The sequence below is a fragment of the Brucella sp. RRSP16 genome, assembly GCF_052246815.1.
Taxonomy (GTDB): Bacteria; Pseudomonadota; Alphaproteobacteria; order Rhizobiales; family Rhizobiaceae; genus Brucella; species Brucella intermedia.
Map to the genome: position 1 here is coordinate 1 of NZ_JBQQAM010000015.1, position 57,671 is coordinate 57,671.

Consider the following 57,671-nt stretch of genomic DNA (forward strand, 5'->3'; position numbering starts at 1 on the left):
AACTGGGCATGGTGTTCCAGAGCTTCAATCTGTGGTCGCACAAGACCATTCTGGAAAACATCATCGAAGCGCCGATCTATGTGCAGGGGCGTCCGCGCGCGGAATGCGTGGCGGAAGCAGAAGCGCTGCTGGCAAAGGTCGGCATTGCCGACAAGCGTGACTTCTATCCGGCGCACCTTTCGGGCGGACAGCAGCAGCGCGCCGCGATTGCGCGCGGGCTGGCGATGAAGCCGAAGGTCATGCTGTTCGACGAGCCGACCTCAGCCCTTGATCCGGAACTGGTCGGTGAAGTGCTGCGCGTCATGCGTGGCCTCGCAGAAGAGGGCCGCACCATGCTGGTCGTGACCCATGAAATGGGCTTTGCCCGTGACGTCTCCAACCGCGTCGTGTTTTTCCATCAGGGCCTGGTGGAAGAAGACGGAAAGCCCGAAGACGTCTTCGCCAACTCAAAGTCGGAACGCTTCCGTAAATTCATCAGCCACGAGAACGCTGCCTGATTATCGAAATTCTGTATTCCGGCGCCAGCCGGACAGAAACACCCGCAATAGGATAACTGTAATGAAGACCATCGGACTTTTCAAAGCCGTGTTCATTTCCGCTCTCGCTCTGACGAGCATTTCGGCCCATGCCGAGGAAAAGAAGTGGACGAAGATCACCATCGCCACGGAAGGCGCATTCCGTCCTTACAACTTTACCAAGCCCGATGGCTCGCTGGACGGCTATGAAGTCGAACTCTACAAGGATCTCTGCGCCCGCATGAAGGTCGAGTGCACACTGGTCGCGCAGCCTTTTGACAGCATCATCCCGGCACTGAATGCCGGCAAATTCGATGCGATCATGGCCGGCCTCACGGCAACGCCGAAGCGCGAAGAAACCATCAGCTTCTCGATTTCCTACGGCCTGACGCCGCAGACCTTCGCAACGCTGAAGGACAGCCCTTACGCCAAGCTGCCGCACACCGGCGAGACCCTTTATCTCGCCAAGGACGAAGCGGCCGCACAGAAGGCAATTGACGAAGTATCTGCCGAAATCAAGGGCCGCACCGTCGGCGTCCAGTCCGCTTCGCTCGGTCTGTCGCTCCTCGACAAGTACTTCAAGGACAATATCGACATCCGTGAATACAAGACCACGGAACAGCATGACCTGGACCTGAAGTCGGGTCGTGTCGATCTCGTCGTGGCTTCGCTCGCTTACCTCACCGACGCTGCCAAGAAGCCGGGTAATGAAGACATCGTCATGACCGGACCGTTCTTCAAGGGCGGCATTCTGGGCCGTGGCGTCGCCGTCGGCCTGCGCAAGGACGATACCGAACTGAAGAAGATGTTTGATGATGCCATTGAAGCCGCGAAGGCTGACGGCACGATCAAGCGTCTGTCGGAAAAGTGGTTCGGCTTCGACGTTACGCCATAACTTCTGAGTTACGCCTTATGTAAAGCGCCGCCTTCGGGCGGCGTTTTCATTTGCGCGCAAACCTTCACATCAAACCGGCGAGCGCCTATAAGTCCGCCAGACGTTTATTGAGAGCCAGAAACTTGCTGTGAGAATGTGATGGTAAAGATCGGTTTCGTGACTGTTTCCGACCGCGCAAGTCGCGGGGAATACGAAGATCAGAGCGGCCCGGCCATGGAAGCATGGCTGAAAAGCGCAGTCGTCACACCTTATGAAACAGTCCGCCGGGTGATTCCGGACGGTATGGAATCGGTCCGCGACACGCTTATCGATCTTTGCGACAACGAAGCCTGTGATCTCATCCTAACGACGGGAGGCACCGGACCGAGCCCGCGTGATGAAACGCCGGAGGCCATGCAGGCCGTCCTCCACAAGGAACTGCCGGGTTTTGGCGAACTGATGCGCCGCGTCAGCCTTGAACAGACCCCGACCGCCATCCTGTCCCGCCAGACGGCAGGCAGTCGCGGCAAGAGCTTCATTCTCAATCTTCCCGGCAAGCCTGCTTCGATTGCGATGACCTTGCAGGCGATTTTTCCGGCGGTGCCTTATTGTCTCGACCTCATCGGGGCGGGGCGTATCGAGACCGATCCGGGCGTCGTTAAGGCGCATCGACCGGGCTGAACCATCGCGGGCAACATTTGCGCGGCTATTAGAATGCGTCATAGTCCTGCTGTCGCGATGAAAATGCGCAACCCAGCTTTGCGCTTTTGCATGATTTCCTGACTTGCTTTTCCCTGAGCCCGGACTGAATAATAGGGAAAAAGAAGGGGAAGTAAGTGAAGCCATTCGACGAGATGCTCAACCATGGCGGGAATGTCCGCCAGCCTTACGAATTTCTCAAGCAATGGCTCGACCAACAGGATCCGCACAAACTTCTGCAGAAGAGCGACGACGCCGAAAGCGTGTTCCGCAAGACGGGCATCACCTTCGCCGTCTATGGCGACCAGGAGGCGGGCGAACGCCTTATTCCGTTCGACATCATTCCGCGCATCATTTCAGGGCAGGAATGGCGGCGTCTGTCGCAGGGCATCGAACAGCGCGTGATGGCGCTGAACGCTTTTCTCGATGACATCTACCATCGTCAGGAGATCGTCAGGGCAGGGCGCATTCCCAAAGAGCTGATTTCCAAAAATGAAGCCTTCCTGCCGGAAATGATCGGCTTCCGCCCGCCGGGCAACGTCTACACCCATATTATCGGCGTCGATATCGTGCGCACAGCCGAAAACCAGTTCTATGTGCTGGAAGACAATGCCCGCACGCCATCCGGCGTTTCGTATATGCTGGAAAATCGCGAAACCATGATGCAGCTCTTTCCGGAGCTGTTCCAGAACGTCAAGGTTCGCCCGGTCGAGAATTATCCGCAATTGCTGCGCCAGTCGCTGGCAAGCGTTGCGCCTCCCGGCACGCAAGATGTTCCGACCGTCGCGGTGCTGACGCCAGGCATCTACAACTCCGCCTATTTTGAACATGCATTCCTTGCCGACCAGATGGGCGTCGAACTGGTCGAGGGAAGCGATCTGCGCGTTGTGGACGGACGTGTGGCGATGCGGACCACGCAAGGGTATCGCGCCATCGACGTGCTCTACCGGCGCGTGGATGATGCGTTTCTGGATCCGCTGACATTCAGGCCGGATTCGACGCTTGGCGTTGCCGGTATCATGGATGTCTACCGGGCCGGGAATATCACGATTGCCAACGCACCGGGGACCGGCATCGCCGACGACAAGGCGATCTATTCCTACATGCCGGAAATCGTGGAGTTCTATACGGGCCGCAAGGCCATTCTCGAAAACGTTCCGACATGGCGCTGCTCCGAACCGGACAGCCTTGCTTATGTGCTCGACAACCTTGCCGAGCTTGTGGTCAAGGAGGTCCATGGCTCTGGCGGCTATGGAATGCTGGTCGGACCCGCTTCGACAAAGGCCGAACGCGATGTTTTCGCCGAGAAATTGAAAGCAAGGCCGCGCAACTATATCGCTCAACCCACACTGGCGCTTTCAACCACGCCCATCTTCACCAAGAGCGGACTTGCACCGCGCCACGTCGATCTGCGCCCCTTCGTTCTGGTTTCGGATCGCATCCGCATAACGCCGGGCGGACTTACGCGTGTGGCGTTGAAGGAGGGATCGCTCGTCGTGAATTCCAGTCAGGGTGGCGGCACCAAGGATACGTGGGTACTCGACGACTGAAACAATTGGATTGACGTGCTGCAACTGACGGCAAGATCAGGGCGCGAAGAGGGGAATGATTTATGCTTCTTGGCCGTACGGCAAACGGACTTTACTGGATGTTCCGCTATATAGAGCGGGCCGAAAACATGGCGCGCCTTGTCGATGCGGGTCTTCGCATGGCACTGACGAAAACTTCAGATGCACCCGAAGAATGGTCATCGGTGGCGGTTTCGGCAGGCGCAAGTCAGGGTTTTTCGGCAAAATACGATGTCTATAACGCCGCCAATGTCGCCGATTTCCTGCTGCGCGATGCGGATAATCCGTCGAGCGTGATGACATGCTTTGAGACCGCGCGCTCCAATGCCCGCATGGTGCGCACGGCACTGACACGGGAAGCGTGGGAGAGCGTCAACGAAGCATGGATGTCGCTGAAAAAGTCGCTCTGCAAGCCGTTGAAGGAAAGCGACCTTCCGCAACTCCTCGACCAGATAAAGCGCGAAACGGCACTTATTCGCGGCTCTTTCCACGGCACGATGCTGCGCAACGAAATCTTCGATTTTGCAAGCCTCGGCACGTTCATCGAACGCGCGGACAACACGGCCCGTATCCTTGATGTGAAATACTATGTTCTGCTGCCTGCGATTTCCTATGTCGGCACCACGCTCGACAATTACCAATGGGAGTCCATTCTCCGCTCGGTGTCCGCGCATCGTTCCTACCGTTGGGTCTATGATGGCGACTATCGTCCGGCACAGGTCGCTGACTATCTTATCTTGAACGGTCGCATGCCGCGTTCGCTTCATTACTGCTATCGCAGCATCGCAGAGCATCTCGACTACCTGTCGAAAGATTATGACAATCGCGCCGCCTGTCACGAGACAGCGGACAAAATCTATGCAAGCCTGCAAAATCAGGACATATCTGCGATCTTCGATATGGGCTTGCATGAATTCCTGACCGAGTTCATCACCCGCAACAACCGGCTCGGCAACGAGATCGCTGAAACCTATAATTTCTATTGAGGTCTTCGCTTGCTGCTCAATATCCGGCACGTTTCGCATTATCGCTACGACCACCCGGTTCCCTATGCGGTGCAGAGGGTGCGGCTGCGTCCGCCAACGGTGCCGGGTCAGGTCGTGAAACACTGGGAACTGAAAATTGAAGGAGGCGAGCCGGAGGTTTCCTATGTCGACGGTTTTGGCAACAAGACCGATCTGGTCCAGCACGCCCGCAATGTCAGCGAGATCGTCATAACGGCAAGCGGCAGCATCGATGTGGAAGACAGGGTCGGTGTGCTCGGGCCCGTATATGGCTTTGCACCGCTCTGGCTTTTCGAGCGTGAGACACCGCTGACGATGCCGGGCGAGCGGATCAAGGCGCTGGCTGGCGACCTCCCGACAGGGCAGGAACGACTTGCCCTGATGCACGATCTGATGAACGCCATACACAAGGCGGTTGCCTATATGCCGGGAACGACGAGCGTTTCCACGGATGCCGAACATGCACTGAACGCCGGCAAGGGCGTTTGTCAGGATCACACCCATATCTTTCTTTCGACGGCCCGGCTTATCGGCGTTCCCGCCCGATATGTATCGGGATATCTGATGATGGAAGGCGTCGAGGAACAGACCGCAAGCCATGCCTGGGCCGAAGCTCATATCGACGGCCTTGGATGGGTGGGGTTCGATGCCGCCAACAATATCTGTCCGAATGACCGTTATGTGCGGATTGCAACCGGGCTGGACTATCGCGACGCTGCGCCGATCTCGGGCGTCCGGCTCGGCGGTGCTGCGGAAAGTCTTGCGGTTCACATCAATGTAGGGCAGTGATCCTTCTGAATAGCCAGTTGCCTGCCGGATATTGCTTATGACCTATTGCGTTGGAATGAAAATCGATCGCGGCCTTGTGTTCATGTCCGATACGCGGACGAATGCCGGGCTCGACAATATCTCCGTTTTCTCGAAGATGCGAAGCTGGTCCAAGCCCGGTGAACGTGTGATCGTTCTGCTTTCAGCAGGCAATCTCGCGACTACCCAGGCGGTGGCAAGTCTTCTGGAAGAACGCATGAAGGCTCCTGCAGACCGGCACCCGTCGGTCTTTGATGCGCCCTCAATGTTCCAGGTCGCACGTCTTGTCGGCGATACGGTCAAGGAAGTCATCCAGAACTCCGCCACCGGCGGCCAGAACGCCGATGCATTTGGCGCCTCGTTCATTCTCGGCGGGCAGATCAAGGGCGGCCAGCCGCGCCTTTTCTATATCTACCCGGAAGGCAATTTCATCGAGAGTTCCGCAGACACGCCTTTCTTCCAGATTGGGGAAAACAAGTACGGTAAACCCATCCTCGTCCGCGCCTATCAGGAGCAGATGAGTTTCGAGGAGGCGGTGAAGCTGCTGCTCGTCTCGTTCGACTCCACCCTGAAAGCCAATCTTTCGGTGGGACTTCCGCTCGACATGCAGATTTACGAAGCCGACAGTTTCGCGCATGGCGCGCGCAAACGGTTCGAGGCTACCGATCCTTATTATCAGACAGTATCGGAAAGCTGGTCGGAAGCGCTGAAATCGGCGCTGGAGCAATTGCCGCCCTTCAGCTTCGAGGACGGGAAATAAGAAGGCCGGGCAAAGCGCCCGGCCTTTTCGCATCGCGTCAGTCCTTCGTTACGGTCTGGACATAGTTGGCGTCGGCAACCATGTTGAAATCGTGCACATTCGGAGCCGTCACAGCTGTTTCGATCTGCTGATAGATGATCGCGAACGGGCTGGTTTCCTGAAACTTCTTCTGGAGGTCGTGATACATCTCCTCACGCTTGGCCGTATCGCGCTCTTCAGCGGCAGCCATGGTTTCCGCCGTCAACTCCGGAATATCCCAATGGGCCTGCCATGCGCTCGTGCGCATTGAGACGTCTTCGCCATTGTTGGGATTGTTGGTGAAGGTGACCGCATTGGTGTGCGGGTCCCAATAGTCCGGCCCCCAGATGCCAAGCGCCATCTGATGCTTGCGTGCGCGAACCTTGGTGGTCGTCAGCCGGCCGTCTCCCTGCAGGATTTCCACTTGAACGCCCGCCTTGCCCATGGTCTGCTGGATGCTTTCCGCGATGCCGACAAATGGCTGCGTGTTGCGCACGTCGAGCGTCACCTTGAAGCCGTCCTTGAGACCTGCATTTGCAAGCAGCTCCTTGGCTTTATCGACATCATAGGAGAACGGCTTGTCACCGACAGCGCCGAACATGCCGAGAGGCAGGAAGGACTGATGTGTGCGGCCGATACCGTTGATGAGTTTCGCTTCGATCGTATCGTAATCGATCAGGTATTTGAGCGCCTGCCGGACTTCGGGCTTTGCAAGTTCCGGCACATTCTGGTTGGCCACCAGATAATAGACGCGGCCCTTTGGTGCATTGAGGACGTGATACTTCTGGTTCTTGCTCAGTTCTTCAATGTCGCCGGGTTCCAGATTGCGCGCAATGTCGATATCGCCCGCCTCAAGGAGCAGGCGCTGTGAAACACCCTCCTTCACATGGCGATAGATGACGCGCTTCATCGCCGGTTTTGCATCGGAATAGTTTTCGTTGCGTTCGAGAAGCAGCACTTCATTGGCACGCCATTGCTTGAGCGCCAAGGGACCGGAACCGGCATAGTTGTTCTTCAGCCATTCGTAACCGAAGTCGGTTTCGTAGGGGTAATCCTTGGTCTTTTCCGCCTTCTGTTCATGCTCCTTCACCAGCTTGCTGTCGACAATCGACGCCACGCTGGAAGTGAGACAGTTCAGGACGAAACTTGGCGCAAATGCCTTGCCCGTAGTGAAAACAAGCGTTTCGTCATCGGTCGCGACGATGTTCTGATCGGCGTTTTCCCGGGTGAGGCCAAACTGGCTCAGAATGAACGCCGGGCTCTTGTCCAGCTTGATGGCGCGCTGCAGCGAATAGGCGGCGTCCTGCGCGGTCAGCGGATTGCCGGAGGCGAATTTCAGCCCCTTGCGGATTTTGAACGTAATCGACTTGCCATCGTCGGAGAAGGTCCAGCTTTCGGCAATCTGCGGGACGATCTTGGTCGGGTCCTTGGTATCGGTCGTGATGAGCCGCTCATAGGTGCTGGTCAGGATTTCGGATGTGGTGATCTCGAAGATCTCAGCCGGGTCGAGTGAAATGACATCATCGATGCTCATCGCTATGACGAGCGTGTCGGCCGGTGTTGCGGCTTCCACCGCTTTTGGCGACGCTGACAGAAGCAGAGTGATCGCGAGCGCAGCCGGCATGGATGCGCGCAGCAGCTTTCGTGCAACGCCGCGCTTGTTGTGGGCTGCCTTGATATGAGCAAATGGCGGTATTACGGTTGTCATGCAAATTCCCCTTCGGACCGCGCAATCTGCACATGTCGTGCAATTGCGGCCCGTTCTGATGAAGCTTCACAAGCTTGTCGCTTGGGCGCGACTCTCTTGAAGCATCTCCATTACATCCAGCTTTTGGAGAGGGGACAACGGCCTGGTGAAATATTTTACCGCCAAAACGAAAAAGCCGGAGGAAACTCCTCCGGCCCGGTCTTTTTCGATACAATGAACGATTAGAAGAAAACCTTGAAACGGTCGCCGTCGTCCATGAAAGCCTTTTCGCCGAAAGGCTGTTCGTTTGAGCCGAACGGCATCTGGGCGCGGAGTTTCCACGAGGCTGGAATGTCCCAAGTCTGGGCAACTTCCTGATCGATCAGCGGGTTGTAGTGCTGGAGGCTGGCGCCGATATTTGCATTGGCGAGCGCGGTCCAAACCGAATGCTGTGCCATGCCGCCGGACTGTTCGGACCAGACCGGGAAGTTGTCGGCATAAAGCGGGAAGTTTTCCTGAAGCCCCTTAACAACGCTCTGGTCTTCATAGAACAGAACCGTACCGGCACCGGCAGCGAAGCTGTCGACCTTGGCTTCCGTCTGCGCGAAAGCGTCGGCCGGAACGATCTGGCGAAGCGTTTCCTTCACGACGCTCCACAGCTTCTCGCTCTCGGCGCCAAACAGGATCACGGCACGCGAGCTCTGCGAGTTGAAGGACGAAGGGGTGTGCTTGACCGCTTCGCGGATCAGCTCGGCCACATCTTCGTTCGACAGCGGAAGGGACTTGCCCAGAGCATACTGCGTACGGCGCTTCTTGATGGAATTCAGCAGGGAATTATTCATGACTGGGTCCTGTGTTTCAGCGGTCTGGCAGGCTGTCCGGCTTGGGATTTCGAGGCAACCTGTTGGGATAGTGTTGGGCTAGATATTGTTATTCGGGCGGTTGAGGCCAGCCCGTGTTTCTGAAACACACTGTCAACGATACGTGGCTGGTTTCTCCTGACTGTTTACTTTCCCGCCATGTGCCTGGAGCGAACACGGGTTCATTGTCCATCAGCCGTACGGCAATTGGCCCGGTTTTGCGGGGTTTACAAGAGCGGTTCTTTATTGGAATCTAACTAAATTAGTGAGATTTATAGGGCGGGTTTTGACGGCGCTCTATTCGGGTCGTTGTCGGGAATTGGGATGAGGTCACGATAGTTTGAAGTCATTTATCATCATCGGCGCCGGGGCAAGCGGCATCATTCTGGCTGCACAGTTGCTCGGGCGTTCACCGGAATCGTCTGTGCGAATTTTCGAACGGTCGGGCAGGTTGGGAGCGGGGATCGCTTACGCGACGGAAAATCCCAGCCATCTGCTTAATGTGCGCGCCAGCAATATGAGCGCGTTTCCCGACCAGCCGGATCACTTCCTCAACTGGTTGCAGGAGAGTGGCGACCGGTGGGAACCGCACGGTTTTGCGCCGCGCAAAGTCTATCGCGCCTATCTGGAGCATCTGATTGAGCCTTATCTCTCTGCCGGCAGCTCACGATTGACGGTCGAAAGGACAGGCGTCGTCGATGTGGCGCTCAAAGCTGGCAGGCCGACGGTTGTCACCGAAACCGGCGAAACCTTCGCCGCGGATGCGGTCATTCTTGCAACGGGCAATGAGGCCGCTATTGCGAAATCGGGCGGCCAGATTGCGGAATACTGGGCAAGCAACGGGTATTTCGATGTGCCGACGGATGCACCTGTGGCGATATTTGGTACAGGCCTCTCGATGATCGACAGCGTGTTGTCGCTGCTCGACAATGGTCATCGTGCGGAAATATATGCCATTTCGCGCCGTGGGCTTCTTCCGGCACGCCATGCCCCTGCGCAGGTTTTTCCCGTCGCAGCCGACGACCTTCCGGTCTCGCTCGGGCTTTCCAAGCTCATGCGACGCGTGCGCACCATGATGGCGGAAGCGGAAAAATCGGGTTCCGGCTGGCGCGGCGTAATGGACGGTCTGCGGCCGCATACACAGCATGTCTGGGCGGGGTTGCCGACCTCACAGCGTCGCAGTTTCCTCCGGCATCTGCGCCCATGGTGGGATGTCCATCGTCACCGCATGGCTCCCGCCGTGGCGGATCGCATCGAATCTGCCATGAAGCACGGGCAACTCAAAATCACGGCCGGTCATCTCGTTTCAGTACGCGACGAAGGGGGAGGGATGGAAATTCGCTATCGCCCGCGCCGCAGTGAGAAGATCGAAAAGCAGCATGTCGCGACCGTCATTGATTGCCGTGGCGGAAATCCGCGTTTCTCGACAACCCGCAATGCGGCTTTGATCGGCCTCATGGAGCATGGGCTGGCACGGCCGGATGCGCTCGATCTCGGATTGGATGTTACCCGCGACCTTCAGCTTCTCAATGCGCGAGGCGAACCATCAGGTCCGTTCTTCGCGATCGGGCCAGTCACGAAAGGCGCATTCTGGGAGGTCACAGCCGTACCGGATATCCGCGTTCAGGCCGAGCGGCTGTCAGCGATCTTGCTTGAAGGATAAGAACCTCTCCAAAAGCCATTCCTGCGGCAATCGTCCCAATAAGATCATGTCATTCGGCTGAAAGATATTCGGGACAATATGTCCAATCGTCGGAAATCGCGGTCCGCAGCAACCGACAAATTATAGATTTTCCGGCAAGATGAACCATAAAATGATTCAAATTCGCGCGATAAGCCATTGAAAGCTATTGCCATAATGTTCCGTGGCCCGTCATAATAACGCCATCGGAACATATGATTCCTCTCTACAACTTGCCGGAGCGATTCTGTTGCTGTTTTCTTGAGCGGTGCCTGCTTCGGATCAACCTTGATTTCGGCTAGGAGGCCTGTGGCGCATGACGATGGACGGCAGAATGCTTTTCCTGCTTGTCCTTCTACCATTTCTCGGCAGCGCCATAACCGGACTATTCAGGGGGGCGGATCGCAGCGGTTCGGCCTGGTTTACGGCAGCGATTGCGCTTGTCGCCTTTATCGTCACCGCCAGCCTTTATCCCATCGTGTCGGACGGCAAGGTGCTTCGCGGCACCGTGGAATGGCTCCCTGCCTATGGTCTCAACGTCACCTTCCGGATGGACGGCTTTGCCTGGCTTTTCGCGATGCTCATCACGGGCATCGGCCTTCTGGTCGTCATTTACGCGCGTTACTACATGTCGCCGGAAGACCCCGTGCCGAGGTTCTTCTCGTTCCTTTTGTCCTTCATGGGATCGATGCTCGGCGTGGTTCTGTCGGGCAATCTGATATTGCTTGCGGTATTCTGGGAACTGACCAGCATCTTCTCGTTTCTGCTGATCGGTTACTGGTATCACAATGCCAGCGCCCGCGATGGTGCGCGAATGGCGCTGACGGTGACCGGCATAGGCGGTTTCTGTCTGCTGGCAGGCGTTCTGATCCTGGGGCATATCGTCGGAAGCTACGATCTCGACAAGGTCCTGGTAGCGGGCAACCTCGTTCGCACGCATCCGCTCTACAGCGTGGCGCTGATCCTGATCCTGCTTGGCGCATTCACCAAAAGCGCGCAGTTTCCGTTCCATTTCTGGCTTCCGAACGCCATGGCAGCGCCGACGCCGGTATCGGCCTATCTGCATTCGGCAACAATGGTGAAGGCTGGCGTTTTCCTGCTTGCCCGCCTCTGGCCGGTTTTAAGCGGAACTGAGGAGTGGTTCTGGATCGTCGGTTCGGCGGGCCTGATCACGCTTCTGATCGCGAGTTTCTTTGCGGTTTTCCAGCAGGACCTCAAGGGGCTGCTCGCCTATTCGACCATCAGCAATCTTGGCCTGATTACAGTCCTGCTTTCGCTTGGCAGTCCGCTGGCAGCAGTCGCCGCGATCTTCCACATGGTTAACCATGCGATCTTCAAGGCATCGCTTTTCATGGCCGCCGGCATCATCGATCACGAAACCGGCACACGTGACATGCGCAGGCTGAGCGGGCTCCTGCGCCCCATGCCCTATACGGCGACGCTTGCCATGGTGGCGAGCGCGGCCATGGCCGGTGTGCCGCTGCTCAACGGGTTCATTTCCAAGGAAATGTTCTTCGCCGAAGCGGTCGAAACCCATATGGCGTCCTGGCTCGACACGATCACGCCTTACGTGGCCACCATCGCGGGCATCTTCACGGTCGCCTATTCGGTGCGCTTCATCTATTCGACGTTCTTCGGACCGCCGCCGCATGATCTGCCGCATGAGCCGCATGAACCGCCGCACTGGATGCGCCGTCCTATCGAGCTTCTGGTTCTGCTTTGCCTGTTGATCGGCATCATTCCGGGACTGTCGATCGGGCCGTTCCTGCATTCGGCCGTGCTGTCGGTGCTGGGTCATGCGACGCCGGAATATAGCCTCTCGGTCTGGCACGGTTTCAACCTGCCGCTGATGATGAGTATCGTGGCCATGATCGGCGGCATTCTTTTGCACTGGATGCTGAAGAACTATCTCGCGACGAGCGAAGACGGCCCTCCGCTTTTCCGGCACTTGCAGGGACAGCGCATTTTCGAGCGTGTTCTTGTAACCCTGTCGTGGAACTGGGCGCGCAAGGCGGAAGCTTTCCTCAGCACGCGCCGTCTGCAGCCGCAACTCCGTATCGTGGTCGCGGTGGCGGTCCTTGCCGCCGCCTGGCCGATTTTCGCCTCCGGCCTGCAATCCGGTTCGCTTGGTCCGCAGCCGGTGGACCCGATCTTCGCCGGACTTTGGATACTTGGCGGGGCCTGTGCCGTCGGGGCGGCCTATCAGGCCAAGTATCACCGGCTGGCAGCGCTTATCCTTCTGGGCGGGGCGGGGCTCATCACCTGCATCACCTTCGTCTGGCTGTCCGCGCCCGATCTTGCGGTAACGCAGTTGCTCGTCGAGATCGTAACCACCGTCCTGCTGCTGCTTGGGCTTCGCTGGCTCCCGAAGCGTTGGGAAGATCCGGATCCGCTTCCGGTGCAGATCGGCCCGCGCATCCGCCGTTATCGCGACCTGTTGCTCGCCATCGGCAGCGGGGCAGGTGTGGCTGTCATCGCCTATGCCGTGATGACGCGCCTGTCTCCCAGCAGCATCGGCGATTATTTCCTCGAAAACGCCTATTCGGGCGGCGGCGGCAAGAATGTCGTCAATGTCATTCTGGTCGATTTCCGCGCTTTTGATACGTTCGGCGAAATCGCCGTCCTTGGTATTGTCGGTCTTACGGTCTTTGCGCTGCTGCGACGTTTTCGTCCAGCGCCTGACACGACCGGATCGACCGCCCAACAGAAAATACAGGACGCCTATGACGAGGCAGCGCCCGACCGCAAGGCAGGTGAAACATTGGCCGATTATCTGGCCGTGCCGTCCGTCATCATGCAATGGCTTTTCCCGGTGATCGTTGTGCTGGCAGTGCATCTGTTCCTGCGTGGTCATGATCTGCCGGGTGGCGGGTTTGCGGCCGGTATCACGCTCGCAATTGCATTCCTGCTGCAATATCTGGCGTCAGGCGCGCGCGTTGTGGAGGACCGCCTGCGCATCCTGCCCCTGCGCTGGATCGGGATGGGCCTGCTGTTGGCCGGTGCAACAGGCGCGGGATCGTGGTTCTTCGGCTATCCGTTCCTCACAACCTTCTTCCAGTATACGGAGATACCGCATATCGGAAAAATGCCGACAGCCAGCGCCCTGCTGTTCGATCTTGGTGTCTTCACCCTCGTGGTCGGCGCTACGGTGCTCGTTTTGATCGCTCTCGCGCACCAATCGCTCCGCAAACACCGTGTCGAGAAACTGGCCGCAACGAAGGAGGAGAACTGATGGAACTCGTTCTTGCTCTGGCAATCGGCGTGTTGATGGCATCCGGCGTGTGGCTGATCCTTCGCCCGCGCACCTTCCAGGTGGCAATTGGCCTGTCGCTGATTTCCTACGCGGTCAATCTCTTCATCTTTTCGATGGGGCGGCTTCGCACCAATGCGGCCCCCGTACTCGATAACGGTGTTGACGTTCAGGCCACGCAATATACCGATCCTGTGCCGCAGGCGCTCGTTCTGACCGCCATCGTCATCGGCTTCGCAATGACCGCACTTTTCCTTGTCGTGCTGCTCGCCTCACGCGGGTTGACACGTACGGACCACGTGGACGGCAAGGAGAATTGATGTTGGACTGGAAAACACATCTCATCGTTGCGCCAATCGTCCTGCCGCTCGTCACGGCGGCCGTCCTGCTGCTGTTCGATGAGCGCAAGCGCAAGCTCAAGATGGCCATCAACTCCATTTCGACCCTGGGGTTGATCGCGATTGCCATCACGCTTGCAGGCATGGCGAGCGAAAGGGCGCCCGACGCTCTGGTCTACCTGATCGGGAACTGGCCCGCGCCATTCGGCATCGTTCTGGTGCTTGATCGCCTCGCGGCCCTCATGCTGGTGCTGACAAGCCTGCTCGGCATGGCATCGCTCAGCTTTGCGCTTGCCCATTGGCACAAGGCCAGTCCGCATTTCCATACGATATTCCAGCTTTTGCTGATGGGACTGAACGGCGCATTCCTGACCGGCGACCTGTTCAACCTTTTCGTGTTCTTCGAAGTCATGCTGGCTGCGTCCTACGGGCTGGCGCTACACGGCTCCGGTCCGGCGCGCGTGAAGGCCGGCATGCATTATATCGCCGTCAACCTCGTCGCCTCGTCGCTGTTCCTGATCGGTGTCAGCCTGATCTACGGTGTGACCGGCACGTTGAACATGGCCGATCTTGCGCAGAAGATTTCACAGGTAGCGCCCGAAGATCGTATGCTGCTTGAAGCAGGCGCCGCGGTGCTGGGCGTAGCGTTCCTCGTCAAGGCAGGCATGTGGCCGCTCAATTTCTGGCTCGCGCCAACCTATACTGCAGCAGCAGCACCGGTTGCGGCCGTCTTCGCCATCATGAGCAAGGTCGGCATCTACGTCCTTCTGCGCCTGTCGCCGCTGATGTTCGGCATCGGTGCCGGTTCATCCTATGGCTTCGGCAATGACTGGCTCTATTTCGGCGGGATGGTAACGCTTGCCTTCGGCCTGATCGGCGTCGTCGCATCGCAAGCGATGGGACGTCTCGCCAGCTACAGCATTCTAGTATCCTCCGGCACCTTGCTGGCCGCCATCGGCAGCGGCAACACCGCCATGACAGGTGCGGCACTTTTCTACATGGTCAGTTCGACACTCACAATTGCCGCATTTTTCCTGCTGATCGAATTGATCGAACGTGGGCAGGACGCAGCCGCCAACGTTCTCGCCGTTACCATGGAAGCCTATGGTGACGATGAGGAGGAAGAAGAAGAGGACGAGATCGGCGCGGTATTGCCTGCGACCCTTGCCGTCCTAGGCACGTTCTTCGGGATTTGCGCGATATTGCTGATCGGTCTTCCGCCGTTTTCGGGCTTCATCGCCAAATTTCTGATCCTGGCGGCGGTGTTCAACGGAGAGGGTGCAACCCCGCAGCTTGCAATGCCGGTCAGCCCGGCAAGCTGGGCACTGGTTGCGCTTGTTCTCCTATCCGGCCTGTCGGCCCTGATCGCGATGACACGTACCGGCATCCGTACCTTCTGGGCTTCGCTCGAAGGTAACGTGCCGCGTGTTCTGGTGCGCGAAGTTGTGCCGATCGCAGGACTTCTGGCAATCTGTCTGGCGCTGACGATCGCAGCCGGTCCGGCGATGCGTTACATGGACGAAACGGCGCGTTCGCTGCACAATCCTGCATCCTATATCAGCAGCGTTCTCAATGCGCCGCGCGCTGGCATGCAAACGGAGGAGGCACAGTGAAGAGAATCCTGCCTTATCCGCTTCTGTTCGCCTCGCTGCTTCTGTTCTGGCTGCTTTTAAATGGCTTCACACGGGCGCAGTTCCTGCTCGGTGCGATCATCGCAATCATTGCATGCCTCATCATGACGGCCTTGCAGCCGCAGAAGAACCATATTCGCTCTGTCCCGACCATGCTCTGGCTGTTCGGAGCCATAAGCTATGACATATTGCAATCGAATATCGCCGTTGCGGGGATCATCCTGTCGCGCAAGCGCAAGCGGCGTCCGGGCTTCGTCGTCATCCAGCTCGATCTGGAAAACCGGACTGCGCTTGCCGTGCTCGCCTGCATAATCACCGCGACGCCAGGCACGGCTTGGGTGGATTATAACGCCGCAAGGCGCGAACTGACGATCCACGTGCTTGATCTGGACGATGCGCAGGCGTGGCGGGATACGATCAAGGGACGGTATGAGCAGCCGCTCATCAAGATATTTACAGCCGCCGACATCATCGAGGGGGAGAAATCCGCATGAGCGCAGTCATCATCTTCTGGTCCCTGCTTTTCGCTCAGCTGATGCTTCTTGGCGCCATGGCCTGCGCAGTCTACAGGCTTCTGGTCGGTCCGCGCGCACAGGATCGCATTCTTGCGACCGATGCGCTTTACCTCAACGCGTTGCTGCTGCTGATTACATTCGGCATACGCACGGGCAGCATCATCTATTTCGAAGCCTCGCTGATTATCGCTCTTCTCGGCTTTGTCGCTACCGTGGCGCTGTCCAAATTCCTCATGCGCGGGGAGGTGATCGAATGATCAATGCAGGCGAAATTCCCGTCTGGGCCGCTGTCATCATTTCATTTTTCCTGCTGGGCGGCGCGTTCCTGACGCTTGTCGGATGCATCGGCCTCGTCCGCTTCAAGAGCTTTTACGAGCGCGTTCATGCGCCCACGCTCGGCTCGTCGTTCGGAGCGGGCGGGATCCTGATCGCGTCGATTATATTTTTCTCCATCTTGCAATCGAAGCCGATTCTGCATGAAGTGGTCATTACCGTCTTTGTGGTTGTCACAACGCCGGTAACGCTCATGCTGCTCAGCCGCGCCGTGATCCATCGCGACAGAACGCAGGACAGCAAGGAGCTGCCTTCATCTTCCGACCCGCTATAGTCGGTTTGATGTTCGAGGGTGCGGAGAGGGCGGAAAGCCAGCGTTTTCCGCCGCACCAAATGGGGAAAACCGCCTGCTCCGACAGGAGACGGCGGCTGTCGCTTCCGGGCTGACCGGAGACCTGTTTTGGAGTTCGCTTCAAGACCGGCTATCCTGCCGACCGGAACTTTATCTGCCATTTGCCGAATCCCCTGCATCATTGCCCACCGACCGCGGAGCGGGATGCAGCGGCCTATCGTCTTTTCGGGCATTTGGAGGAGTGTCCCGGGGCTGCGGCCAATTGTCCATTCGGGCCAGACCCGGGGGCAAGCGGATTGAAGGAACTGACCATTTGAATTATCTGATTTTCAGTAATTTCTGAAAATTCAGAATTTACGGGAGAGAGAATTTTGGAATTGTCGCCAATCGTTCAATCGTTCGTGCTCCACTTCGGAGAAATGGGCAGCCGTTGGGGCATCAACCGCACCGTGGGGCAGATATATGCGCTGCTTTACATATCGCCTGACCCTCTTTGCGCCGACCAGATCGTCGACGCTCTCGGTGTGTCACGTTCGAACGTCTCCATGGGTATCCGCGAGTTGCAAGGCTGGAATCTGGTGTTGCTGAAGCACATTCCCGGTGATCGTCGCGATTTCTTCACGACGCCCGACGATGTGTGGCAGATCCTGCGCACGCTCGCCGAGGAGCGCAAGAAGCGCGAGATCGATCCCACGCTTACCGTTCTGCGCGAGATCCTCATGGAACAGCCGAAGGGCGAAAGCGATCTTTATGCGCAGGATCGCATGAAGGACATGTACGGCCTGATCGAAAGGCTGACCAACTGGTACGACGACGTCAAGCGGCTCGATACGGACCGTTTGACCAGTCTCCTGGCGCTTGGCGCCAAGGTGACCCGCTTCCTTGAGACCACGGACAGGATCGTGGCGCTGGGGCGCGGGCGAACATCGGCCAAAAAGGAGTCTAAGCGAGAGTGACATCCGTTGTCCCCCGAACGGAAACATTGACGGCAGAAGGCGGCGAAGTGACGGGCATCCGGCAAAGTTCGCGCCGCCCGCAACGTCGTCCTGTTCCGTCCTTGCTGAAGCGGGGGGCATATCTTCAGGCATTGGCCGCACTTTTGTGGCTGCCGCAGGCGGGCATTCTCGCTTATGCGATCGGGCGGCTGGCCGATACCGGCTTCGACAATTCCGTCTATTACAGTGCTGCAGGCATCTTCATTCTTGGCTGCCTGCGCAGCATTCTCGAAAGTGCAGGTGCGGCGAAGGCTTTCGATGCCGCCCGGCAAGAGCTTTCCCGACTGCGAACCAATGCCGTTGCGGCGCTTGCTGAGCGCTCGCCCCTCGATGTGATGCGCCCATCATCCGGCGAGGCTGCAAGCATTCTTGCCGAACAAGCGGAAATGGTCGTTCCTTATCTTTCCCGTTTCGTGCCGGTGCGCATTCGCGTCATGCTGGTTCCATTGGCCATAATTGCAGTCGTGCTCTGGTATTCCTGGGCTGCGGCGCTTGTCCTGATGGTTGCAGCCCCGCTGATACCGATATTCATGGCGCTGATCGGCTGGCGCGCAAAAGCGGCCAGTGAAAAGCAGCTTATCGCTCTTGGCGGCATGAACGGTTTTCTGCTCGACCGCCTGCGCGGCCTTGCCACCATCCGCACATTCCATGCCGTGGATGCTACCGCGAACCGGTTGCGCGAGAATGCGGAAACCCTGCGCTCGAAAACCATGTCCGTCCTGCGCATCGCATTTCTGTCATCCGCCGTGCTTGAACTTTTCGCGGCAATTGGCGTCGCCATGGTCGCGGTCTACATTGGCTTTCATTTGCTGGGCCAGCTCAACTTCGGAGCGTGGGGCCATAAGCTGACGTTGGCGGAAGGTCTTTTCGTCCTGCTTCTGTCGCCTGCGTTCTTTGAGCCGCTACGCGATCTTTCCGCCGTCTGGCATGACCGCGCTGCGGGTGAAGCTTCTATCGACGCGCTGGAAAAGCTTTCCGAACATCCGATGACCGTTGTCGGAAAGAGCGAAAGCCCGACAGCAATGAGCGGAACCCCCACAGTGGGCTTGCACAATATCGGCTTCAGTTACGGGACGGGAGCCAAGGTTCTCAACGAATTCAGCCTCAACATCGAGGCTGGAGAACACGTAGCTCTGCTCGCGCCGAGTGGCTACGGAAAATCCACCATTCTGGCGCTTGTTGCCGGGCTGACGGCTCCGCAGGCTGGCCGGATCGAGATCGGCGGCGTGGCGCTGACAGATGAAACCGCAGCAGCACTTCGTGCAAGGATGAGCTGGATCGGACAGAAACCGCACATCTTTGCCGGATCGGCCCGTCAAAATATCACCCTTGGCCGACACACCGACGTGGAAGCCACCAGGGCCATTATCGACGACATGGCGCTTGGTCATGTTCTGGGCGTTACCGGCAACAGCCTGATTGGTGAAAACGGGGCCGGCATTTCCGGGGGCGAGGCCCTGCGGCTGGCGCTTTCCCGTGCGGCTGTCGATCCCGGTGCAGATATTCTCCTGGCTGATGAACCGACCGCTCATCTTGATCAGGAAACGGCAACGCTCATTGCCGACAGTCTTTTGAAGCTTGCCAGAGGCAAGACTCTGATCGTCGCTACCCATGACGAAACCCTTGCCCGCAGGATGGATCGCGTCGTCCGTCTGGATGGCGGCGTGAGCAACGATCCGCTTTGGCAGAGGAGGGCAGCTGAATGAATGGTTTCCAGTCATTGCAGCCGATCCTCAGGCTCTTTTTCCGCACCAAGGGAACAGCTCTCCTTGCAGGTATCGCAACGGCAACCGTAACGGTCCTCGCCGGCATTGCACTTCTTGGCCTGTCGGGGTGGTTTATAACCGCAACGGCAATCGCAGGCATGAGCATCGCCACGGCGGTTGTGTTCGACGTGTTCGCGCCCGCCGCCGGTATTCGCCTGCTTGCGATCCTGCGGACCGGTTCACGCTATCTCGAACGGCTCGTCACCCATGATGCGACGCTCGCGATCCTCGCGGCCCTGCGCGAAAAACTGTTCCGCAGCTGGGCGCGCCCAAGCGCTGCAAATACGCTGCTAAAACGTCCGGCGCGCCTTCTCTTCCGTCTGACCGCGGACATCGATGCGCTCGACTCGCTTTATCTGCGCGTGGTGGTGCCGATTGGCGCTGCGCTTGCCACCGCCCTTGTTGCCGGTATCGCGCTCGGTCTGATGAACCCGATTTTTGGGCTGGTGGTGGCGACCGTCCTACTTGCGGCTGGTCTTTGTATTCCGCTTGCAGCTGCCCGCCGTTCCGAAAAATCCATGCGCCGGCGCGCCAAGGGCACGGAAGCGCTGCGCGCCCGCACGGTCGATCTTGTGGCCGGTCAGACCGAACTTCTGATGGCCGGGCGGCTTGCAGATCAGAAGCTCGCATTGGCCCGCGCCGATGGTTACATCGCCGCATCGGATCGCAGGCTCAACCGCATAGAAATCGTTACCGGCGCCGGTTTCGGCATCGTTCACGCATCCTTGCTTGCAGGCGGTCTCGTCGCTGTTGGATTATTGATGCAGGCAGAGACGATAGGAGCCCCCGTCGCAGCGCTCGGAATGCTCGTCATTCTTGGCGCGATGGAGCCTTTTTCCGCATTGCGGCGCGGCGCGATGGAACTTGGCCGCACAGTCCTCGCTGCGAAGCGCGTCGCGCCTCAACTGACGGATGAGGCCGAACCCGCAGCGCCGCAACGGCCAGCGAATGGCAAGGCGGTTCAGCTGAAAAGCGTTTCCGCTCGCCATGAGGGTGCCGAACGCGATGCCCTCAAAAATATCACGCTCGATATTGCTGCTGGTGAGCGTGTCGCCATCGTCGGCACAAGCGGCGCAGGCAAATCGACGCTGTTCAGTCTGCTCGCAGGAGAAATTCAAGCAACGCAGGGCAGTGTCGCGGTGTTGCCGACACGCCTTCTCACACAGCGGACCGAGCTTTTTCAGGACAGTCTTCGCGATAATCTGCGTCTGGCGCGCGCCGATGCAGGCGATCATGAACTGATGGATGCGCTGGACGCCGCTGGCCTTGGGACATTTATCAGGGAATTGCCAGCCGGGCTGGATGCGATGCTGGGCGAGGGCGGTCTGGGGTTGTCGGGCGGGCAGGCCCGCCGCCTGGCCCTTGCGCGGCTGTTTCTGACCGATGCGCCGCTCTGGCTGCTGGATGAACCGACCGAGGGTCTGGACAATGCGACAGCCGAGGATGTCCTTGAGCGCCTCAAGGCGCGGGCGGGTTCACGTACATTGCTGATCGCCACGCATATCCGTCGCGAGGCGCGAATTTGTGAACGGATCATTGTTTTAAATCAAGGCGCTCTAATTGAGTCCGTAGGTAAGGAGACAGGGCGCTTTGACGAAATCCTCGAAAACATGAGGTGAGCGAACAGCACCGGGACGGTTAAGGCTCGTGTCGGTGGCTTAACCGGAACTTGGACCGGTAGTTGGAATTGAAGCGCGGGAAACGGGTTTTCAGGAACCCGCCCGCTTTCAAAGGGGGCAGCGCTGGAGCGCAGCTCATAACACCAGGAGGGCCGGATCTACCGGCTTAAAGAGATGGAACTCGATATTGTCTCCCTGTCGCGATTGCAGTTTGCGATCACGGCACTTTATCACTTCCTCTTCGTACCTCTGACCTTGGGTCTTTCCGTGCTGCTTGCCATCATGGAAACCGTTTACGTTATGACGGGGCGACTCATCTGGCGGCAGATGACGAAATTTTGGGGTACGCTGTTTGGCATCAACTTCGTGATGGGCGTTGCGACGGGCATCGTGATGGAATTCCAGTTCGGCATGAACTGGAGCTATTACAGCCACTATGTCGGCGACATCTTCGGCGCACCGCTCGCCATTGAAGGCCTCATGGCATTCTTCCTCGAAGCGACCTTCGTGGGCCTGTTCTTCTTCGGATGGGATCGCCTGTCGAAAGTCGGGCACCTCATGGCGACCTATGCGGTTGCGGCGGGCTCCAACTTCTCGGCGCTATGGATTCTGATCGCCAATGGCTGGATGCAGAATCCGGTCGGTTCGGCGTTCAATCCCGAAACCATGCGCATGGAAATCTCCGATTTCTTCGCCGTGCTGATGAACCCGGTCGCCCAGGCAAAGTTCGTGCATACGGTATCAGCCGGTTATGTCACAGCAGCCATTTTCGTCCTGGGTATTTCCGCCTGGTATCTCCTCAAGGGGCGTTCGGTAGAGCTTGCCAAGCGTTCCATCACCATCGCGGCTTCCTTCGGTCTGGCCGCTTCGCTTTCGGTTGTCGTTCTCGGTGACGAAAGCGGCTATCTGGCCAATGAACACCAGAAGATGAAGATCGCCGCCATCGAAGCCATGTGGGAAACGGAACCGGCACCTGCGCCGTTTACGGTCTTCGGCTTCCCCAATCAGGAGGCGCGCGAAACCCATTTCGCGGTGCGTATTCCATGGGTCATGGGCCTGATCGGCACCCGCTCTCTCACAACCCCGATCCAGGGCATCAACGATCTGGTCCAGAATGCGGAAAACCATATCAGGAACGGTATCGTCGCCTATGACGCCTTGCAGAAAATCCGCGCGGCTGGCGATACGAACGCCGTTCCGCAGGAAGTGAAGGACGTTTTTGCCGATAACAGCCAGTGGATGGGCTATGCGCTTCTGCTGAAGCGCTATGTCGACGATCCGCGTCAGGCAACCGACGCGCAGATCACGCAGGCCGCCAACGACACGGTTCCCGGCGTGCTGCCCCTGTTCTGGGCATTCCGCATCATGGTGGGCATCGGCTTCTTCCTGATCCTGCTGACGGGCACATTCTTCGTGCTGTCCGCCCGTCGCAAGCTCGACCGTTATCCGTTCCTGCTGCGGGTAGCCGTATTTGCGATACCGCTGCCGTGGATCGCAGCCGAAATGGGCTGGATCGTGGCCGAGTTCGGCCGTCAGCCCTGGGTCATCGAGGGCATATTGCCGACGGCGGTCGGCGTCTCAAACCTCGGGGCGTCCACAGTGCTGCTGACGATACTTGGTTTCGTGGCGATCTATACGGTTCTCTTCATCATTGAGATGGGCCTGATGATCCGCGCCATCAAGGCCGGACCTGAACCCGACAGCAAGCCGGAAGCAATTCTCGCCCCGGCCAGCATCGCACCTGCGGAGTAAGGATCATGATACTCAGCGATTTGTTGGACTATGAAACCCTGCGCATCATCTGGTGGGTACTGCTCGGTGTATTGCTGATTGCCTTCGCCGCGATGGACGGGTTCGATCTCGGCGTGGACATTCTCATGCCGGTGGTCGGCAAGACCGATGTGGAGCGGCGCATCATCATCAACACGATCGGCCCGGTCTGGGAAGGCAATCAGGTCTGGTTGATTCTGGGCGGCGGCGCCATTTTCGCCGCCTGGCCACCGCTCTACGCGGTGTCCTTCTCGGGCTTCTATCTGGCGATGTTTGTCATCCTGTTCGCACTCATCCTGCGTCCGGTCGGCTTCAAGTATCGCTCCAAGCGGGACAGCGAAGCCTGGAGAAAGGGCTGGGACTGGGCGCTGTTCATCGGCGGTTTCGTGCCTGCCCTCATCTTCGGCGTTGCCGTCGGCAACGTCCTGCAGGGCATTCCCTTCCGGCTCGCCGACGACCTTCAGATATTCTACGAAGGTTCGTTCTTCGGCCTGCTCAATCCGTTCGCGCTGCTTTGCGGTGTGCTCTCAGTCACGATGCTCTCCATGCATGGCGCCTCGTGGCTGGTCCTGAAAACGACCGGGGAAGTACAGGCGCGTGCGCGGTTCTATGGCAGCATCGCGTCGCTTCTGACCGTTGTCCTTTATGTTCTGGCCGGGGTGATCAGCTGGCTCTGGATTTCGGGCTACCGCATCACAAGCGCTGTCGTCACGGACGGCCCGTCCAATCCGCTGCGCAAGACGGTGGAACTGGATCACGGCGCATGGTTCGCCAATTATGCGAACTATCCAATCCTGCTGATTGCTCCGGCGCTCGGCATCCTTGGAGCGCTTGCGGTCTTCGTCGCGCTGCGCAGCCGTCGTGAAGTCGCGCCGCTGCTGTTTGGAAAGCTGTCGATTTTCGGCATCATTTCATCGGTCGGCGTGTCGATGTTCCCGTTCATCCTGCCATCGTCGCTCGATCCACGCGCCAGCCTGACGGTGTGGGATTCGTCTTCCAGCCATATGACACTGTTCATCATGCTGGTGGTGACGCTCATCTTCCTGCCGCTGATCGTCGTCTACACGTCCTGGGTCTACAAGGTTTTGTGGGGCAAGGTCGAAAAGGACATGATCGAAGACGACAGCAACCACGCCTATTAGAGCGGTTCCGGTTCAACCGGAGCCGCTGGAGCGCTCTATCTCTTTGTTTTACGCATTGTCCTACGCAAAAACGCTTCGCACTTTTGCTGGAAATGCTCTAATCGGAAAGGAAGCAAGATGTGGTATTTTTCCTGGTTACTGGGGCTTCCGCTTGCAGCAGCTTTCGCCGTGCTCAATGCCATGTGGTATGAGCTGATGGACGACCGGGCGCGCAGGCGCCTGTCGGCAGATCCGACGGCGGATATGGCCCGGGAAGGCAAGAAACATCATTGATACGAACCAAAACGGCCCGGAAACGGGCCGTTTTCATTGATAAACTCATTCAAGGCTGCGGTATCGTCAGCTCCGCCACGAAATCATAAGCATCGCCGCGATAGAGTGATTTTGTAAATTCGACCACCCGGCCGGAGGGCAGATAGGAAATCCGCTCGATGGACAGGCCAGCGTCTCCCTCCTTGACGCCAAGAATGCGTGCATCCGGGTCCTTGATGTTGCAGGCGGCGATGCGCTGGACAGCGCGAACGGGGCGAAACCCGTTACGGTTCAGTTCGGCATAGAGCGAACCCTTGACCGCATCCGGGTCGGGCAGGATTTCACTCGAGAGGCTGGCCCGTTCGATGGCCAGCGGCAGATCGCTCGCCATGCGCAGACGGCCAAGGCGGGCAACGCGGGTTTCCGAGGAAACGCCCAGTTTCATCATTTCCTCGGGCGAGGGATAGTAAAGACCGCGTTCCAGCCATTTGGATTGCGTTGTGATGCCGCGTCGTGCCATGTCTTCGGTGAACGAGGTCAGCATGGAAAGCGACTGCTGCACGCGCTCGCTCGGACGCACGACGAAAGTGCCGGAACCGTGACGGCGCACCAGAAGCCCGGCCTTTACCAGATCGTCCACGGCCTTTCGCACAGTGACGCGGCTGATATTGGCATATTCGGCGATGTCGCGTTCCGGCGGCAGGGCTTCGCCGTCAACCAGTTGTCCGGCGCGGATCGCGGCTTCCAGCGACTGGCGCAACTGCATGTAAAGCGGCCCTCCGGAAGAAGGGGCGGAACCTTGGAGGTTCTTGGGAAGGAAAGCGCTGAAATTTCCGCTCATTCGCGCGCCCTTCCATTTTGCGGCCCATATCGCTTGAGAGCGAGCTGAAGCGCGCCTGTCAATGCATCCGCCGCGGGGGCGACCAGAAGCGCCTGCTGGTGGGGAGGCAGCCATTCCACATAGAGCGGCGCCATGCCGCCAAGCAGGCTGATGCGTTCGGCGCCCTGATTGATCAGCATGTCGAGCGTTTCGCTGATATAACCGGCGGAGCGCTCCAGCAGCATACGCGCCGTTTCATCGCCTTCACTGGCATATTGGAAAACACGCGGAGCATATTTGCCGAAGTCGCCGGGTTTTGCCGTCCAGGCGAACTCGACCAGATTGTCGGGGTTATTGTCGAACTCATCGAGGAGATCGGTCGTCAGGCGCGTGCGTCGATGAATGCCGTCATGCACAAGCAGGCTTTCCTGCAGCAGGCTTTGACCGAGCCGCGCGCCGCTGCCGAGGTCGCCCAAGGGAAAACCCCAGCCGCCGACCGAATGGATGCGGCCGTTCCGTCGCGTGATATAGGCCGTACCGGTTCCAAGAATGGCGACGATGCCATCCTGATCGCCAAGCGCGCCTTGGAGCGCAATCACGCCGTCGAATTCCACATCGGAGTGCGCAAAGGGCAGGCCGCGTTCTATCGGTACGCCCGCACCCTCGACATTGCCGCCGGCAAGGCCAAGAACCGCGTGGCTGTTTGCATAGTGCGCCTTGTCCAGCCCGGCATCGTCAAAAGCGTTGTCGACCGCCGCGATCACATTGATCAGCGCCGTCTGCGGATCGGTGACGATATTGGCAGAGCCGCTGCGCCCTGAACCCAGAATCGCACCATCGCTGCCGGCCACAACAGCACGGCATCCGGTGCCACCGCCATCAACGCCAATGAAGAATTCAGTCATGAAGATACCTCCGGCTTGAAGATACCAAAAAAATACCATTAACCAAGCAGATTTGTCGACTTGTGAAAAATTTGATTAATTCATTGAAACAATTAAGGAAAAAAAGCCGCTCTGAATTTTTCTGCGCGAAAGTTGTAAACTTCTCTGGACAATTGGTACGTTTTTGGCATTAATTTCAGCAGAAGGGGAGCGCAGTGCCGCTGAGTGCGTGGGTCACGCGGATTTGGGATGGAGACAACCGGCGGGGGCCCGGTACAATCCCGTAACGCGAGGAGTGATCGTACCGAAGCGGTCTGGCGTGCTTTCGCCTCTTTTGCGCATCCGCGCTCAAAAAACGGGAGAAGGTCAAATGGTTCGTAATACGTTCAAACTCATGCTGCTGGGTTCCACGCTTCTGGCGTCGGGATCGGCTGCGCTGGCCGAAGACGTTACGCTGACGGTTGAAAGCTGGCGTAACGACGATCTGCAGATATGGCAGGAAAAGATCATTCCGGCTTTTGAAGCCAAGAACCCTGGCATCAAGATCAATTTCGCACCGAGCGCGCCAACCGAATTCAACGCGGCCCTCAATGCCAAGCTTGACGCCGGTTCGGGCGGCGACCTCATTTCCTGCCGTCCTTTCGACACTTCGCTTGAGCTCTTCAACAAGGGCAAGCTCGCCGATCTCACCGATCTGGAAGGCATGAAGAACTTCTCCGACGTCGCCAAGTCCGCCTGGACCACCGACGACGGTTCCAAGACCTTCTGCGTGCCGATGGCTTCGGTCATTCACGGCTTCATCTACAATCAGGAAGCCTTCGACAAGCTGGGTCTCAAGGTTCCGGCCACGGAAGCCGAATTCTTTGACGTTCTCGAAAAGATCAAGGCAGACGGCGACTACATCCCGATGGCCATGGGCACGAAGGACATGTGGGAAGCCGCAACCATGGGCTACCAGAACATCGGCCCGACCTACTGGAAGGGCGAAGAGGGCCGCAAGGCACTGATCGCCGGTACGCAGAGGCTGACCGACCCGCAGTGGGTGGAGCCGTTCAAGGTTCTTGCCAAGTGGAAGGACTATCTGGGCGACGGTTTCGAAGCGCAGACCTATCCGGACAGCCAGAACCTGTTCACCCTCGGTCGCGCGGCCATCTATCCGGCAGGCTCGTGGGAAATCGGCCTGTTCAATACGCAGGCGCAGTTCAAGATGGGCGCGTTCCCGCCGCCGGTCAAGAATGCAGGCGACACCTGCTACATCTCCGACCACAACGACATCGGCCTCGGTCTCAACGCTTCGAGCAAGCACGCAGAACAGGCAAAGGTGTTCCTGAACTGGGTTGCTTCGCCTGAATTCGCTGAAATCTACGCCAACGCGCTGCCGGGCTTCTTCAGCCTGAACTCGACCGCGGTGAAGATGAGCGATCCGCTGGCGCAGGAATTTGTTTCCTGGCGCGAAAAGTGCAAGCCGACCATTCGTTCGACCTACCAGATTCTGTCGCGTGGCACGCCGAACCTCGAAAATGAAACCTGGGTTCAGTCGGCCAACGTCATCAACGGCACCGTAACGCCGGAAGACGCTGCGAAGAAGCTTCAGGAAGGTCTCGACAGCTGGTTCAAGCCTGCGAAATAAACACGCGGGGCTTTATGGGCGGCGATCGCGGGGGCGCGCCGCCCATATCTTTTCGTCTGGCGCATCGACATGCCGTTTTGCATTCGGTGCATTCCGTGTCAGTTTAAAATGACGCGAGCGTGCGGGGAGGGGAAGCCCGGCTTTCTCCGGTTTGCACGCTTTCTCGTGAGAAAGAACGCCAGCCATCGGTTTTATGCATTTCCGAATGCAAGCGGTTCATCCTCTGCTGGAAATGCTCTTGAAGAGCGAATGCCTATATGAGCCAATCTGCCGACATGACAGGTATCGTGCACAAGCGCCCGAGGCGCTGGCATATACTTGTGTTTCTTCTGCCCTGCGTCCTGATCTACACGGCAGTGATGGTCCTGCCCCTGATCGAGACCTTGCGGCAGGCATTCTTCAATGTCGTCGACGGACAGCGCACTTTCGTGGGGTTCGCGAACTTCCAGGCACTTTTCGGCGATCCGAACTGGTCGCGTGATTTCTGGAATGCCTTGAAAAACAACTTCATATTCTTCTGCATTCACATGCTCGTTCAAAATCCGATCGGCATTCTGCTGGCGGCCATGCTGTCGCTGCCGAAGCTGCGTTTCGCCGCCTTCTACCGCACGGCGATCTTTCTTCCGACGCTGTTGTCCTTCGTTATCGTCGGCTTCATCTGGAAACTGATCCTGTCGCCGATCTGGGGCGTGGCTCCATGGATGATGGATCTCGTCGGGCTGAAATGGCTGTTCGGCCCGTGGCTCGGCAAGGCCGATACGGCTCTCGTCACTGTGTCACTCGTCTCGGTCTGGCAGTTCGTCGGTATTCCGATGATGCTGATCTACGCGGCGCTGCTCAATATTCCCGATGAAATCATCGAGGCGGCGGAATGCGACGGCATTACCGGCTGGAGCCAGTTCTTCAAGATCAAGCTGCCGCTGATCCTGCCATCGATCGGCCTGATCTCGGTGATGACCTTCGTTGCCAACTTCAATGCGTTCGATCTCATCTATTCGATGCAGGGCGCGCTGGCGGGACCGGACAAGTCGACCGACATTCTGGGCACGTTCCTTTACCGCACTTTCTTCGGCTTCCAGTTGCAGCTTGGCAATCCGTCGATGGGCGCGACCATCGCCGCCGTGATGTTCCTCATCATTCTGGCAGGCGTGTCGCTCTACCTGTTCGGCATCCAGCGCCGCATGCGCCGCTATCAGTTCTGAGGACGAGACCATGTCGAAAGCACGCACATCGCCCCTTCGCACCACGCTCGTCCATGCGGCCCTGATCTTCTACATGCTGATCGCCGTGTTTCCGGTGGCCCTGACGCTGATCAATTCCTTCAAGGACCGCAACGCAATCTTCCGCACGCCGTTGCAGTTTCCGACACCGGAAAGTTTCAGTCTCATCGGTTATGAGACGGTTCTCAAGCAAGGCTCGTTTCTGACCTACTTCCAGAACAGCGCCATCGTTACCGTGGTCAGCATATTCTTCGTGATCCTGTTCGGAGCAATGGCAGCCTTCGCGCTCGCCGAATACCGCTTCAAGGGCAATACGCTGATGGGCCTCTATCTCGCCATCGGCATCATGATCCCGATCCGGCTCGGCACGGTGGCCCTGCTGCAAGGCATGGTGGCGGTCGGTCTGGTCAATACGCTGACGGCTCTTATCCTCGTCTATACCGCGCAGGGCCTGCCGCTGGCGATCTTCATCCTGTCGGAATTCATGCGAACCGTGTCCGACGATTTGAAGAATGCCGGGCGAATAGACGGCATGTCGGAATATGCCATCTTCTTCAAGCTGGTGCTGCCGCTTATCCGGCCTGCCATGGCGACCGTCGCCGTCTTCACCATGATCCCGATCTGGAATGACCTCTGGTTCCCGCTGATCCTTGCGCCAAGCGAAGCCACCAAGACGGTAACGCTCGGTTCTCAGCTCTTCATCGGTCAGTTCGTCACCAACTGGAACGCTGTTCTTTCGGCCCTTTCACTGGCGATGTTCCCGATCCTCATCCTCTATGTTCTCTTCTCGCGGCAGCTGATCCGCGGCATTACCGCGGGAGCTGTAAAATGAGTTCTGCAATGCAAAATCCTGTTCGTGTTCTTTCCGCCGGTCTCGGCAATATGGGCCGCAGCCATGCGCTCGCCTATCATCGCAATCCCGGTTTTGAGATTGTCGGTCTCGTCAATCGCACCAAGGTTGCGGTTCCGGACGAGCTGGCGGGCTATGAAATTCATCCTTCCTTCCTGGAAGCATTGAAGGAACTGAAGCCCGATCTCGCCTGCGTCGCCACCTATTCGGAAAGCCATGCGGATTATGCCGTCGCCGCGATGGAGCAGGGTGCGCATGTGTTCGTGGAAAAGCCGCTTGCAACGACGGTCGAAGATGCGCGCCGCGTGATCGACTGCGCGCGGGCCAATGGGCGCAAGCTCGTCATCGGCTATATCCTGCGCCATCATCCATCCTGGATGCGGCTCATCTCCGAGGCGCGCCAGCTTGGCGGACCTTATGTCTTCCGCATGAACCTCAACCAGCAGTCCAGCGGCGCGACCTGGGAAACCCACAAGAACCTGATGAACACCACGTCGCCCATCGTCGACTGCGGTGTGCATTATGTGGACGTCATGTGCCAGATTACCGACGCCAAGCCCGTGGAAGTGCGCGGCATGGGCCTGCGCCTTTCCGACGAGATCAAGCCAGACATGTATAATTACGGCCATCTACAGGTGCTGTTCGATGACGGTACGGTGGGCTGGTACGAGGCGGGCTGGGGCCCGATGATGTCGGAGACCGCCTTCTTCGTGAAGGACGTCATCTCGCCCAATGGCTGCGTCTCGATCGTCATGAACGAGGCCGTGACGAAATCCGACGATGTAGACGCGCATACCAAGACCTCGACCATCCGCGTTCACCGCGCCGAGCGTGGAGCCGATGGCAAGTTCCTGAAACCGGATACGGACCTCTCCATGGCAGACGAGCCGGGGCATCAGGAATTGTGTGAACGCGAGCAGGCCTACATGCTGAAGGCCATTCGCGAGGATATCGATCTCAACCGCCATATGGATGACGCGCTTCAATCGCTGCGCATCTGCCTTGCAGCGGATGAAAGTGTGCGCACCGGCAAGCCGGTCAAATTGTAAGGGAATTTGATACGTGGGATCGCTGCTACTCAAATCGGTACACAAGCGCTACGGTGCGCAGGAAGTCCTGAAAGACATTAATCTGGAAGTGCAGGACGGGGAATTCATCATCTTCGTCGGGCCGTCCGGCTGCGGGAAGTCAACGCTGCTGCGTTCCATCGCCGGGCTGGAAGACGTTTCCTCCGGGCAGGTGCTCATCAATGGTGAGGACGTAACCGTGACGCCGCCCTCCAAGCGCGGCATTGCGATGGTGTTCCAGTCCTATGCGCTTTATCCGCACCTGTCGGTCAAGGACAATATGGGACTTGGCCTCAAGCAGGCAGGCACGCCGAAAGCCGAAATCGAAACGCGCGTTTCGAAGGCTTCCGCCATGTTGTCGCTCGACCCGTATCTGGAACGGCGCCCGGCGGAAATGTCGGGCGGCCAGCGCCAGCGTGTCGCCATCGGCCGCGCACTGGTGCGCGAACCGGAACTGTTCCTGTTCGACGAACCGCTGTCGAACCTCGATGCGGCACTTCGCGTCCAGACCCGGCTTGAGATCGCCAAGCTGCACCGCGAGCTGAAGGCGACGATGATCTATGTCACGCACGATCAGGTCGAGGCCATGACGCTGGCGGACCGCATCGTCGTTCTCAATGCCGGTCGCATCGAGCAGGTAGGCTCGCCGATGGAGCTATATAACAAGCCCGATAATCTCTTTGTCGCGGGCTTTATCGGTTCGCCGCAGATGAATTTCGTTGACGGCACCCGCATCGGCGACGAAGGGGCGAAGACGGTCGGTATCCGGCCCGAGCATATTTCCGTCAGCCGCGATAGCGGCAGATGGAAAGGCAAGGTTATCCATGCCGAACATCTTGGGGCCGATACGATCCTTTACGTCGAAACAGAAGCAGCAGGCCTGATCACAGTGCGGCTCTTCGGCGAGCACCACTACAATGAGGACGACGTGATCTTCATCACGCCCGATGACGGCAAGGTGCATCGGTTCGATGCGAACGGCAAGGCGATCCGCTAGAGCCACATTCGTAGTTTCTATTGAAGCCGTACCCTCGCGGGTGCGGCTTTTCTTTTGGAGAATCGGGTTGGTCCGGTGGCTGCAAATCGTGCCGGGCCAATATGGACAAAACGCCTCACACGGTTTCATGAGTGATGGCAACATGGCTCGCACGAGCCGGAATAGTACCGATGGGTACTGACGTTATCGTCAATCAAAAGCAATAATGTTGCGGTATCGGGACGCTAAACATTCGAGTTGAAATCCCTTTTAAATCGCGGAACTAAGCTTGTTTCGTCCAATGGACGTCGCCCCCTGGTCAGGTAGGAGCGAACCCGTTTCACGAAAGAGTGCCAAGGGGCACGAAAAATAATCTTGCTTTATTTTTGAACCCGTTCCACCCTGAATGCGGATGGTGCCGAAGGAGGAAATCGGCGCCATGTCGCATGGGAGGAGCAAGATCGGCGGCGTGATATTCACGCGCCGAAAGCGGGTCCGGGGGCTCCGGAACCAGTCTTAAATTTTCCCGTTCGACATTCCGTAAATTTGCGAGGCCAGTGGCCAGGCCAGTTTCGAGGGTTCCCCGCATGAGCGATGATGTCGTACTATCCCTGCATGTTCCCGAGCCGGAATGGCGGCCAGGTGACGCGCCGGATTTCTCCCATGTCAAAATCCCGCGCGCGGGCAGCGTTCGCAGACCGGAGATCGATGAAAAACCGGAAGCGATGCGCGATCTGGCTTTCAGCATCATCCGCGTTCTCAATCGTGATGGCGAGGCGGTTGGCCCGTGGGCAGGAACACTTACCGACGACGAACTGAAAGAGGGTCTTCGCCACATGATGATCCTGCGCGCCTATGATGCGCGCATGATGATGGCGCAGCGCCAGGGCAAGACGTCGTTCTATATGCAGCATCTGGGTGAGGAGGCGGTAAGCTGCGCCTTCCGCAAGGCATTGCGCAAGGGCGACATGAATTTCCCGACCTATCGTCAGGCCGGACTGCTCATCGCCGACGATTATCCGCTCGTCACCATGATGAACCAGATTTTCTCCAATGAGCACGATCCGCTGAAAGGCCGCCAGCTTCCGGTGATGTATTCCTCGAAGGAGCACGGCTTCTTCACCATCTCCGGCAATCTTGCAACGCAATATACGCAGGCCGTCGGCTGGGCCATGGCGTCGGCCATCAGCCACGATACGAAGATCGCCGCCGCATGGATCGGCGATGGCTCGACAGCCGAAAGCGACTTCCACGCGGCACTGGTCTTTGCTTCGACCTACAAGGCCCCGGTGGTGATGAACATCGTCAACAACCAGTGGGCCATTTCCACCTTCCAGGGCATTGCACGCGGCGGCTCCGGCACTTTCGCCGCACGTGGGCACGGTTTCGGCATTCCGGCGCTTCGCGTCGACGGCAACGACTATCTGGCCGTCCATGCGGTTGCAAAATGGGCGGTGGAACGCGCCCGGCGCAATCTCGGGCCAACCATCATCGAATATGTGACCTACCGCGCTGGCGGGCATTCCACCTCGGATGATCCGTCCGCCTATCGCCCTAAAGCCGAAAGCGATGCATGGCCACTTGGCGATCCGATCCTGCGACTGAAGAACCATCTTATCAAGCGCGGTGTCTGGTCGGACGAGCGTCACAAGCAGGCGGAAGCCGAGGTGATGGATCTGGTGGTGGCCGCACAGCGCGAGGCGGAAGCCATTGGCACACTGCATGATGGCCGCAAGCCATCCATGCGCGACATGTTCGAGGATGTCTATGCTGAAACGCCGCCGCATCTTATCCGCCAGCGCCAGGAAGCGGGGTTTTAATCCATGAGCAAGATGACCATGATCGAGGCGATCCAGAACGCCCATGACATTGCCATGGAACGCGACAAGAATGTCGTCGTGTTCGGTGAGGATGTGGGTTATTTCGGCGGTGTTTTCCGCTGTACGGCTGGCCTCCAGAAGAAATACGGCAAGGAACGCTGCTTCGACGCGCCGATCAGCGAGCTTGGCATCGTGGGCACTGCCATCGGCATGGCGGCTTACGGCCTTCGCCCCTGCATTGAAGTGCAGTTTGCGGATTATGTTTACCCGGCCTATGACCAGATCGTTTCGGAAGCGGCGCGACTGCGCTATCGCTCGGCGGGCGAGTTCACCTGTCCTATCGTGATCCGCATGCCTTCCGGCGGCGGCATCTATGGCGGGCAGACGCACAGCCAGAGCCCGGAGGCGCTGTTCACACACGTGTCGGGCCTGAAAACCGTCATGCCATCCACGCCTGCCGATGCGAAGGGCCTGCTGCTGGCGGCGATCGAAGACCCGGATCCGGTTATCATGTTCGAGCCGAAGCGCCTTTATAACGGGCCTTTCGACGGGCATCATGATCGCCCGGTGACCTCGTGGAAAAAGCATGATCTCGGCGATGTGCCGGAAGGCTATTACACCGTGCCGCTTGGCAAGGCCGCTATTCGCCGCGAAGGCAGCGACGTGACCGTGCTTGCCTATGGCACGATGGTTCATGTGGCGCTTGCCGCCGTCGAGGAAACCGGCGTCGATGCGGAAGTGATCGATCTTCGCACGCTTTTGCCGCTCGACACCGACACCATCATGGCTTCGGTGAAGAAGACCGGGCGCTGCGTGATCGTGCACGAGGCGACGCTGACCTGCGGCTATGGCGCGGAGCTTGCCGCTCTCGTGCAGCGTGATTGCTTCTACCATCTGGAAGCGCCAATCATCCGCGTCACAGGATGGGATACGCCTTATCCGCATGCGCAGGAGTGGGCCTATTTCCCCGGTCCGGACCGGGTGGGCCGCGCGCTTACATCGATCATGGAAGCTTGAGGGGGCGAAGCAAATGGCACATTTTACGATCAAGCTCCCCGATGTTGGTGAAGGCGTTGCCGAGGCCGAACTCGTCGAATGGCATGTGAAGGTCGGCGATGTCGTGCGCGAGGATGATCTTCTCGCAGCCGTCATGACCGACAAGGCAACGGTGGAAATTCCCTCGTCGCGCGCTGGCAAGGTCATCGCCATCAATGGCGAGGTAGGCGAGAAGATCGCGGTCGGGTCCGAACTGGTCCGTCTGGAGATCGAGGGCGGCTCGCCGGAGGAACAGGCTGAGGAAAAGCCGGTTCCAGCGGCAGCGCAAGCGGCCAAACCCCTACCGGCGCCGGCGCCTGAAACACCTGTTCTGTTGCAGACGCCTGTTCCACCGAAACCCGCTGTACCGAAGCGCGAAGCCGCAGGCAGTGCCTTCTCCGGCGCGGGACCGGTTCGCCAGGAAGGTGAAAAGCCGCTTGCCACGCCTTCTGTCCGGCTGCGTGCTCGCGACGGGGGCGTCGATCTGCGCCGGGTTCGCGGCACCGGACCGGCAGGACGCATCACGCATGACGATCTCGATCTCTATTTCCAGCAGGAAACCGGCGCGGCTCCCGCTCTATCCGGCTACGCGACCGACACCTCGGTCAATGAGATCAAGGTCATCGGCCTTCGCCGCAAGATTGCCGAACGCATGGCGGAAGCGAAACGCCACATTCCGCATATCACTATCGTCGAAGAGGTCGATGTCACGCAGTTGGAAGAACTGCGCAATAGTCTCAATAACGAGAAGAAGGAAGGCCGTCCGCGCCTGACGCTGTTGCCGTTCATCATCCGGGCAATTGTGAAAGCCGTGAAGGAACAGCCCGGCCTCAACGCGCATTTCGATGACGAAGCGGACATCATCCGCCAGTTCGGCGGCGTGCATGTCGGCATTGCCACACAGACGCCGAACGGCCTGATCGTGCCGGTGGTGCGCCACGCGGAAAGCATGAGCGTATTTGCGGCGGCTTCCGAATTGTCGCGCGTGACCGATGCCGCCCGCAACGGCACCGCCAAGCGGGAGGAACTGACCGGTTCCACCATCACCATCACGTCGCTTGGGGCTCTCGGCGCAATCGCCACGACGCCGATCATCAATCGTCCGGAAGTCGCGATTGTGGGCATCAACAAGATGGCCGTGCGTCCGATGTGGGACGGGGTGCAGTTCGTGCCGCGCAAGATGATGAACCTGTCATGCAGTTTCGACCACCGCGTGATCGACGGCTGGGATGCGGCGGTCTTCGTGCAGAAGCTGAAAAGCCTTCTGGAAGCGCCTGCGATGATTTTTGTAGAAGGCTGATCGAATGAGCGAGATTTCCTGCAAACTCCTGATCATCGGCGGCGGCCCCGGCGGCTATGTCTGCGGCATCCGGGCGGGCCAGCTTGGCATTGATACGGTGCTGGTGGAGAAGACGCGCCTTGGCGGCACCTGCCTCAATGTGGGCTGCATCCCGTCCAAGGCGCTGATCCATGCGGCCGACGAATTTCACCGGCTTTCCGTCTTTGCATCCAAGGGCGCGCTCGGTATTTCCGCCGAGAACCCGGCCATCGATTTCGCCAGAACGCTCGAATGGAAAGACAGCATCGTCAACCGTCTCAACAGCGGCGTTGCCGGTCTCCTGAAACGCTCGCGTGTGCGCATGTTCCATGGACAGGCGCGTTTTCTCGACGGAAAGACCGTTCTCGTTGAAACCGATACGGGTCGCCAGACGATCCACGCCGAAAACATCGTGATCGCGACCGGCTCGGTTCCCGTTGAAATTCAGGCGCTGCCTTTCGGCGGAAAAATCATTTCATCCACCGAGGCGCTGTCGCTGGAAAAGATACCGGAAAAGCTCGCCATCGTCGGCGGCGGCTATATCGGGCTTGAGATCGGCACTGCCTTTGCCAAGCTTGGTGCGAAGGTCACCGTGGTCGAGGCGACAGACCGCATCCTGCCGCAATATGATGCGGAACTCACGCGGCCCATCATGGCGCGCCTGAAGGCGCTCGGCGTCGAAGTCCTGACCGGCACTTCGGCCAAGGGACTTTCAAAGGATGAGGCCGGGCTGGAAGTCCTGACCGCCGATGGAACCACGAAAACCATCGAGGCAGACAGGATACTTGTTACGGTAGGCCGCAAGCCGCAGACCGATGGCTGGGGCTTGAGCGAAATCCGGCTGGATATGGATGGGCGTTTCATCCGGATTGACGAGCGCTGCCGCACCTCCATGCGCGGCGTCTACGCCATCGGCGACGTGACCGGCGAGCCGATGCTGGCCCATCGCGCCATGGCGCAGGGCGAGATGGTGGCGGAGATCATTGCCGGCGGCAACCAGGTATGGGACAAGCGCTGCATCCCTGCCGTCTGCTTCACCGATCCGGAAATCGTCACTGTCGGCCTGTCGCCGGATGAAGCCCGCAAGGCTGGCCATGAAATTCAGGTCGGCATCTTCCCGTTCCAGGCCAATGGCCGGGCAATGACCGTCGAGCGGGAAGACGGCATGATCCGTGTCGTCGCACGTGCGGATAACCACCTGATCCTTGGTATTCAGGCCGTCGGAGTTGGCATATCCGAGCTTTCATCTTCCTTCGCGCAAGCCGTGGAGATGGGTGCAAGGCTGGAAGACATCGCGGCAACGATCCACGCGCATCCGACATTGAGCGAGGGTTTTGTCGAAGCCAGCATGAAGGCGCTCGGTCACGCCTTACATGTTTGATGATTTACGCTCGTGCCGCCAGAGAAAGATGGCGGCACCGGCAACCATGGCGGCAAGCGCGAACCATGTGATTGCATAGGAAAAATGGCTGTTGCGGAATTTCACGACCGTCAGACCGCCGATGGGCAGCGCTCCGGCAGCGGAATTTGCATCGGCATCGATGAAATAGGGAGCGACCTGACCCAGATTGAGCTTCTGCGCAAAGGCTGCGACATCGCGCGAGTTCCAGTCGTTACGCGCCGGATCATTCGGACGCAGGAAAAACCCGTCCGGTTCCGGCATGCGCAATAGTCCGGTTACGGTCGTTTCCCCGGCAATTTGCGTTTCGTGGCGGGAAGACGGATCGCGCCTGTCGCTCGGAACAAAGCCGCGATTGATGAAAGTCAGCGCACCGTCGGGCGAGCGCATCGGGGTCAGAACCCAATAGCCCGCGCCGCGTTCGGTCAGCGCATGAACCAGTATTTCCTTGTCATTCAGGTAGGTTCCGGTCAGCTTGACGCGGCGGTACTCGTCATCCTTCTGGTTGACATTGGCCCAGTCGTCCCGTGCGGGTGCGGCGACCGGCTCGGCATGGACCCGCGCATCGACCCGTTCGATAAGATCGAGCTTCCATTGCAGGCGCTCCACCTGCCAGATGCCAAGCCCCATGAATAGAACGAAGAAAACCGCGCCCAGCACCGAAAACAGGCCGATGAAGAAACGCGAGGAAGGCTTCTGGACGGGTTGTTCATTCTTGGGGGAGGGCATCATCCTGTCCTTCAATCACGGCAGCTACAAAGCCTGATAGAGAAAGTGGCCTTCTATAGCAAAAATGCAATGGCGAGAAAGGGCAGAACCACAAAAGAACGTGATCGCTGAACTTGTCATCTGCGAGCCGGATTTCCCATAGTGGCGGAAAGAGAATCGCACCAGTTCTGGAAGTGGCTGAATATGACGGATTGCATCGTTGTGGGTGCCGGTATGGTGGGTGTCGGTACAGCGCTCGCCTTGCAGGAAAGGGGCTGGTCGGTGCTTCTTGTGGACCGAAGCGGTCCGGGAACTGAAACGAGCTATGGCAATGCTGGAATTATCCAGACAGAGGCCGTCAGCCCCTATGCCTTGCCACGCGCCCCTCTGGAACTGCTGAGGGCGGCGTTCGGCGCCAATAATCAGGTCGCATGGCGGCTTCGCGACATGCCACGCCAGGTCGGCCCGTTGTGGCGCTACTGGCATAATTCGGAAGCGGGGCGTCACCGCACGGCATCGCAGTTCTATGCACGCATGATCCGGCGCGCTGCCGATGATCATGCGCCGCTGATCGAAGCGGCGGGCGCTGAAAACCTTATCAGGCGGGCGGGATTGCGCGAACTGCATCGGTCTGCCCGATCGTTCGACCTTTCCGCACGTGACGCGGAGCTGAAAAGGCAGGAATTCGGCGTCGCCAGCATCATCGAGGACGGCAAGGCAGTCAGCGCCGCCGAGCCATCCTTGAAGGCAAATCTGGCCGGAGCCATTCACTGGACCGATCCCTGGTCATGTTCCGATCCCGGCGCGCTCGTCCAGTCCTATGCCAGCCTGTTCGTCAAGCGCGGCGGCACTTTCGTGCAAGGCGATGCGCGAGGCTTGCGGCAGGATGGTTCCGGCTGGCAGATTGATACGGCGGATGGCCCACATGCTGCGCGCCACGTCGTGCTCGCCCTCGGCCCGTGGAGCCCGGAAATCCTTCGCACTTTCGGCTATAAAATTCCGCTGGTTATCAAACGGGGATACCATCAGCATTTCTCCGGTGCGGGACCGAAGGTGCCTGTTCTCGATGTGAGCAATTCGACCGTTGCAACACCCATGCGCGCCGGATTGCGCATCCTGACAGGGGCAGAGCTGACGCCGCTCGGCAGCGTGGCGCGACACGAGCAGCTGAACAGGTCTATCAAGGCCATAAGCGAGCTTTTCGACATTGGCGCACCCGTGGAGCATACGCCATGGTTCGGCAGCCGACCCTGCATGCCGCGAATGCTGCCAGTCGTTGGAGAAGCCCCGCGACACAAGGGATTATGGCTGAATTTCGGGCACGGGCATCAGGGGTTCACGCTTGGGCCTACGACAGGGCGGATTCTGGCGGAGCGTATGACCGGGGAACCAGAGGACGCGAAGCTCTACAGCGCGCTCGCTCTTCGGCACTGAACAGCCTGTCCAAAAAAATTACAGCGCCTGCCGCATTCGGGACGAATGCGTGGCGCTGGGAAAAATCTCAGTATATCGCTTGGTTATCAGGCAAGTTTATGGATTTTACGTCTGCGGTGTGAATAGCCGCCCTTCGACAGGCGCAATACGTTGCAGACCTGTGTCTTGTCTTCCGAAGGCTTTGGCATCTGTTCATGGATGCGCCGCAGAATCTGCTGCGTAACTGTGCGTTCCTTATCGCTCGCTGCTGGACCGATAATAATGCTTTTCATCGATCATTCTCCCTATATTCTGGGCACGAGACGGCTTCCGAGGCTGCCTCGACCGATTATCAAGAATGTACGAATGAACTAAGTATTAACCAATTTTTATGTCTTGACAAGCGCATCTGCGCAACAGTCTGCAACCCATTGCAAAGCATGAAGAAAAGCCGAATCGCAGGCGCGATCCGGCTTCATTCTGTCATGCCTTACTGGTCAGTCGCGGTTGCCGGTCAGGATCTCGCGCTTTCCAACATGATTGGCCGGACCGACCAGGCCGTCCTTTTCCATCCGCTCGACGAGGGAGGCGGCACGGTTATAGCCGATACCGAGGCGGCGCTGGATATAGGAGGTGGAGCACTTCTTGTCGCGCATCACCACCTTGACGGCCTGCTCATACACGTCATCGCCATCTTCCGAGCCCATCGCGGTTGCGTCGAACACAGCCGCTTCCTGCGCTGCGTCTTCTTCTTCCTCGTCTTCCGTGACGGTTGCCAGATAATCCGGGCGTCCCTGTTCCTTCAGGTGATTGACCACCTTTTCCACTTCCTCGTCGGAAACGAACGGACCATGGACACGGACGATGCGTCCGCCGCCTGCCATATGCAGCATGTCGCCCTGACCGAGAAGCTGCTCGGCACCCATTTCACCGAGGATGGTGCGGCTGTCGATCTTCGAGGTGACCTGGAAGGAGATACGGGTCGGGAAGTTGGCCTTGATCGTACCGGTAATAACGTCGACCGACGGGCGCTGCGTTGCCATGATGAGGTGGATGCCGGCGGCCCGAGCCATCTGGGCAAGACGCTGGACTGCGCCTTCGATATCCTTGCCTGCAACCATCATCAGGTCGGCCATCTCGTCGATGATGACCACGATGTAAGGCATTGGTGTCAGGTCGAGTTCTTCCTGAATATAGGTAGCTTCACCCGTTTCCTTGTCGAAGCCGGACTGGACCGTGCACATCACGGTTTCGCCCTTGCCCTTGGCGGAAGCAGCACGGGCATTGAAGCCCTCGATGTTGCGCACGCCGAGGCGGGCCATCTTGCGATAGCGTTCTTCCATCTCGCGCACGGCCCATTTAAGGGCAACCACGGCCTTCTTCGGGTCGGTAACAACCGGCGTCAGCAGGTGCGGAATGCCGTCATAGATGGACAGTTCCAGCATCTTCGGATCGACCATGATCAGGCGGCATTCTTCCGGCTTGAAGCGGTAGAGCAGCGACAGGATCATCGTGTTGATGGCAACCGACTTGCCTGAACCGGTGGTGCCAGCCACCAGAAGGTGGGGCATCTTTGCCAGTTCCGCGATGATAGGCTCGCCGCCAATCCCCTTGCCGAGGCAAAGCGGCAGGCGATAGTTCGATGCCTCGAAGGTGCGGCTGTCGATCATTTCGCGCAAGTAGACGGTTTCGCGGTTGGCGTTCGGCAGTTCGATACCGATGACATTGCGGCCCGGAACGACCGCAACGCGGGCGGAAAGCGCCGACATGGAGCGGGCAATATCGTCTGCCAGACCGATGACGCGCGAGGATTTGACACCGGGCGCCGGTTCAAACTCATAGAGCGTGACGACCGGGCCGGGGCGGACATGGATGATTTCGCCGCGCACGCCGAAATCTTCCAGCACGCTTTCGAGGAGTCCGGCGCTGCGTTCCAGCATTTCCTGCGTGATGACATCTCCGTCCTGTTCGGGCGGCATCTGCAACAGGTCGCGCGGCGGGAACTCATAAGCGCCGTGCATGACGGGCGCTTCTGCACGGGGGAGGGGCTGCGGCTGGTAAAGCGCAATTGAAGGCGCGGCTTTTGCAACCGGCGCAGGCGCTTCAATCACCGGCTCGGCAACTTCCACGTCCCCGACGACATGCTCTTCCGCTTCCGAAACGGTCAGCACGATTTCATCTTCGGTGGCTTCGCCGACGACTTCCGGCGCAATCTCCGGCTCGGCCGCGACAGGCTGTGGCGCAGGCGCTTCCACTTCTGTCACAGCAACGGGCTGCGGTGCAGCCACTTCGACCGGAACAGGGGCAACCGGCGTCTCCGCGACTGGCTCGACAGGGGCGGCAGCAACCGGCTCAGGTTGCTTGTTCCATTCGCGAATGCGGAACTGCGCCAGAATGGATTCGACCGTTGGCAAAGGCTTGCGCGGTTCAGCCGGAACAGCCGAAACGAGAGGCTCCGCAGGCACAAGCGCAGTATCGACGCCGCAGCCTTCCCAGAAGGCAAAGTCGGATAGATAGGTGAATGCCGACGGCTGCTCGGGAGTTGCAGGCTCGGTTACAACAGCAACCACTTCCGGGGCGGCTTCTACAGGCGGTGTGACGACAGCAACGGGGACCGCGGGCATTGCAGGGGGAACGGGCGCCACCGGCGAACGAACCATGCCCTGCGATACGGTTTTCTGAAGCTCGGCAACAGCCATGGGTTGCTCTTCGGCAACCTTTTCAACGCTGATCACTGGCGCCGCGTCGGCTGCATGCGCCTGCGTCCGCTCATTGATGCTCGGCAGTTCCTCGCCCCGGCGACGCATGAGCTCGACTTCCGGCGTGCGGGTAAAGCGAACATTCTCACCGAGCGAGAAATGGATTTTCCAGGCATCATCGCTGGCAGGATTGTGGCTTCCCGTCTGGCCGCGAGGCTGCTTCGGGTCCTGAGCGTTCTCTGCACGATTTCCTGTCGATGGGGGGAAATTTTCTCTCAAATTACGCATGATACCTGAACCATAGATACTGTCGCCTGAATGAGCCCAAGTAATAAAAAATGAAGGTTAACAACCCCCTTCCGAAACAGCCCAGACGACAGAAATTTCTTGCAGCCAAATCGTGCCGCCGGAAGGCAGTTCGCAACGCATATCACCATCGGTTGCAACACAAAACCAAACAATAACAGCTTGATAAAGACGTTTCTTATATTGATTTATTCGAATTCGAACAATTACAGGTAGCGACGGCGGCCTGTTAATTTTGCCATTCCACGCATCGCCGGAGGTAAATGCCGCTGACGCGGGCAGACTCACCCGTCAGTCCCGTGCCAGCGCGACGACGGGGTCGAGCCTCGAGGCATTTCGGGCCGGAATGAAGCCGAAACCGATGCCGATCAGGCTGGAGCAGACAAGCGCAACCACGATGGATGCCGGCGAATAGATGAGCTGGAACATCGAGTTGAACTGCGCGAACAGCAGGCCGAAACCGACGGCGATGAGTACGCCCAGAACCCCGCCGATCAGGCAGACCAGAATCGCCTCGATCAGGAATTGCTGCAGGATGTCGCTCTGGCGTGCGCCGATCGCCATGCGGACGCCGATCTCGTTGATTCTTTCCGACACGGCGACGAGCATGATGTTCATCACCCCGATGCCGCCAACGAAAAGCGATATGCCGGCGATGCTGGATACGAGAAGGGCAAGCGTCGCAGTGGTGGCCTGAATCGTCTTTTGCAGGCTGTCGGTGTTGAAGATCGAGAAATCCTTTTCGCCATGCCGCTTGGTCAGGAATGCCGTTATCAGCTTTTCCGCTTCAGACGGGTCCATCGTGTCAGCGACGCGCACAAGGATCATCTGCAGGGAACGCGAGCCGGTCATGCGTGTCTGCACGGTGGTGTAAGGGACATAGACTTCGAGCCGCTGCGCGCTACCCATGCCGCGTTCCTCGGCCTTGACCACGCCGACGATCCGTACCGGCACCTTGCTCAGAAGGATAGTCTTGCCGACGACCGAACCCGCTTCGTGAGGAAAGAGCGTCTTCCGGGCGGTTTCATCGACCACCGCCACCTGCGCCAGATCGTTGACGTTGCGCTGATCGAAAAAGCGGCCTTCGAGCAGCTTGCTGTTGCGGGTAACGAAATAATCTGCGCCGACCCCGCTCACGGAAACGCTGACTTCCTTGTCCTCGACGCGGATCGTCGAACTGGTCGAACTGGACGGCGTTGCCGCCAGAACGTAGGGCAGCTTCGCGATTTCGGTCGCATCCGCCAGATTGAGCGTGGTGATAAGCGCCGCTTTCAGGTCGCCAAATCCCTTGCCGGGGCTGATATAGAGCGTATTGGTGCCCAGATCGCTGATCTGCTCGAGAATCTGCTTCTGCGACCCCTGTCCCAGTGCAACCACGCAGACAACCGATGCCGTGCCGATGATAATGCCGAGCATGGTCAGAAAGGTGCGGAGACGGTGCGCGTTCATCGAGCGAAGCGCCATCGAAAACGCCTCGTTGAAGCGATCCCACATCCCGGCGAAAAGCCTTGGCCTGGCGGGGGCCTGTTCAACCGGCACGGACGTCGCAGGGCGTTCGGTTTCACCGTTTCTCGTATCCGAAATGATCTCGCCGTCGCGAATTTCGATGATGCGCTGCGCACGGGCGGCGACCTGCCGGTCATGCGTCACGATGACGATGGTGCGCCCTTCACGGTTGAGCTCCTGAAGGATGCCGAGAACTTCTTCACCGCTATGGCTGTCGAGCGCGCCGGTCGGTTCGTCGGCAAGAATGACCTCCGCATCGTTGATGAGCGCGCGGGCGATGGAAACGCGCTGCTGCTGTCCGCCGGAAAGCTGGCTCGGGCGATGATGCGTGCGTTCGCCCATCCCGAGTCGTTGCAGGATCATGCGGGCTTTTTGACGCCGTTCTTCCTTTTTCTGGCCTGCATATATGGCGGGAATTTCGACATTGCCCACCGCATCCAGCTCGCCCAGCAGATGATAGCGCTGGAAGATGAAACCGAAATGCTCACGCCGCAACTGCGCCAGTTCATCGGCTTCAAGTTCCGATGTGGCGCGGCCGGAAATCAGATATTCGCCTTCAGACGGCCGGTCCAGGCAGCCGAGAATGTTCATCAGCGTCGATTTGCCCGAACCGGACGCACCGATGATCGCCACCATCTCGCCCCGCTCGATGGTCAGGTTCACATGGTTCAGAACCGTCGTGAAGTCGTCGCCCGAGGGGTAATGCCGGGAGACGCCCTTGAGCGAGAGCAGCGGCGCATCAGCCATGTCAGCTACCAGCCGGGGCGGGGGCCGCGACCTGATTGTCGGTCACGACCTTGTCCCCTTCGTTCAGGCCCGAACGAATTTCTATATTCACCTTGTCGGTAATGCCGGTTTCGACGGTCCGTTCTTCGATCTTGCCAGCGCCGGTCACGACGCGCACCTTGGCCTTGCCGGGTTCGTCCGTGTCTTGCAGAGCGGTTACGGGCGCGATCAAGGCGTCTTTTGCCCGTGCGAGCACGATATGAACCTCGGTGGTCATATAGGTCCTGAGCAGCCCATCCGGATTGGGAACCGTGAAAATGCCCTTGTAATAAATGGCGGAAGCGGTGGCAGTGCTGGAGGACGAACTTACTGCCGTAGTCGTGAAGCTCTTGTCGCTGACGATGGAATCCGGTGCGGGTTCGATCTTTTCCAGCTCGGCATCGTAACGCTTCGAATTTTGTCCCGCTATGGTGAAATAAAGCGGCATCCCCTCGCGAACCTGCGTCACGTCCGCTTCCGAAATATCCGCCTCCACCCTCATGGTGTCGAGCTGGCCCAGAATGGCGATTGTCGGCGCGCTCTGCTGCGCGTTGAGGGTCTGGCCTTCCTGAACCACGGTCGCGAGGATCGTTCCATCGATGGGCGCGGTTATGCGGGTATAAGCGAGATTGGTCTCGGCGATCTGCACCTCGACCTTCGCGGCAGCGATTGCCGCTTCGCTGTTCTCGACCTGCGCTTCCTTCACCTTCACGGTGCTGACCGCCTTGTCGTAATCGGCGCGCGCTACGGCATTCTTGCCGATCATCATCTGGTTACGCGCCAGATCCTGCCGGGCCAGTTCCAGATCGGCAAGATTCTGGGCACGGGTGGCTTCGTTCTGGCGAAGTGACGCCTGGGCCTTGTTCAGTTCGTTCTGCTGGTTGGTCGAGTCGATCAGGGCGACGACCTCTCCGGCTTTTATCTGCTGGCCCGGTTTCACTTTCAGGGAAAGAATGCGGCCCGTCGCCTGAGCGCCGATTGCGACCAGATTTTTAGGCCGCAGCGTGCCGGTGGCAAGAACCGAGCTTTCAATCTCGCCGCGCCTGATCTCTGTCGTGGCGGGCAGGGGCTCTTCCTTGGTCAGCGCACGAACGACGAAATAGCCGACGATCAGCAACGCGATGAGGACCGCCAGCCACAGGCGCCAGCGAAAACGGCGTTTCGACTTGGGTTTCATAGTGGTCTCTTATCGGTTGTCAGCGGAGGAATCCGTGTCGTTTTGACGATGCGGGGGCCTGTATAGCTGTCAACGACTTCCGGCTTCGCAACGTCGATGATGCCGTTCCAGCCGCCGCCAAGTGCTTTCTGCAAGGCGACATAATTCAGCACAAGCTCGGTCCGCGCCTGACTGAGCTCGGTTTCCGCGCCGAGAAGATCGCGTTGCGCCGTCAGCACATCCACGAAGCTCTTGGTGCCCGCCCTGTACTGCTCCAGCGTCAACTCGTTGATCTTCCGGCTGTTGCTCACGATTTTCTGCAGTTGCGCAACGCGCAGACGGTTCTGGTTGAGCGATACGCTGGCATTTTCAACTTCGCTGAGCGCCGTCAGGATGACCTTGCGATAGGCGATGAAGGACTGGTCGCGCGCAGCGCGCGCGGCATCCACATCCGCGCTCAATCTCCCGCCCTGGAAGATCGGGACGGTCAGGCTTGGGCCGAAGTTCCAGCTGATCGTCGACAGCTTTCCAAGATCGCCGAAATTGGCGCCGCCCGTATTGATGGCCCCCGTGAGCGAAACACTTGGATAGAGCAGGGCCTGCTTCTGGCCGACGCTGGCATTGGAACTTGCATAATCGCGTTCGGCTGCACGGACATCGGGGCGGCTCAGCAACAGATCGGCCGGAAGTCCGGCTGATATCTTGCCCGGAATGGCCGGGACCGGACGCGGCTTGTCCAGAACGCTGGCCAGCGACGATGAAGACCGCCCGGTCAGGACGGACAACTGGTTCAGATACTGGGCATAGTTGATCCGCAGTCCCGGCACCTGGGATTCTGTCCTGCTGGCCTGCGTTTCCGCATTCAGAAGATCGACCTGAGAAATCTGGCCAGCTTCAAGCTGGCTGCGCGTCAGTGCAACGGTCTGTCGCTGGGAAGCGGCATTGCGCTGCGCAATGGCAATATCGGCCTGCGCACCGCGCAACCGGGCATAATTGGTGGCGATATCGCCGATCAGCGTGACGAGCGCCGCCCGCAATTGTTCATTTGCGGATTCGACATTGTAATAGGCAGCTTCCACGCCGCGCTTGTTGCCGCCGAAAAGATCGAGTTCCCACGTGGTGTTGAAGCCCATGCTCGACTGATTGGTGGCGAATGTCGCCGGGGTGTCAGATCGCTTGTAGCTCCCGTCGCCATCGAGCTTCGGATAAAGCGCGCCGCCCGCCGAAGTGTAATTGGCGCGAGCCTGCCGCACCTTTGCCTTCGCAGTCGCGACATCGGGGCTGCCTGCAATACCGTCCGCTATCAGCTGATCCAGAACCGGGTCCTTCAGCTTTTTCCACCAGTCGCCCAGTTGCGGGATACGGCTGTCAGCCCTGCTGTTCCAACCGGCAGGCGTCACCACATTCGGCGTCTGATAATCGGGACCAACAGTGACGCACGCCGCCAGCATTGGCAGGATGCTTCCTAATACGGTCAGGCGAACAAGCGATATCGTCAATAAATGGGTCCTGAAATTCCGGTGCTGTCCTCGGACGGTATTCACCCACCGAAAACAAGACGCCCTTATATCTGCAACGGCAGCACCCAGGCACCCCAAGCTCGTGGGAGTATACCTTGGGCCACGTCGAGTCGCGTTTGGGTGGCATAATGCCATCCTTCGCCTTCGACCATCAGCGGATGATCGAAGTCAATTGTGGCAATGCACAGGAAATATCAGGATTGTGTGTGGAAGCCGTCAGCTTCCGCCAAGGTCTAGCCTCTGTCGTTTTCCAGCCAGTCGGCAAGCGAGCAGCGGTTTGCGGCGCGCCCGCGCATCGGTTCGGCCATGCACATTGAATTGAGAACGGCTTCCTGCGTAGACTCCACTGCCGCGCGGAACAAGGTATCGATGCGGTTTTCATTGAGCACGGCGATCTCGACCACATCACGCGCTTCATCGTGATCGAATGTCACCGCCGTCGAAAAGCCGATGGCGATATCGCCGCTTCCATGGCCCCAGAAGGCGCCGAGACGCGCCAGCCCTGCGCCGCAGCGGCGCGTCACGCGCTTCAACTGGCGGTGTTCCATCGGAACATCGGTCGCAAGCACCAGAATGACCGAACCCTTTTCCGGTTGCGCTTCGGCCTTGGGCGAGGGCCTGCGTCCATCGGGAAGAACCAGATCACCGGCCCGACCGAAATTGGTGAGCGCCAGAACGCCGAGATGATGCACCTTGCCGCCCAGTTCGAACTGGCGCGAGGAGGTGCCGATGCCGCCCTTGAAGCCGAAACAGCTCATGCCGGTGCCTGCACCGACATTGCCTTCGCCAACAGTCGTTTCAGCAAACTTCAGAGCTTCCCTTGCGTCAGCTTCCGTAACGGCCATCGCCTGAATATCGTTGAGCGGGCCGTCATTGCATTCCAGAACGACCGGATTGACGGTTGCCGTGGTACGGCCAATATCGGGATTGGCCGCAATCGCCTCGCGGATCAATGCATTGGCGCAGGTTCCGACGCCGAACGTGTTGGTCAGCAGGATCGGCGTTTCCAGCGTGCCCAGTTCCTCGACCTGCACGAGACCGGTGCTCTTGCCGAACCCGTTGATGACATCGCAAGCGGCCAGCACCTTGCGGCGATACAGGTTGCCGTCATGCGGGATGATCGCCGTCACGCCGGTGTTTATATCGCCGCTGCGCAAGGTGCGGTGCCCCACGCGCACGCCCGGCACATCGGTGATGGCGTTATTCTCGCCCGGCTGCATGATGCCGCAAATGATGCCGTAGTCGCGTGCTTGCCAGTCATGGTCATTTTCCGTTGATGCTAGAGCATTTCCAGCAAAAGTGCGAAGCGGTTTTGCGTAGGATAATGCGACAAAACAAATAGATAGAGCATTTCCAATGATTCAAGGAAACAGGAAATGCTCTAGGGGCAGGGCGTCAAAGACGCCCGGCCTCGATGATGCGTTTGAGGAAAGCCTGCGTGCGCTCCCCTTGCGGATTGCCGAAAATCTGCGACGGAGGGCCTTCTTCATAGACCTTGCCGTTTTGCAGGAAACAGACCTTGTCCGCAACCTCGCGGGCAAAACCCATTTCATGCGTGGCCAGAACCATGGTCATGCCCTTCTTGGCAAGATCGCGCACAATGTCCAGCACTTCCGACACCAGTTCGGGATCGAGCGCCGAGGTGATTTCATCAAGCAGCAGCAGCGTCGGGTCCATCAGCAGGGCGCGCACGATGGCGACGCGCTGTTGCTGGCCGCCGGACAGGCGGTCCGGATATTCCTTCGCCTTGTGATCGAGCCCGATGCGTGCGAGCAGCGCCAGACCTTTTTCCTGGGCTTCCTTCACCGGCATGCCCAGCACCTTCGTCGGTCCCAGCGTGACATTCTCCATCACCGTCATGTGCGGAAACAGATTATAGCCCTGGAAGACGATGCCGATCTCCCGGCGCAGAATGTCGAGGTCCACGCCCGGCCCGGTGACCCGGTCGCCGTGCAGCCGGATTTCGCCTTCGTCGATGGTTTCCAGCCGGTTGATGCAGCGCAACAATGTGGACTTGCCGCAGCCGGAAGGTCCGATCAGGCACACGACCTGATGTTCCTCGATGTTGAGGCTGATGCCGGACAGAACTTCCAGCGCGCCATAGCGCTTGTATGCCTTGTCGATTTCTACGAGTGCCATTGTCCGTCCCCTTACATGCTCGAGCGCATTTTTCTGCGATCACGTTCGATCAGGCGATCGACAAAGCGGGCCTGCGGAATGGTGATGACGATGAACAGGATGGCGACAGTGGTGACAGCCGACAGGTTGAAGTAGTTCGCCGCGATGATCTTCGACTGGTTGAAGGCATCGATGGTGCCGATGATGGCGACCAGTGCGGTATCTTTCTGCAGGCTGATGCAATTGTTCATCAGCGGCGGAATGATGCCGCGCACGGCCAGCGGCACAACCACATAGCGCATGGTGCGCGCATAGGAGAGGCCGAGCGAACGCGCCGCCGCGATCTGGCTTGGATGCACGCTTTCAATGCCTGCGCGATAGACTTCCGACGTATAGGCGCCGTAGGTCAGCGTCAGCGCGATGATGGCATAGGCGTTGGACGACAGGTCCTTGAGGATCGGCAGGCCGGTCAGCGGCAGGCCGAAACCGATGAGATAGATCGTGATGATGGCTGGAAGCCCGCGAAACAGATCGCTGTAAAGCGTTGCAAGCACGCGGATCGGCTTGCCAGCCTTGCCCGGCAGGGTGCGCGCAATGGCGATGACGAGCGCCCAGACGAGGATGAGTATGGCCGAGACGAAGAAGATGACGATATTCGTGCCGAAGGCCTTCAGCACCGTGCCCGCCGATTTGGCGATCAGGCTGACGTCGAAGAAGGTCCGGCTGACGGCTGCGTCATTAACGATCATGAACCACGCGCCGGCGCAGATGATGAGGACCGCCACCGCATAGGAAATCACCTGCCAGGAAAGGTCGGATGCCTTTGCACCGAGTTCGCGGCCACGGTAAATGTCCGTGCTCTTTCCGGATTCGCCCGAAATCTGCACGGCGCGCCATGCAAACCACAGGACGGCGAGCGGCGCCAGCAGCAAGGCCGTGCCGACCGCGACGACGGGCAGTTCGGGCCAGCCCTGCGAAATCGTATAGGCCGAAACGCTATAGACCGTCTGGCCCGCAGCCAGAAGGGTGAGGAAGGAAAAGACGAAAGCGAACAGGGAACGACCGCCATGGGTGCGAACCTTGTTTCGGACACGCCATTGCCGCGCGCGTTCCGCGCCTGCATCCGGTGCCGGATAAGACATGATTTATTCTCGCTGAAACAGTATGGGGAACAGTCGGTCCGGGCCGCAACCGACGTTGCGGCTGCGACCCGGGAACCGTCAGATCAAGGCTTCCAGAGCGGAACGTCGGAAGGCGACGTACCCCAGGACGGAAGCAGGTAGGCGGCTTCGAGCTTCTTCAGCGTGCCGTCCTTTTCCATGTCCTCGATCAGCTGATCGATGACCTTCTTGTTTTCCGAACCCTTCGGGTAGATGCCTGCGGTCTGGCCGCCGGACTCATACTTGCCGACAACCGCCAGCTTTCCGTTGGAATTGTGCACCTGTCCGAGAATGATCGAAAGATCGGTCATCACGGCATCGACCTTGCCTGCGGCAAGGGCGGTGAACATCGACGCCGTATCGTCGAACACGTCGAGGCTTGCGACCTTCAGCGTGTCCTGTGCGAACTGAACCAGCGTCGTACCGGCCTGCGTTCCGATCTTCCCGGTCTTCATGTCGGCTTCCGTCACCGGCTTGTCGGCGCGCGCGGCGACACCGTAAGCGGAACTCATGTAAGGAACCGAGAAATCCACGACCTTCTTGCGCGGTTCGGTGACCGAGATCAGCGCGAGCGCGATGTCGTAATCCTTGTTCTGTCCGGCCACAATGGAATCGAATGAGGCGTTGACGAGCTTTACCTTGTCGAGGCCCAGACGATGCGCGATGTTGACGGCCATGCAGAATTCATAGCCGTCCTTGATGGTATCGGGCGTATCGCCGTTGAACTGGCCAAGGGCGGGCAGGTTGATGATGACGGTGAACTGTCCGTCGACCGCCGGATTGATCTTGGCCGAACCCTTTTCACCGGTCAGCGGGCAGTCGCCGTAACCTTCGGTGGCTGCCGATGCGGTTCCCGCACCTGCCAGCGCTGCCGCGCTGGCAAAAAGTGCACCATAGGCTGTCTGTTTCAGTAGTCTTTTTATTGTCATTTTCCCCTCTTGCTTTCATTTTTTGAGGTTAAGGTTGAAATACCGGCACCGCTCCCGTGCGAGCCATGTCCATGTAGATCTCCTGCAGACGGCGGGTGAGTGGCCCGGGCTTGCCGTCAGAGACTGTGTGATCCTGAATGCCGATGATCGGCGTCACGAAGCTCGATGCGCTCGTGAGGAATGCTTCCTTGGCGGCCTTTGCCTCATCGACCGTGAACAGGCGCTCCTCGATGCGAAGGTTCTGTTCTTCCGCGATCTTGATGACGGCGCGGCGCGTGCAGCCGGGCAGGATGGCATGCGAGTTGGGCCGCGTTACCAGCACATTGTCAGCCGTGATGATGAATGCCGTCGAGGAGCCGCCTTCGGTGACGAAGCCGTCTTCGACCAGCCAGACCTCGTGGAAACCCTTGCTCTTGGCCTGTTTCTTCGCCAGCACCTGCGCCAGAAGCATGACGGTCTTGATGTCGCGGCGCGCCCAGCGCGTATCCGGCGCAACGTCCACACGCACGCCGTTCTGGACCGATGGCGCATTGGCGAGGTTCTTCGCCTGCGTGAACATGACGAAATTGGGCTTGATGTCATCCGTATAGACGAAATCGCGTTCGGCTTCGCCGCGCGTCACCTGCATATAGACGACTCCTTCGTGCATCTTGTTGCGGACGATGAGTTCGATCTGCGCGGCGCGGATCGCATCCAGCGAGGCAGGCAATGGTATTCCGAGTTCCTTGACGGAACGCTCCAGACGAGCCAGGTGAAGTTCGTTATCGACAAGACGGCCATCGATGACAGCGCTGACTTCGTAAATCCCGTCACCAAAAAGAAAGCCGCGATCGAACACCGACACTTTCGCTTCATTCTCAGCGACGAAAGCGCCGTTCAAATAAATTACCCTGGCCAAAACACGTCCTCGGACATCTGTGTGATTGATTGGTCGGGACGGTAGGAAAAAACTTTTGGAGCCGCCAATGCTATGTTTTGCAATAACTATGCAGAAATTGCATAAGGGGCAGAGGTGGGGAAACAAACGAGAACGGCAGTATGAGAGACGGAAGATCGCCTCTCATACTTCAGGCATCGGCGCGGCCCGCAGCCTTTCAAATCATTGCGCGGGGCGGGAGAGGGGGAGCCCTTTCTTGCCAGCGTAGAAGACCAGAATCGTGGCTCCCTCCTTGCCGGTATAACCCCGGTGAGCAATATCAACCGTTTCCGGCAGCACCTCTCCCGCCTTCAAGGTGCGTTTTTCACCGGTGGATTTTTTCTCCACGGTTAGAACCCCCTCCAAGACGTAGCCAACATTCGGGGCCGGATGTTCATGCCACGCCAGACGTGTGAAAGGTGAAATGGTAATTTTCAAAACAGAGAGCTGAGGCGTACCTTCCGGATAGGACTTGTAAACCGTCCCATCCCACGATTGTTCGGACTCCAGCAGTTTTTCACTCTTCACGCCGGGGGTGTTATTGGCATCCGCATGAGCGGACAAAGGAACGAACAGAGAGAAAGAAGACAAGAAACACAAACTATAAATATATAAACGCATTATCATCCTTCCACGGTGGAAAAATCGTTTCTCGGATCACGTGGTGATATATACATTCGGCATCACTTGCCGCAACACCTATATATTTGACTGGTATTTCAATTTTTACACTACCTATATTCAATTCCCACTATGACAGATCACCTGCATTTGAATTGAATAATCGCCTAAAAATTTCAAATCTATTTACATATATATTTCATGAGAACATCTGCGAAATCGGGTTTCGGCATGGTGAGCCGATGACGTTTTCATTTGCAATTAGTGTAGAAGAAAATAAGCGCTAATTATGATCATACGCATCACCTCCCCTTGAGAAGGCCCGCCCCATGGAACTGAAATGGCTGGAAGACTTCATCGCGCTGGCGGCAACGTCGAGTTTCTCGCGCGCGGCAGATACCCGTCATGTGACGCAATCCGCGTTTTCCCGCCGCATCAAGCAGCTTGAACTCTGGCTGGGCGTTACACTGGTCAACCGGGCGACGTTTCCGGCCGAACTTACCCGCGAGGGACGGACCTTCCTGCCTGTCGCGCAGGAAACCGTTCGCCAGTTCTACAACACGCGCAAGGCGCTGCAGCCGAGCCGCGAGGTTCAAAACCCCGTCCTCACATTTTCAGCGCTGCACACGCTGACGGTCACCTTCTTCCCCCACTGGCTGAAGCAGATCGAGAATGACATTGGCGGCATACGCTCAATGCTCAGTCCGGATCGCGGCGGCTTCGAGGACAACATAGCGACGCTGACGGAAGGGGAGGTACATTTCTTCCTGACCTATGCGCACAGTTCGGTGCCGATCCTCATCGACCGCACGCAATTTCCCTATATCGTGCTTGGCACGGAACGGCTGTTGCCGGTCTCGCGCCCTTCGCCGGCAGGGCCGACGCTCGACCACGCCATTGCCAGCGGAGAAGCGCTGCCATATCTGAGCTATGGCGACTTTTCCTTCTTCGGGGCCGTACTGTCGCAGAAATTTGCATCCGGCAACGCGTTCGAGCGTCAGGTAGTCCACGAGAACACCATGTCGATCGGTCTCAAGGCCATGGCGGTTGCCGACTGGGGCACCGCATGGCTGCCGGAGAGCCTCATCTACGACGAATTGCGGCGAGGCGAGCTCGTACCGGCTTCTGCCGATCCCTACTGGGACGTCACTGTCGAAATCCGCATCTATCGTCATGATGCAGCACTTCCGGCCCATGCAGAAAGCTTCTGGGAATATTTGCAGGCAAAAGATCGGGCAATATCTGAAAAGGGCGATTGACAGCACCCCGCTGTCAGCGCTGTAAAAGGCAACATATCTTCAGCCGGTAGCAGGGGACACATCGCGGCATGAAAGTTACCATTGAACAGACGCTCGATCAGGCAGGTACGGGCGCATTTCAACGCGGTCTTCTGGGCGTGTTCGGTCTGGTCTGGGCCGCCGACGCCATGCAGGTGCTGGCGGTCGGCTTTACCGGCGCATCCATCGCGCGGACATTCGGGCTCACCATCCCGCAGGCCTTGCAGACCGGCACGCTGTTTTTCCTCGGCATGCTGATCGGTGCTGCCGCATTCGGCAGGCTGGCGGACAAATACGGTCGTCGCCGCGTGCTTCTGATTACCGTCGCCTGCGATGCCGTGTTCGGGTTGCTTTCGGCATTTGCGCCAAATTTCGGCATTCTGCTTGCCCTGCGCTTCATGACGGGTGTGGCAGTGGGTGGAACCTTGCCGGTCGATTACGCGATGATGGCGGAATTCCTGCCCGCGAGGAACCGTGGCCGCTGGCTCGTGATGCTGGAAGGCTTCTGGGCGGTCGGCACGGTTATCATTGCGCTTGCGGCCTGGGCGACAAGTCTCGCGGGCGTCGAGGATGCATGGCGCTATATCTTCATCGTCACGGCAGCCCCCGCTCTTATCGGCATCTGGCTGCGCCTCTGGGTGCCGGAATCCCCGATGCATCTTCTCAAGTCGGAACGCCCGGAAGAAGCGAAATCAGTCATGAACCGCGTGCTTCGCCGCAACGGCAAGCCAGAACTGCCGCCGAAAGCCCGCCTCGAAGCGCCGCTCATGGTCACGAATGAAAAGCTGCTCTCGCCCAATCTGCGCCAGCGCACGCTGACGACACTGGCGATCTGGTTTCTCGTTTCGGTTTCCTATTACGGCATTTTCACCTGGATACCGGCAAAGCTCGCCGGTGACGGCTTCGGCTTTGTCCGCGGTTACGGCTTCCTTGTCGTGGTTGCACTGGCGCAATTGCCGGGCTACGCGCTTGCCGCCTATGGCGTCGAGGCGTGGGGACGCAAGAAGACGCTGATTGCCTTCCTGTTCATCAGCGCTGCCGCCTGCGCGCTCTTTACCGTCGCCAACAGTTCCGCAGTCGTGGGTGCGTCCATTCTCATCATGAGCTTTGCGCTGCTTGGCACATGGGGCGCGCTCTATGCCTTCACGCCGGAGCTTTACCCGACCGGATTGCGCGCAAGCGGAATGGGAGCGGCAGGCGCGATGGCTCGCCTTGGCGGCCTGCTTGCACCGTCCGCGCTGGCGCTCGTCATCAGCCAGAGTTTCTATGTGGCAGTAGCACTGTTTGCGGGGCTTCTGGCGCTGGCCGGCATCATCGCCTTCTTCATCGATGTGGAAACGCGGCAGAAGGCGCTGGACTGACGATCAGGCCCGGAAGCCAATCCGGCTTCCGGCTTATTCAGCTATACTGTATTCGCCAGCCACTGCCTTCGGTAGGCGGCATAGGCGTCGTTGCGTGGCTTGAATATCCTGCCATGTTTTTCGGGAACGGTTGCGCCTGCAAGCAATCCGGCGCCAAGCGCGGTGCCGGTCGATCCCGTGACCGCTTCAACATCGCGGCCCGTAAAGTTCGCGAGGGCTTCAAGATAGGTCACGTTTCCAGCAAACGGGCCTTCGACAATGACCGGGCCATCGGCACCCAGCAGCCGAAGACAAGTTTCCGTCATCAGCGCGGCATAGATGCAGGCGGCAACATGGCGCTCCGCATCGCTGGTCGTCTCCGCGTTGATCCAGCGAAGGCTGGAATGCGGGTAGGGGCCGCAGCCGGGAACGGCCGAAGGCTGCGCCATGATCCGCCGCTCCAGCACCCGCGCCACAATATCAGGCAATTCGGCGGCCGGAGGCACGGACAATCCCTCGGTCATGAGGTCGAACTCGCGCCCGCCCATGTAACGCGCAGAAGGCACCGCTCTTCCATAGGCATCGACATTGGCCAGAGTGTCTCGCGCCGGGTCCAGCCCGTCGAGATTGCCGCCAACGGCAAAGCTGACGACCCATGTCCCGGTCGAAACCACCGAAAACGAACCATCGCGATCCATCAGATGCGCCAGCAGCGAGGCGTTAGAATCGTGAATGCCGCAATGAACCGGCACAGACCGGCTCAGGCCGATTTCCTCGGCAATTTCAGGAAGCACATTGCCGAGCGCATCGAAGGCAGAGCGAAGCGGCGGAAATTTCTCGCGAATGTCCAGCCGGTCAACGAGGGGCGAGAAGGCGGATTCCTTCGGCAGCCATAGATCGGTGTGGCACCCGAGCGACGTCACTTCCGTGGCCGCTATGCCGGTCAGGCGCCACGCCCAATATTGGGGATAGGTGAATATGAAATGCACCTGCGCAAAATCGTCTGGAAACGTGGTCTTCAGAAAATGAAGCTGCGCACCAAGGTTGAGGCCGAGCGAAAGCGACGGGGAAAACGTATCCTTGAAATCGGGTTTGATGGCGGCATAGGCGGCACGGATTTCTGCCGGATAGTCGAGTTCATAATCGAGGACAGGCATCGCCAGAGTGCCGTCCGCCGCGACAAGGGCGGCTGATGCGCCGTGCGTCGTGATTGAAATGGCGTCGAAGCCCGGATCTCGGGCAAAAGCTGCAAGACTTTTCAAGAAAAAGCGCCACAGCCCGTCAATGTCATAATGCGGATAGGGACCATCGCGCAGCACAATATTGGGCATGCGGCTGGCCGCAATCTCTTCGCCGCTCGCCGCATCCAGCACAACGACCTTGGCGTTTGTCTTGCCTATATCCAGAATGGCAATGTGTTTCATGGGCGCTTCATGGCATATGAAAGACAGGCTTGAGGTCCACCGAAACCGGCGAATTGTCCGGATTGGTCGCCATGATGTCGGCCATATGCGCCCACCACTTTTTCATCACCGGATGATCGGGCAGGGCGGCCATGCCGTGATTGGCACTGCGCGTCAGCACGCCGAAGAGGGCACTGCTCTCCTCATCGAAATAGATGGCATAGTCCGACACGCCAGCCTTGTGCAAGAGTTCCACCAGTTCCGGCCATATCGCGTCATGGCGGCGGCGATATTCCGCTTCCATGCCGGGGTTCAGCTTCATGCGAAATGCATAGCGTTCACTGGTCATGCAGCGCGCCTCGCCCTGAGCTGCCTGACAAGGATGGGCAGTGAAATGGTGACGATCAGAAGCAGGCCGATGAAGATCGACATGACGATG

At 58.7% G+C, this 57,671-nt stretch carries 51 protein-coding genes (1 of these 51 running past the window's edge); 32 read left to right on the forward strand and 19 right to left on the reverse strand.

The features are described from left to right. The 7 genes from ACS5UA_RS19820 to ACS5UA_RS19850 form a co-directional block, all read left to right on the forward strand. The coding region (locus tag ACS5UA_RS19820; RefSeq protein WP_443101724.1) for an ATP-binding cassette domain-containing protein at positions 1-497 on the forward strand (497 nt) is incomplete at its 5' end. Between the two features lie 61 nt (positions 498-558). Beyond that, positions 559-1,410, forward strand: coding sequence for a transporter substrate-binding domain-containing protein (locus tag ACS5UA_RS19825; protein WP_006468787.1), 852 nt, complete (start codon positions 559-561; stop codon positions 1,408-1,410). Positions 1,411-1,548: 138 nt separating this feature from the next. After that, entirely contained in the window at positions 1,549-2,070 is a 522-nt protein-coding gene (mog, locus tag ACS5UA_RS19830; RefSeq protein ID WP_021585598.1) for a molybdopterin adenylyltransferase, read from the forward strand. Positions 2,071-2,225: 155 nt separating this feature from the next. Then, complete coding sequence (locus tag ACS5UA_RS19835; RefSeq protein WP_025090364.1) at positions 2,226-3,638, forward strand: circularly permuted type 2 ATP-grasp protein; 1,413 nt, start codon at positions 2,226-2,228, stop codon at positions 3,636-3,638. A 62-nt stretch (positions 3,639-3,700) separates the two neighbouring features. Continuing rightward, the gene (locus tag ACS5UA_RS19840) at positions 3,701-4,642 is read left to right on the forward strand and encodes an alpha-E domain-containing protein (protein WP_006468791.1); all 942 of its coding nucleotides are present in this window, start codon (positions 3,701-3,703) and stop codon (positions 4,640-4,642) included. A gap of 9 nt (positions 4,643-4,651) precedes the next feature. Continuing rightward, positions 4,652-5,449: a transglutaminase family protein gene (locus ACS5UA_RS19845; protein WP_021585596.1), complete on the forward strand. Its 798-nt coding sequence runs from the start codon at positions 4,652-4,654 to the stop codon at positions 5,447-5,449. Positions 5,450-5,486: 37 nt separating this feature from the next. Further along, the gene (locus ACS5UA_RS19850) at positions 5,487-6,227 is read left to right on the forward strand and encodes a proteasome-type protease (protein ID WP_006471297.1); all 741 of its coding nucleotides are present in this window, start codon (positions 5,487-5,489) and stop codon (positions 6,225-6,227) included. A 37-nt stretch (positions 6,228-6,264) separates the two neighbouring features. Here ACS5UA_RS19850 and ACS5UA_RS19855 read toward each other — a convergent pair whose 3' ends face one another. Together ACS5UA_RS19855 and ACS5UA_RS19860 are read right to left on the reverse strand one after the other, a co-directional pair. Beyond that, the gene (locus tag ACS5UA_RS19855; RefSeq protein ID WP_021585595.1) at positions 6,265-7,953 is read right to left on the reverse strand and encodes an ABC transporter substrate-binding protein; all 1,689 of its coding nucleotides are present in this window, start codon (positions 7,951-7,953) and stop codon (positions 6,265-6,267) included. A gap of 221 nt (positions 7,954-8,174) precedes the next feature. Next, positions 8,175-8,774 carry a nitroreductase family protein gene (locus ACS5UA_RS19860; protein WP_021586078.1) on the reverse strand — a complete coding sequence of 200 codons (600 nt, stop codon included), beginning with the start codon at positions 8,772-8,774 and terminating at the stop codon, positions 8,175-8,177. Between the two features lie 358 nt (positions 8,775-9,132). Between ACS5UA_RS19860 and ACS5UA_RS19865 the strand changes: the two genes are divergently transcribed. The 13 genes from ACS5UA_RS19865 to cydX all read left to right on the forward strand — a co-directional run bounded on the left by ACS5UA_RS19865 (position 9,133) and on the right by cydX (position 24,397). Then, the gene (locus ACS5UA_RS19865) at positions 9,133-10,455 is read left to right on the forward strand and encodes an FAD/NAD(P)-binding protein (RefSeq protein ID WP_021586077.1); all 1,323 of its coding nucleotides are present in this window, start codon (positions 9,133-9,135) and stop codon (positions 10,453-10,455) included. A gap of 334 nt (positions 10,456-10,789) precedes the next feature. Continuing rightward, positions 10,790-13,705: a monovalent cation/H+ antiporter subunit A gene (locus tag ACS5UA_RS19870; RefSeq protein WP_021586076.1), complete on the forward strand. Its 2,916-nt coding sequence runs from the start codon at positions 10,790-10,792 to the stop codon at positions 13,703-13,705. Beyond that, positions 13,705-14,043: a Na+/H+ antiporter subunit C gene (locus ACS5UA_RS19875; protein WP_006468798.1), complete on the forward strand. Its 339-nt coding sequence runs from the start codon at positions 13,705-13,707 to the stop codon at positions 14,041-14,043. Before ACS5UA_RS19870 ends, ACS5UA_RS19875 begins: the two co-directional genes overlap by 1 nt. Before the next feature lie 2 nt (positions 14,044-14,045). Beyond that, a complete protein-coding gene (locus ACS5UA_RS19880) occupies positions 14,046-15,674 on the forward strand; it encodes a monovalent cation/H+ antiporter subunit D (protein WP_025090358.1) in 1,629 nt (542 codons plus the stop codon). Next, positions 15,671-16,186, forward strand: coding sequence for a Na+/H+ antiporter subunit E (locus ACS5UA_RS19885; protein WP_021586074.1), 516 nt, complete (start codon positions 15,671-15,673; stop codon positions 16,184-16,186). Before ACS5UA_RS19880 ends, ACS5UA_RS19885 begins: the two co-directional genes overlap by 4 nt. Then, the gene (locus tag ACS5UA_RS19890; protein ID WP_006468801.1) at positions 16,183-16,464 is read left to right on the forward strand and encodes a K+/H+ antiporter subunit F; all 282 of its coding nucleotides are present in this window, start codon (positions 16,183-16,185) and stop codon (positions 16,462-16,464) included. Before ACS5UA_RS19885 ends, ACS5UA_RS19890 begins: the two co-directional genes overlap by 4 nt. After that, entirely contained in the window at positions 16,461-16,814 is a 354-nt protein-coding gene (mnhG, locus tag ACS5UA_RS19895) for a monovalent cation/H(+) antiporter subunit G (protein WP_006468802.1), read from the forward strand. Before ACS5UA_RS19890 ends, mnhG begins: the two co-directional genes overlap by 4 nt. A gap of 389 nt (positions 16,815-17,203) precedes the next feature. Then, positions 17,204-17,788 (forward strand): GbsR/MarR family transcriptional regulator, encoded by a 585-nt coding sequence (locus ACS5UA_RS19900; protein WP_443101725.1) that lies wholly within the window; start codon positions 17,204-17,206, stop codon positions 17,786-17,788. Next, positions 17,785-19,533, forward strand: a complete 1,749-nt coding sequence (gene cydD / locus ACS5UA_RS19905) for a thiol reductant ABC exporter subunit CydD (RefSeq protein ID WP_031346420.1) — start codon at positions 17,785-17,787, stop codon at positions 19,531-19,533. The genes ACS5UA_RS19900 and cydD overlap by 4 nt, the downstream gene beginning before the upstream one ends. Continuing rightward, positions 19,530-21,212: a thiol reductant ABC exporter subunit CydC gene (gene cydC, locus ACS5UA_RS19910; RefSeq protein ID WP_021586072.1), complete on the forward strand. Its 1,683-nt coding sequence runs from the start codon at positions 19,530-19,532 to the stop codon at positions 21,210-21,212. The genes cydD and cydC overlap by 4 nt, the downstream gene beginning before the upstream one ends. Positions 21,213-21,386: 174 nt before the next feature. Then, positions 21,387-22,964 (forward strand): cytochrome ubiquinol oxidase subunit I, encoded by a 1,578-nt coding sequence (locus tag ACS5UA_RS19915; RefSeq protein WP_006468806.1) that lies wholly within the window; start codon positions 21,387-21,389, stop codon positions 22,962-22,964. 5 nt (positions 22,965-22,969) lie between these two features. Next, positions 22,970-24,124, forward strand: coding sequence for a cytochrome d ubiquinol oxidase subunit II (cydB, locus tag ACS5UA_RS19920; RefSeq protein WP_021586071.1), 1,155 nt, complete (start codon positions 22,970-22,972; stop codon positions 24,122-24,124). 117 nt (positions 24,125-24,241) lie between these two features. Continuing rightward, a complete protein-coding gene (gene cydX, locus ACS5UA_RS19925) occupies positions 24,242-24,397 on the forward strand; it encodes a cytochrome bd-I oxidase subunit CydX (protein ID WP_006468808.1) in 156 nt (51 codons plus the stop codon). Between the two features lie 49 nt (positions 24,398-24,446). Here the strand turns inward: cydX and ACS5UA_RS19930 are convergent, their stop codons facing one another. After that, entirely contained in the window at positions 24,447-25,217 is a 771-nt protein-coding gene (locus tag ACS5UA_RS19930) for a GntR family transcriptional regulator (protein WP_021586070.1), read from the reverse strand. Continuing rightward, positions 25,214-26,101, reverse strand: a complete 888-nt coding sequence (locus ACS5UA_RS19935) for an N-acetylglucosamine kinase (protein WP_021586069.1) — start codon at positions 26,099-26,101, stop codon at positions 25,214-25,216. The genes ACS5UA_RS19930 and ACS5UA_RS19935 overlap by 4 nt, the downstream gene beginning before the upstream one ends. Before the next feature lie 349 nt (positions 26,102-26,450). On the opposite strand from ACS5UA_RS19935, the gene ACS5UA_RS19940 reads away from it, so the two are divergent. The 9 genes from ACS5UA_RS19940 (at position 26,451) to lpdA (ending at position 37,377) form a co-directional block, all read left to right on the forward strand. Further along, a complete protein-coding gene (locus ACS5UA_RS19940; RefSeq protein WP_443101726.1) occupies positions 26,451-27,710 on the forward strand; it encodes an ABC transporter substrate-binding protein in 1,260 nt (419 codons plus the stop codon). Positions 27,711-27,967: 257 nt separating this feature from the next. Continuing rightward, positions 27,968-28,912 (forward strand): carbohydrate ABC transporter permease, encoded by a 945-nt coding sequence (locus ACS5UA_RS19945; RefSeq protein WP_006468812.1) that lies wholly within the window; start codon positions 27,968-27,970, stop codon positions 28,910-28,912. A gap of 10 nt (positions 28,913-28,922) precedes the next feature. After that, positions 28,923-29,762: a carbohydrate ABC transporter permease gene (locus ACS5UA_RS19950; RefSeq protein WP_021586067.1), complete on the forward strand. Its 840-nt coding sequence runs from the start codon at positions 28,923-28,925 to the stop codon at positions 29,760-29,762. Beyond that, entirely contained in the window at positions 29,759-30,829 is a 1,071-nt protein-coding gene (locus ACS5UA_RS19955) for a Gfo/Idh/MocA family protein (RefSeq protein WP_006468814.1), read from the forward strand. Before ACS5UA_RS19950 ends, ACS5UA_RS19955 begins: the two co-directional genes overlap by 4 nt. 13 nt (positions 30,830-30,842) lie before the next feature. After that, positions 30,843-31,844 carry an ABC transporter ATP-binding protein gene (locus tag ACS5UA_RS19960; protein WP_021586066.1) on the forward strand — a complete coding sequence of 334 codons (1,002 nt, stop codon included), beginning with the start codon at positions 30,843-30,845 and terminating at the stop codon, positions 31,842-31,844. A gap of 566 nt (positions 31,845-32,410) precedes the next feature. Next, complete coding sequence (locus ACS5UA_RS19965; RefSeq protein ID WP_021586064.1) at positions 32,411-33,643, forward strand: 3-methyl-2-oxobutanoate dehydrogenase (2-methylpropanoyl-transferring) subunit alpha; 1,233 nt, start codon at positions 32,411-32,413, stop codon at positions 33,641-33,643. A 3-nt stretch (positions 33,644-33,646) separates the two neighbouring features. After that, on the forward strand, positions 33,647-34,660 hold the full coding sequence (locus tag ACS5UA_RS19970; protein WP_021586063.1) for an alpha-ketoacid dehydrogenase subunit beta: 1,014 nt from the start codon (positions 33,647-33,649) through the stop codon (positions 34,658-34,660). Positions 34,661-34,673: 13 nt separating this feature from the next. Then, a complete protein-coding gene (locus ACS5UA_RS19975; RefSeq protein WP_021586062.1) occupies positions 34,674-35,978 on the forward strand; it encodes a dihydrolipoamide acetyltransferase family protein in 1,305 nt (434 codons plus the stop codon). Between the two features lie 4 nt (positions 35,979-35,982). Beyond that, a complete protein-coding gene (lpdA, locus tag ACS5UA_RS19980) occupies positions 35,983-37,377 on the forward strand; it encodes a dihydrolipoyl dehydrogenase (RefSeq protein WP_273771615.1) in 1,395 nt (464 codons plus the stop codon). Here lpdA and ACS5UA_RS19985 read toward each other — a convergent pair. Continuing rightward, on the reverse strand, positions 37,366-38,127 hold the full coding sequence (locus tag ACS5UA_RS19985; RefSeq protein WP_021586060.1) for an SURF1 family protein: 762 nt from the start codon (positions 38,125-38,127) through the stop codon (positions 37,366-37,368). The genes lpdA and ACS5UA_RS19985 overlap by 12 nt on opposite strands. Positions 38,128-38,307: 180 nt before the next feature. Between ACS5UA_RS19985 and ACS5UA_RS19990 the strand changes: the two genes are divergently transcribed. After that, complete coding sequence (locus tag ACS5UA_RS19990) at positions 38,308-39,537, forward strand: NAD(P)/FAD-dependent oxidoreductase (RefSeq protein ID WP_021586059.1); 1,230 nt, start codon at positions 38,308-38,310, stop codon at positions 39,535-39,537. A gap of 86 nt (positions 39,538-39,623) precedes the next feature. On the opposite strand, the gene ACS5UA_RS19995 is transcribed toward ACS5UA_RS19990, so the two are convergent. The 11 genes from ACS5UA_RS19995 to ACS5UA_RS20045 all read right to left on the reverse strand — a co-directional run bounded on the left by ACS5UA_RS19995 (position 39,624) and on the right by ACS5UA_RS20045 (position 53,212). Next, complete coding sequence (locus ACS5UA_RS19995; protein WP_006468822.1) at positions 39,624-39,809, reverse strand: hypothetical protein; 186 nt, start codon at positions 39,807-39,809, stop codon at positions 39,624-39,626. Positions 39,810-40,013: 204 nt separating this feature from the next. After that, entirely contained in the window at positions 40,014-42,323 is a 2,310-nt protein-coding gene (locus tag ACS5UA_RS20000; protein ID WP_443101731.1) for a DNA translocase FtsK, read from the reverse strand. 489 nt (positions 42,324-42,812) lie between these two features. Next, positions 42,813-44,774, reverse strand: a complete 1,962-nt coding sequence (locus tag ACS5UA_RS20005) for a MacB family efflux pump subunit (protein ID WP_006468825.1) — start codon at positions 44,772-44,774, stop codon at positions 42,813-42,815. A gap of 1 nt (position 44,775) precedes the next feature. Next, positions 44,776-45,969 carry an efflux RND transporter periplasmic adaptor subunit gene (locus tag ACS5UA_RS20010; protein WP_006468827.1) on the reverse strand — a complete coding sequence of 398 codons (1,194 nt, stop codon included), beginning with the start codon at positions 45,967-45,969 and terminating at the stop codon, positions 44,776-44,778. Then, positions 45,966-47,447, reverse strand: a complete 1,482-nt coding sequence (locus tag ACS5UA_RS20015) for an efflux transporter outer membrane subunit (RefSeq protein WP_112669803.1) — start codon at positions 47,445-47,447, stop codon at positions 45,966-45,968. The genes ACS5UA_RS20010 and ACS5UA_RS20015 overlap by 4 nt, the downstream gene beginning before the upstream one ends. A gap of 254 nt (positions 47,448-47,701) precedes the next feature. Then, complete coding sequence (locus ACS5UA_RS20020) at positions 47,702-48,688, reverse strand: DmpA family aminopeptidase (protein ID WP_443101727.1); 987 nt, start codon at positions 48,686-48,688, stop codon at positions 47,702-47,704. A gap of 175 nt (positions 48,689-48,863) precedes the next feature. After that, positions 48,864-49,607, reverse strand: coding sequence for an amino acid ABC transporter ATP-binding protein (locus ACS5UA_RS20025; protein WP_006468831.1), 744 nt, complete (start codon positions 49,605-49,607; stop codon positions 48,864-48,866). Positions 49,608-49,618: 11 nt separating this feature from the next. Further along, positions 49,619-50,728, reverse strand: a complete 1,110-nt coding sequence (locus ACS5UA_RS20030) for an amino acid ABC transporter permease (RefSeq protein ID WP_006468832.1) — start codon at positions 50,726-50,728, stop codon at positions 49,619-49,621. A gap of 83 nt (positions 50,729-50,811) precedes the next feature. After that, on the reverse strand, positions 50,812-51,675 hold the full coding sequence (locus ACS5UA_RS20035; protein WP_006468833.1) for an ABC transporter substrate-binding protein: 864 nt from the start codon (positions 51,673-51,675) through the stop codon (positions 50,812-50,814). Positions 51,676-51,703: 28 nt separating this feature from the next. After that, the gene (locus tag ACS5UA_RS20040; RefSeq protein WP_443101728.1) at positions 51,704-52,573 is read right to left on the reverse strand and encodes a D-amino-acid transaminase; all 870 of its coding nucleotides are present in this window, start codon (positions 52,571-52,573) and stop codon (positions 51,704-51,706) included. 201 nt (positions 52,574-52,774) lie between these two features. Then, positions 52,775-53,212: a cupin domain-containing protein gene (locus ACS5UA_RS20045; RefSeq protein ID WP_006471015.1), complete on the reverse strand. Its 438-nt coding sequence runs from the start codon at positions 53,210-53,212 to the stop codon at positions 52,775-52,777. 329 nt (positions 53,213-53,541) lie between these two features. Between ACS5UA_RS20045 and ACS5UA_RS20050 the strand changes: the two genes are divergently transcribed. Together ACS5UA_RS20050 and ACS5UA_RS20055 are read left to right on the forward strand one after the other, a co-directional pair. Further along, the gene (locus tag ACS5UA_RS20050; RefSeq protein ID WP_006468836.1) at positions 53,542-54,471 is read left to right on the forward strand and encodes a LysR family transcriptional regulator; all 930 of its coding nucleotides are present in this window, start codon (positions 53,542-53,544) and stop codon (positions 54,469-54,471) included. Positions 54,472-54,539: 68 nt separating this feature from the next. Continuing rightward, the gene (locus ACS5UA_RS20055) at positions 54,540-55,850 is read left to right on the forward strand and encodes an MFS transporter (protein ID WP_006468837.1); all 1,311 of its coding nucleotides are present in this window, start codon (positions 54,540-54,542) and stop codon (positions 55,848-55,850) included. A gap of 41 nt (positions 55,851-55,891) precedes the next feature. Here ACS5UA_RS20055 and ACS5UA_RS20060 read toward each other — a convergent pair whose 3' ends face one another. The 3 genes in view from ACS5UA_RS20060 to ACS5UA_RS20070 are tightly spaced (at most 7 nt apart) and all read right to left on the reverse strand, a layout consistent with a single transcriptional unit that may run on beyond the window. Next, positions 55,892-57,253, reverse strand: a complete 1,362-nt coding sequence (locus ACS5UA_RS20060) for an FGGY-family carbohydrate kinase (protein ID WP_006468838.1) — start codon at positions 57,251-57,253, stop codon at positions 55,892-55,894. Between the two features lie 7 nt (positions 57,254-57,260). Continuing rightward, the gene (rhaM, locus tag ACS5UA_RS20065; RefSeq protein WP_006468839.1) at positions 57,261-57,581 is read right to left on the reverse strand and encodes an L-rhamnose mutarotase; all 321 of its coding nucleotides are present in this window, start codon (positions 57,579-57,581) and stop codon (positions 57,261-57,263) included. After that, positions 57,578-57,671 carry the 3' portion of an ABC transporter permease gene (locus tag ACS5UA_RS20070; protein ID WP_006471016.1) on the reverse strand. It continues 905 nt past the right edge of the window, so the window shows 94 of its 999 coding nt (coding positions 906-999); its start codon lies off the right edge, out of view; it ends in the stop codon at positions 57,578-57,580. Before ACS5UA_RS20070 ends, rhaM begins: the two co-directional genes overlap by 4 nt.

Bases quoted from the DNA above. Each gene is read 5' to 3' on its own strand.
- ACS5UA_RS19955 (WP_006468814.1), top strand. From the start codon at position 29,759: ATGAGTTCTGCAATGCAAAATCCTGTTCGTGTTCTTTCCGCCGGTCTC.
- ACS5UA_RS20030 (WP_006468832.1), bottom strand. From the start codon at position 50,728: ATGTCTTATCCGGCACCGGATGCAGGCGCGGAACGCGCGCGGCAATGG.
- ACS5UA_RS20020 (WP_443101727.1), bottom strand. From the start codon at position 48,688: ATGCAGCCGGGCGAGAATAACGCCATCACCGATGTGCCGGGCGTGCGC.
- lpdA (WP_273771615.1), top strand. From the start codon at position 35,983: ATGAGCGAGATTTCCTGCAAACTCCTGATCATCGGCGGCGGCCCCGGC.
- ACS5UA_RS19950 (WP_021586067.1), top strand. From the start codon at position 28,923: ATGTCGAAAGCACGCACATCGCCCCTTCGCACCACGCTCGTCCATGCG.
- ACS5UA_RS19875 (WP_006468798.1), top strand. From the start codon at position 13,705: ATGGAACTCGTTCTTGCTCTGGCAATCGGCGTGTTGATGGCATCCGGC.
- ACS5UA_RS19965 (WP_021586064.1), top strand. From the start codon at position 32,411: ATGAGCGATGATGTCGTACTATCCCTGCATGTTCCCGAGCCGGAATGG.
- ACS5UA_RS19840 (WP_006468791.1), top strand. From the start codon at position 3,701: ATGCTTCTTGGCCGTACGGCAAACGGACTTTACTGGATGTTCCGCTAT.
- ACS5UA_RS19940 (WP_443101726.1), top strand. From the start codon at position 26,451: ATGGTTCGTAATACGTTCAAACTCATGCTGCTGGGTTCCACGCTTCTG.
- ACS5UA_RS19975 (WP_021586062.1), top strand. From the start codon at position 34,674: ATGGCACATTTTACGATCAAGCTCCCCGATGTTGGTGAAGGCGTTGCC.
- ACS5UA_RS19870 (WP_021586076.1), top strand. From the start codon at position 10,790: ATGACGATGGACGGCAGAATGCTTTTCCTGCTTGTCCTTCTACCATTT.
- ACS5UA_RS19825 (WP_006468787.1), top strand. From the start codon at position 559: ATGAAGACCATCGGACTTTTCAAAGCCGTGTTCATTTCCGCTCTCGCT.
- ACS5UA_RS19855 (WP_021585595.1), bottom strand. From the start codon at position 7,953: ATGACAACCGTAATACCGCCATTTGCTCATATCAAGGCAGCCCACAAC.
- ACS5UA_RS19945 (WP_006468812.1), top strand. From the start codon at position 27,968: ATGAGCCAATCTGCCGACATGACAGGTATCGTGCACAAGCGCCCGAGG.
- ACS5UA_RS19890 (WP_006468801.1), top strand. From the start codon at position 16,183: ATGAGCGCAGTCATCATCTTCTGGTCCCTGCTTTTCGCTCAGCTGATG.
- cydB (WP_021586071.1), top strand. From the start codon at position 22,970: ATGATACTCAGCGATTTGTTGGACTATGAAACCCTGCGCATCATCTGG.
- rhaM (WP_006468839.1), bottom strand. From the start codon at position 57,581: ATGACCAGTGAACGCTATGCATTTCGCATGAAGCTGAACCCCGGCATG.
- ACS5UA_RS19985 (WP_021586060.1), bottom strand. From the start codon at position 38,127: ATGATGCCCTCCCCCAAGAATGAACAACCCGTCCAGAAGCCTTCCTCG.
- ACS5UA_RS20005 (WP_006468825.1), bottom strand. From the start codon at position 44,774: ATGGCTGATGCGCCGCTGCTCTCGCTCAAGGGCGTCTCCCGGCATTAC.
- ACS5UA_RS19930 (WP_021586070.1), bottom strand. From the start codon at position 25,217: ATGAGCGGAAATTTCAGCGCTTTCCTTCCCAAGAACCTCCAAGGTTCC.
- ACS5UA_RS20025 (WP_006468831.1), bottom strand. From the start codon at position 49,607: ATGGCACTCGTAGAAATCGACAAGGCATACAAGCGCTATGGCGCGCTG.
- ACS5UA_RS20035 (WP_006468833.1), bottom strand. From the start codon at position 51,675: ATGACAATAAAAAGACTACTGAAACAGACAGCCTATGGTGCACTTTTT.
- cydC (WP_021586072.1), top strand. From the start codon at position 19,530: ATGAATGGTTTCCAGTCATTGCAGCCGATCCTCAGGCTCTTTTTCCGC.
- ACS5UA_RS20060 (WP_006468838.1), bottom strand. From the start codon at position 57,253: ATGAAACACATTGCCATTCTGGATATAGGCAAGACAAACGCCAAGGTC.
- ACS5UA_RS20045 (WP_006471015.1), bottom strand. From the start codon at position 53,212: ATGCGTTTATATATTTATAGTTTGTGTTTCTTGTCTTCTTTCTCTCTG.
- ACS5UA_RS20055 (WP_006468837.1), top strand. From the start codon at position 54,540: ATGAAAGTTACCATTGAACAGACGCTCGATCAGGCAGGTACGGGCGCA.
- ACS5UA_RS19970 (WP_021586063.1), top strand. From the start codon at position 33,647: ATGAGCAAGATGACCATGATCGAGGCGATCCAGAACGCCCATGACATT.
- mnhG (WP_006468802.1), top strand. From the start codon at position 16,461: ATGATCAATGCAGGCGAAATTCCCGTCTGGGCCGCTGTCATCATTTCA.
- ACS5UA_RS19860 (WP_021586078.1), bottom strand. From the start codon at position 8,774: ATGAATAATTCCCTGCTGAATTCCATCAAGAAGCGCCGTACGCAGTAT.
- ACS5UA_RS19935 (WP_021586069.1), bottom strand. From the start codon at position 26,101: ATGACTGAATTCTTCATTGGCGTTGATGGCGGTGGCACCGGATGCCGT.
- ACS5UA_RS19990 (WP_021586059.1), top strand. From the start codon at position 38,308: ATGACGGATTGCATCGTTGTGGGTGCCGGTATGGTGGGTGTCGGTACA.
- ACS5UA_RS19995 (WP_006468822.1), bottom strand. From the start codon at position 39,809: ATGAAAAGCATTATTATCGGTCCAGCAGCGAGCGATAAGGAACGCACA.
- ACS5UA_RS20000 (WP_443101731.1), bottom strand. From the start codon at position 42,323: ATGCGTCGCCGGGGCGAGGAACTGCCGAGCATCAATGAGCGGACGCAG.
- ACS5UA_RS19915 (WP_006468806.1), top strand. From the start codon at position 21,387: ATGGAACTCGATATTGTCTCCCTGTCGCGATTGCAGTTTGCGATCACG.
- ACS5UA_RS20050 (WP_006468836.1), top strand. From the start codon at position 53,542: ATGGAACTGAAATGGCTGGAAGACTTCATCGCGCTGGCGGCAACGTCG.
- mog (WP_021585598.1), top strand. From the start codon at position 1,549: ATGGTAAAGATCGGTTTCGTGACTGTTTCCGACCGCGCAAGTCGCGGG.
- cydX (WP_006468808.1), top strand. From the start codon at position 24,242: ATGTGGTATTTTTCCTGGTTACTGGGGCTTCCGCTTGCAGCAGCTTTC.
- ACS5UA_RS20010 (WP_006468827.1), bottom strand. From the start codon at position 45,969: ATGAAACCCAAGTCGAAACGCCGTTTTCGCTGGCGCCTGTGGCTGGCG.
- ACS5UA_RS19850 (WP_006471297.1), top strand. From the start codon at position 5,487: ATGACCTATTGCGTTGGAATGAAAATCGATCGCGGCCTTGTGTTCATG.